Source organism: Enterobacter sp. 22452 (assembly GCF_052045065.1).
Taxonomy (GTDB): domain Bacteria; phylum Pseudomonadota; class Gammaproteobacteria; order Enterobacterales; family Enterobacteriaceae; genus Enterobacter; species Enterobacter mori.
Map to the genome: position 1 here is coordinate 880,463 of NZ_JBQEOB010000001.1, position 57,671 is coordinate 938,133.

56 protein-coding genes (2 of these 56 running past the window's edge) are annotated in these 57,671 nt (G+C 54.6%); 35 read left to right on the forward strand and 21 right to left on the reverse strand.

Annotated elements, in window-relative coordinates; all coding sequences use genetic code 11:
* The 3 genes from flgJ to flgL all read left to right on the forward strand — a co-directional run.
* Window positions 1-78: the end of a flagellar assembly peptidoglycan hydrolase FlgJ gene (gene flgJ / locus ACTJJA_RS04230; protein ID WP_010429665.1), read on the forward strand. 876 nt of this gene lie to the left of the window's left edge; 78 of the gene's 954 nt are visible here — the last part of the coding sequence; its start codon lies off the left edge, out of view; the stop codon is at window positions 76-78.
* Between the two features lie 75 nt (window positions 79-153).
* On the forward strand, window positions 154-1,794 hold the full coding sequence (flgK, locus tag ACTJJA_RS04235) for a flagellar hook-associated protein FlgK (protein ID WP_010429667.1): 1,641 nt from the start codon (window positions 154-156) through the stop codon (window positions 1,792-1,794).
* Window positions 1,795-1,809: 15 nt separating this feature from the next.
* Entirely contained in the window at window positions 1,810-2,763 is a 954-nt protein-coding gene (gene flgL / locus ACTJJA_RS04240) for a flagellar hook-associated protein FlgL (RefSeq protein ID WP_440666354.1), read from the forward strand.
* Window positions 2,764-2,839: 76 nt separating this feature from the next.
* Here the strand turns inward: flgL and ACTJJA_RS04245 are convergent, their stop codons facing one another.
* Window positions 2,840-4,054 (reverse strand): MFS transporter, encoded by a 1,215-nt coding sequence (locus ACTJJA_RS04245; RefSeq protein WP_440666356.1) that lies wholly within the window; start codon window positions 4,052-4,054, stop codon window positions 2,840-2,842.
* A gap of 67 nt (window positions 4,055-4,121) precedes the next feature.
* Here ACTJJA_RS04245 and ACTJJA_RS04250 point away from each other — a divergent pair, with 67 nt between their 5' ends.
* Entirely contained in the window at window positions 4,122-5,099 is a 978-nt protein-coding gene (locus tag ACTJJA_RS04250) for a LysR family transcriptional regulator (RefSeq protein ID WP_120158553.1), read from the forward strand.
* 40 nt (window positions 5,100-5,139) lie between these two features.
* Here the strand turns inward: ACTJJA_RS04250 and rne are convergent, their stop codons facing one another.
* Window positions 5,140-8,247, reverse strand: a complete 3,108-nt coding sequence (rne, locus tag ACTJJA_RS04255) for a ribonuclease E (protein WP_440666359.1) — start codon at window positions 8,245-8,247, stop codon at window positions 5,140-5,142.
* A 572-nt stretch (window positions 8,248-8,819) separates the two neighbouring features.
* Here rne and rluC point away from each other — a divergent pair.
* Window positions 8,820-9,767, forward strand: a complete 948-nt coding sequence (rluC, locus tag ACTJJA_RS04260; protein WP_440666361.1) for a 23S rRNA pseudouridine(955/2504/2580) synthase RluC — start codon at window positions 8,820-8,822, stop codon at window positions 9,765-9,767.
* A 66-nt stretch (window positions 9,768-9,833) separates the two neighbouring features.
* On the opposite strand, the gene ACTJJA_RS04265 is transcribed toward rluC, so the two are convergent.
* Window positions 9,834-10,418 carry a Maf family protein gene (locus ACTJJA_RS04265; protein ID WP_440666363.1) on the reverse strand — a complete coding sequence of 195 codons (585 nt, stop codon included), beginning with the start codon at window positions 10,416-10,418 and terminating at the stop codon, window positions 9,834-9,836.
* A 140-nt stretch (window positions 10,419-10,558) separates the two neighbouring features.
* Here ACTJJA_RS04265 and yceD point away from each other — a divergent pair, with 140 nt between their 5' ends.
* The 14 genes from yceD to ptsG all read left to right on the forward strand — a co-directional run bounded on the left by yceD (window position 10,559) and on the right by ptsG (window position 22,886).
* On the forward strand, window positions 10,559-11,080 hold the full coding sequence (gene yceD / locus ACTJJA_RS04270) for a 23S rRNA accumulation protein YceD (protein WP_006174678.1): 522 nt from the start codon (window positions 10,559-10,561) through the stop codon (window positions 11,078-11,080).
* A gap of 16 nt (window positions 11,081-11,096) precedes the next feature.
* Window positions 11,097-11,270, forward strand: coding sequence for a 50S ribosomal protein L32 (gene rpmF, locus ACTJJA_RS04275; protein WP_003857964.1), 174 nt, complete (start codon window positions 11,097-11,099; stop codon window positions 11,268-11,270).
* An 80-nt stretch (window positions 11,271-11,350) separates the two neighbouring features.
* Window positions 11,351-12,385 carry a phosphate acyltransferase PlsX gene (gene plsX, locus ACTJJA_RS04280; RefSeq protein ID WP_010429690.1) on the forward strand — a complete coding sequence of 345 codons (1,035 nt, stop codon included), beginning with the start codon at window positions 11,351-11,353 and terminating at the stop codon, window positions 12,383-12,385.
* Between the two features lie 6 nt (window positions 12,386-12,391).
* Window positions 12,392-13,345 (forward strand): beta-ketoacyl-ACP synthase III, encoded by a 954-nt coding sequence (locus ACTJJA_RS04285; protein ID WP_109081049.1) that lies wholly within the window; start codon window positions 12,392-12,394, stop codon window positions 13,343-13,345.
* Between the two features lie 15 nt (window positions 13,346-13,360).
* A complete protein-coding gene (gene fabD, locus ACTJJA_RS04290) occupies window positions 13,361-14,290 on the forward strand; it encodes an ACP S-malonyltransferase (RefSeq protein ID WP_032647992.1) in 930 nt (309 codons plus the stop codon).
* A gap of 12 nt (window positions 14,291-14,302) precedes the next feature.
* Entirely contained in the window at window positions 14,303-15,037 is a 735-nt protein-coding gene (gene fabG / locus ACTJJA_RS04295) for a 3-oxoacyl-ACP reductase FabG (protein WP_010429699.1), read from the forward strand.
* A gap of 154 nt (window positions 15,038-15,191) precedes the next feature.
* On the forward strand, window positions 15,192-15,428 hold the full coding sequence (gene acpP / locus ACTJJA_RS04300; RefSeq protein WP_003857954.1) for an acyl carrier protein: 237 nt from the start codon (window positions 15,192-15,194) through the stop codon (window positions 15,426-15,428).
* Window positions 15,429-15,520: 92 nt separating this feature from the next.
* Window positions 15,521-16,762: a beta-ketoacyl-ACP synthase II gene (gene fabF, locus ACTJJA_RS04305; protein WP_089599880.1), complete on the forward strand. Its 1,242-nt coding sequence runs from the start codon at window positions 15,521-15,523 to the stop codon at window positions 16,760-16,762.
* Between the two features lie 121 nt (window positions 16,763-16,883).
* Window positions 16,884-17,693: an aminodeoxychorismate lyase gene (gene pabC, locus ACTJJA_RS04310; protein WP_440666367.1), complete on the forward strand. Its 810-nt coding sequence runs from the start codon at window positions 16,884-16,886 to the stop codon at window positions 17,691-17,693.
* 2 nt (window positions 17,694-17,695) lie between these two features.
* Window positions 17,696-18,718, forward strand: a complete 1,023-nt coding sequence (gene yceG / locus ACTJJA_RS04315; protein WP_440666369.1) for a cell division protein YceG — start codon at window positions 17,696-17,698, stop codon at window positions 18,716-18,718.
* Window positions 18,708-19,349, forward strand: a complete 642-nt coding sequence (gene tmk, locus ACTJJA_RS04320) for a dTMP kinase (RefSeq protein WP_440666371.1) — start codon at window positions 18,708-18,710, stop codon at window positions 19,347-19,349. Before yceG ends, tmk begins: the two co-directional genes overlap by 11 nt.
* Window positions 19,346-20,350: a DNA polymerase III subunit delta' gene (gene holB / locus ACTJJA_RS04325; RefSeq protein WP_440666373.1), complete on the forward strand. Its 1,005-nt coding sequence runs from the start codon at window positions 19,346-19,348 to the stop codon at window positions 20,348-20,350. Before tmk ends, holB begins: the two co-directional genes overlap by 4 nt.
* A gap of 10 nt (window positions 20,351-20,360) precedes the next feature.
* Window positions 20,361-21,155, forward strand: coding sequence for a metal-dependent hydrolase (locus ACTJJA_RS04330; protein WP_211446001.1), 795 nt, complete (start codon window positions 20,361-20,363; stop codon window positions 21,153-21,155).
* 297 nt (window positions 21,156-21,452) lie between these two features.
* On the forward strand, window positions 21,453-22,886 hold the full coding sequence (gene ptsG, locus ACTJJA_RS04335) for a PTS glucose transporter subunit IIBC (RefSeq protein WP_440666375.1): 1,434 nt from the start codon (window positions 21,453-21,455) through the stop codon (window positions 22,884-22,886).
* Between the two features lie 173 nt (window positions 22,887-23,059).
* On the opposite strand, the gene fhuE is transcribed toward ptsG, so the two are convergent.
* Window positions 23,060-25,246, reverse strand: coding sequence for a ferric-rhodotorulic acid/ferric-coprogen receptor FhuE (fhuE, locus tag ACTJJA_RS04340; protein ID WP_253179104.1), 2,187 nt, complete (start codon window positions 25,244-25,246; stop codon window positions 23,060-23,062).
* A 351-nt stretch (window positions 25,247-25,597) separates the two neighbouring features.
* Here fhuE and hinT point away from each other — a divergent pair, with 351 nt between their 5' ends.
* The 8 genes from hinT (at window position 25,598) to ACTJJA_RS04380 (ending at window position 31,683) form a co-directional block, all read left to right on the forward strand.
* Entirely contained in the window at window positions 25,598-25,957 is a 360-nt protein-coding gene (hinT, locus tag ACTJJA_RS04345) for a purine nucleoside phosphoramidase (protein ID WP_010429724.1), read from the forward strand.
* A 1-nt stretch (window position 25,958) separates the two neighbouring features.
* The gene (locus tag ACTJJA_RS04350; RefSeq protein WP_100167031.1) at window positions 25,959-26,333 is read left to right on the forward strand and encodes a YcfL family protein; all 375 of its coding nucleotides are present in this window, start codon (window positions 25,959-25,961) and stop codon (window positions 26,331-26,333) included.
* Window positions 26,334-26,343: 10 nt separating this feature from the next.
* Entirely contained in the window at window positions 26,344-26,991 is a 648-nt protein-coding gene (lpoB, locus tag ACTJJA_RS04355; RefSeq protein WP_440666378.1) for a penicillin-binding protein activator LpoB, read from the forward strand.
* The gene (gene thiK / locus ACTJJA_RS04360) at window positions 26,972-27,796 is read left to right on the forward strand and encodes a thiamine kinase (protein ID WP_440666380.1); all 825 of its coding nucleotides are present in this window, start codon (window positions 26,972-26,974) and stop codon (window positions 27,794-27,796) included. Before lpoB ends, thiK begins: the two co-directional genes overlap by 20 nt.
* Window positions 27,797-27,807: 11 nt before the next feature.
* Window positions 27,808-28,833 (forward strand): beta-N-acetylhexosaminidase, encoded by a 1,026-nt coding sequence (gene nagZ, locus ACTJJA_RS04365; protein ID WP_089599889.1) that lies wholly within the window; start codon window positions 27,808-27,810, stop codon window positions 28,831-28,833.
* A 34-nt stretch (window positions 28,834-28,867) separates the two neighbouring features.
* Window positions 28,868-29,410, forward strand: a complete 543-nt coding sequence (gene ycfP / locus ACTJJA_RS04370; protein WP_089599890.1) for an alpha/beta hydrolase YcfP — start codon at window positions 28,868-28,870, stop codon at window positions 29,408-29,410.
* A gap of 235 nt (window positions 29,411-29,645) precedes the next feature.
* Window positions 29,646-30,950, forward strand: a complete 1,305-nt coding sequence (locus ACTJJA_RS04375; RefSeq protein WP_420985176.1) for an NAD(P)/FAD-dependent oxidoreductase — start codon at window positions 29,646-29,648, stop codon at window positions 30,948-30,950.
* 193 nt (window positions 30,951-31,143) lie between these two features.
* Entirely contained in the window at window positions 31,144-31,683 is a 540-nt protein-coding gene (locus tag ACTJJA_RS04380; RefSeq protein WP_029485037.1) for a glycine zipper 2TM domain-containing protein, read from the forward strand.
* Window positions 31,684-31,742: 59 nt separating this feature from the next.
* Here the strand turns inward: ACTJJA_RS04380 and comR are convergent, their stop codons facing one another.
* On the reverse strand, window positions 31,743-32,378 hold the full coding sequence (gene comR, locus ACTJJA_RS04385) for a TetR family copper-responsive transcriptional repressor ComR (protein ID WP_440666383.1): 636 nt from the start codon (window positions 32,376-32,378) through the stop codon (window positions 31,743-31,745).
* 244 nt (window positions 32,379-32,622) lie between these two features.
* Between comR and bhsA the strand changes: the two genes are divergently transcribed.
* Window positions 32,623-32,880, forward strand: a complete 258-nt coding sequence (bhsA, locus tag ACTJJA_RS04390; RefSeq protein ID WP_006174713.1) for a multiple stress resistance protein BhsA — start codon at window positions 32,623-32,625, stop codon at window positions 32,878-32,880.
* A 72-nt stretch (window positions 32,881-32,952) separates the two neighbouring features.
* On the opposite strand, the gene ldtC is transcribed toward bhsA, so the two are convergent.
* The 3 genes from ldtC to ACTJJA_RS04405 all read right to left on the reverse strand — a co-directional run bounded on the left by ldtC (window position 32,953) and on the right by ACTJJA_RS04405 (window position 38,729).
* Window positions 32,953-33,918, reverse strand: a complete 966-nt coding sequence (gene ldtC, locus ACTJJA_RS04395) for a L,D-transpeptidase LdtC (protein ID WP_029485038.1) — start codon at window positions 33,916-33,918, stop codon at window positions 32,953-32,955.
* Between the two features lie 142 nt (window positions 33,919-34,060).
* Window positions 34,061-37,507, reverse strand: coding sequence for a transcription-repair coupling factor (gene mfd / locus ACTJJA_RS04400; RefSeq protein ID WP_089599893.1), 3,447 nt, complete (start codon window positions 37,505-37,507; stop codon window positions 34,061-34,063).
* A gap of 148 nt (window positions 37,508-37,655) precedes the next feature.
* Window positions 37,656-38,729 carry an acyltransferase family protein gene (locus ACTJJA_RS04405; RefSeq protein WP_440666386.1) on the reverse strand — a complete coding sequence of 358 codons (1,074 nt, stop codon included), beginning with the start codon at window positions 38,727-38,729 and terminating at the stop codon, window positions 37,656-37,658.
* 257 nt (window positions 38,730-38,986) lie between these two features.
* Between ACTJJA_RS04405 and lolC the strand changes: the two genes are divergently transcribed.
* Genes lolC through cobB form a run of 5 tightly spaced genes read left to right on the forward strand, consistent with a single transcriptional unit; the run spans window position 38,987 to window position 43,926 of the window.
* Window positions 38,987-40,186, forward strand: a complete 1,200-nt coding sequence (gene lolC, locus ACTJJA_RS04410) for a lipoprotein-releasing ABC transporter permease subunit LolC (RefSeq protein WP_108418024.1) — start codon at window positions 38,987-38,989, stop codon at window positions 40,184-40,186.
* Window positions 40,179-40,880 (forward strand): lipoprotein-releasing ABC transporter ATP-binding protein LolD, encoded by a 702-nt coding sequence (gene lolD, locus ACTJJA_RS04415; RefSeq protein ID WP_010429765.1) that lies wholly within the window; start codon window positions 40,179-40,181, stop codon window positions 40,878-40,880. Before lolC ends, lolD begins: the two co-directional genes overlap by 8 nt.
* A complete protein-coding gene (gene lolE, locus ACTJJA_RS04420; RefSeq protein WP_325826961.1) occupies window positions 40,880-42,124 on the forward strand; it encodes a lipoprotein-releasing ABC transporter permease subunit LolE in 1,245 nt (414 codons plus the stop codon). The genes lolD and lolE overlap by 1 nt, the downstream gene beginning before the upstream one ends.
* Before the next feature lie 54 nt (window positions 42,125-42,178).
* Window positions 42,179-43,090 (forward strand): N-acetylglucosamine kinase, encoded by a 912-nt coding sequence (gene nagK, locus ACTJJA_RS04425; protein ID WP_440666388.1) that lies wholly within the window; start codon window positions 42,179-42,181, stop codon window positions 43,088-43,090.
* Window positions 43,091-43,104: 14 nt separating this feature from the next.
* Window positions 43,105-43,926, forward strand: coding sequence for a Sir2 family NAD+-dependent deacetylase (gene cobB, locus ACTJJA_RS04430; RefSeq protein ID WP_440666390.1), 822 nt, complete (start codon window positions 43,105-43,107; stop codon window positions 43,924-43,926).
* A gap of 34 nt (window positions 43,927-43,960) precedes the next feature.
* On the opposite strand, the gene potD is transcribed toward cobB, so the two are convergent.
* From potD to potA, 4 genes are read right to left on the reverse strand one after another with little or no spacing between them, the layout of a single operon-like run.
* Entirely contained in the window at window positions 43,961-44,995 is a 1,035-nt protein-coding gene (gene potD / locus ACTJJA_RS04435) for a spermidine/putrescine ABC transporter substrate-binding protein PotD (protein ID WP_100167025.1), read from the reverse strand.
* The gene (gene potC, locus ACTJJA_RS04440) at window positions 44,992-45,783 is read right to left on the reverse strand and encodes a spermidine/putrescine ABC transporter permease PotC (RefSeq protein WP_042718888.1); all 792 of its coding nucleotides are present in this window, start codon (window positions 45,781-45,783) and stop codon (window positions 44,992-44,994) included. The genes potD and potC overlap by 4 nt, the downstream gene beginning before the upstream one ends.
* Complete coding sequence (gene potB, locus ACTJJA_RS04445; RefSeq protein ID WP_042718889.1) at window positions 45,780-46,637, reverse strand: spermidine/putrescine ABC transporter permease PotB; 858 nt, start codon at window positions 46,635-46,637, stop codon at window positions 45,780-45,782. Before potB ends, potC begins: the two co-directional genes overlap by 4 nt.
* A complete protein-coding gene (potA, locus tag ACTJJA_RS04450) occupies window positions 46,621-47,769 on the reverse strand; it encodes a spermidine/putrescine ABC transporter ATP-binding protein PotA (RefSeq protein WP_325827622.1) in 1,149 nt (382 codons plus the stop codon). The genes potB and potA overlap by 17 nt, the downstream gene beginning before the upstream one ends.
* 237 nt (window positions 47,770-48,006) lie before the next feature.
* Between potA and pepT the strand changes: the two genes are divergently transcribed.
* Both pepT and ACTJJA_RS04460 read left to right on the forward strand, forming a co-directional pair.
* Window positions 48,007-49,230, forward strand: a complete 1,224-nt coding sequence (gene pepT, locus ACTJJA_RS04455) for a peptidase T (protein ID WP_010429790.1) — start codon at window positions 48,007-48,009, stop codon at window positions 49,228-49,230.
* Window positions 49,231-49,331: 101 nt separating this feature from the next.
* Window positions 49,332-49,823 (forward strand): REP-associated tyrosine transposase, encoded by a 492-nt coding sequence (locus ACTJJA_RS04460; protein ID WP_440666393.1) that lies wholly within the window; start codon window positions 49,332-49,334, stop codon window positions 49,821-49,823.
* A gap of 85 nt (window positions 49,824-49,908) precedes the next feature.
* Here the strand turns inward: ACTJJA_RS04460 and ACTJJA_RS04465 are convergent, their stop codons facing one another.
* The 9 genes from ACTJJA_RS04465 to ACTJJA_RS04505 form a co-directional block, all read right to left on the reverse strand.
* Entirely contained in the window at window positions 49,909-51,030 is a 1,122-nt protein-coding gene (locus ACTJJA_RS04465) for a ribosomal protein uL16 3-hydroxylase (protein ID WP_440666395.1), read from the reverse strand.
* A gap of 91 nt (window positions 51,031-51,121) precedes the next feature.
* The gene (gene phoQ, locus ACTJJA_RS04470; RefSeq protein WP_440666397.1) at window positions 51,122-52,585 is read right to left on the reverse strand and encodes a two-component system sensor histidine kinase PhoQ; all 1,464 of its coding nucleotides are present in this window, start codon (window positions 52,583-52,585) and stop codon (window positions 51,122-51,124) included.
* Window positions 52,585-53,256 (reverse strand): two-component system response regulator PhoP, encoded by a 672-nt coding sequence (gene phoP, locus ACTJJA_RS04475; protein ID WP_010429800.1) that lies wholly within the window; start codon window positions 53,254-53,256, stop codon window positions 52,585-52,587. Before phoP ends, phoQ begins: the two co-directional genes overlap by 1 nt.
* A gap of 73 nt (window positions 53,257-53,329) precedes the next feature.
* Window positions 53,330-54,616, reverse strand: coding sequence for an Arm DNA-binding domain-containing protein (locus ACTJJA_RS04480; RefSeq protein ID WP_440666399.1), 1,287 nt, complete (start codon window positions 54,614-54,616; stop codon window positions 53,330-53,332).
* Window positions 54,616-54,831 (reverse strand): excisionase family protein, encoded by a 216-nt coding sequence (xisR, locus tag ACTJJA_RS04485; RefSeq protein ID WP_010429804.1) that lies wholly within the window; start codon window positions 54,829-54,831, stop codon window positions 54,616-54,618. Before xisR ends, ACTJJA_RS04480 begins: the two co-directional genes overlap by 1 nt.
* A 61-nt stretch (window positions 54,832-54,892) precedes the next feature.
* Window positions 54,893-55,132 (reverse strand): DUF4060 family protein, encoded by a 240-nt coding sequence (locus ACTJJA_RS04490; protein ID WP_010429806.1) that lies wholly within the window; start codon window positions 55,130-55,132, stop codon window positions 54,893-54,895.
* Window positions 55,119-57,023, reverse strand: coding sequence for an exodeoxyribonuclease VIII (locus ACTJJA_RS04495; RefSeq protein ID WP_440666401.1), 1,905 nt, complete (start codon window positions 57,021-57,023; stop codon window positions 55,119-55,121). Before ACTJJA_RS04495 ends, ACTJJA_RS04490 begins: the two co-directional genes overlap by 14 nt.
* Before the next feature lie 223 nt (window positions 57,024-57,246).
* On the reverse strand, window positions 57,247-57,519 hold the full coding sequence (locus ACTJJA_RS04500) for a hypothetical protein (RefSeq protein ID WP_032677900.1): 273 nt from the start codon (window positions 57,517-57,519) through the stop codon (window positions 57,247-57,249).
* A 67-nt stretch (window positions 57,520-57,586) separates the two neighbouring features.
* Window positions 57,587-57,671 carry the end of a hypothetical protein gene (locus ACTJJA_RS04505; protein ID WP_131774834.1) on the reverse strand. It continues 101 nt past the right edge of the window, so the window shows 85 of its 186 coding nt (coding positions 102-186); its start codon lies beyond the right edge, outside the window — the gene reads right to left on this strand; its stop codon occupies window positions 57,587-57,589.

Consider the following 57,671-nt stretch of genomic DNA (forward strand, 5'->3'; position numbering starts at 1 on the left):
AGCATGATCCAGCAGCTGAAATCGATGGGTGAGAAGGTGAGTAAAGCCTATAGCACCGATATTGAAAATCTGTTCTGAAAGTTCTCAAGTCCCGGTGGAGGCTGCCGATAACCTTCATCAGGACTCGTGTCTGAAAGTATAAAAGGAACCCCCATGTCCAGTTTGATTAACAGCGCCATGAGTGGCCTCAGTGCGGCACAGGCGGCACTTAATACCGTAAGTAATAATATTTCAAGCTATAACGTGGCAGGTTACACCCGCCAGAACACCATTCTGGGCGCGGCTAACAGCACGCTGACCGGCGGTGGCTGGGTGGGGAACGGGGTTTATGTCTCCGGCGTGCAGCGTGAGTATGACGCCTTCATTACCAACCAGCTGCGCGCCGCACAGACGCAGAGCAGCGGGCTGACAACGCGCTATCAGCAGATGTCAAAGATTGACGACGTGCTCTCCGATACCACCAACTCGCTTTCGACCACGCTGCAGGATTTCTTCAAGAGCCTGCAAACGCTGGTGAGTAATGCCGAAGACCCGGCTGCGCGCCAGACGGTGATTGGCAAAGCGGATGGCCTGGTAAACCAGTTTAAAACCAACGATCAGTATCTTCGCGATCAGGATGCGCAGGTGAACACCGCGATCACCACCAGCGTGGATCAGATCAATAACTATGCTAAGCAGATAGCCAACCTTAACGATCAGATTTCCCGTCTGACCGGCGTTGGCGCGGGCGCATCGCCGAACGAACTGCTCGATCAGCGCGATCAGCTGGTGAGCGAGCTGAACAAGATTGTGGGTGTGGACGTGACCGTGCAGGACAGCGGTACGTACAATATCTCCATCGCGAACGGTTACACCCTGGTGCAGGGCAGTACTGCCAGCCAGCTGGCTGCGGTGAAATCCAGTGCTGACCCGTCGCGCACCACGATTGCCTACGTGGATGCAGCGTCTGGAAACGTTGAGATCCCGGAAAAGCAGATCACCACAGGGTCACTGGGTGGGCTGTTGACCTTCCGTTCTGAAGATCTGGATAAAGCGCGTAACACCCTTAACCAGATGGCGCTGGCGTTTGCCGACGCGATGAACACACAGCATGAAGCCGGGTTCGACGCCAACGGCGACGCGGGCGGCAAGCTGTTCGACTTCGGTTCACCTTCCGTACTGAGTAACAGCAAAAACACCGGCAGCGCGTCGGTAACGGCGAGCGTAACGGACAGCTCTGCGGTGCAGGCGACGAACTATAAAGTTGAGTACAACGGGACCAACTGGACGGTCACGCGTCTGTCTGACAAAACCAGCTTTACGGCCACGCCGGACGGCAGCGGTAACCTGTCGTTTGACGGTCTGAACGTGAACATCACCGGTGCGGCCAACCAGAAAGACAGCTTCATCGTGAAACCGGTGAATGACGTCATTATGAATATGGACGTCGCGATTAGCGATGAATCCAAACTGGCGATGGCCTCCGCCAGCGACAGCGGCGATAGCGACAATACCAACGGCCAAAAACTGTTGGATCTGCAGAGCGCGAAGCTGGTGGGGAATAACAAAACCTTCAACGATGCCTATGCGTCACTGGTCAGTACGGTGGGGAGCACCACGGCATCGCTGAAAACCAGCAGCGCCACGAAAGACAATGTGGTAACGCAGCTGACCAAACAGCAGCAGTCGATTTCCGGGGTTAACCTGGATGAAGAATACGGCAACCTGCAGCGCTATCAGCAATATTACCTGGCGAATGCACAGGTTCTGCAAACGGCGAGCACGCTGTTTGATGCGTTGATCAACATTCGCTAAGGCCGGGGTTAAAAAATGCGTATTAGTACTCAAATGATGTATGAGCAGAGCATGCGCGGAGTGACGAACTCCCAGAGTCTCTGGCTGGGCTATGGCGAGCAGATGTCAACCGGCAAGCGCGTAAACCGTCCTTCCGATGACCCGATTGCGGCGTCACAGGCCGTTGTGCTCTCCCAGGCGCAGACGCAGAACAGCCAGTATGCGCTGGCGCGTTCTTTTGCCACGACCAAGGTGTCGCTGGAAGAGAACGTGCTGAAAGAGGTGACGAATGCGATTATCACCGCGCAGGAAAAAGTGGTTAACGCCGGTAACGGAACCCTGAGCGATGATGACCGACAGTCGCTTGCCACCAACCTGCAGGGGATCCGCGATCAGCTGATGAACCTGGCAAACAGCACCGACGGTAATGGACGCTATATTTTTGCGGGTTACAAAACGGAAGCGGCGGCCTTCGACGAGACGACCGGCACCTATAACGGCGGCTCTACGCCAATCAGCCAGCAGGTTGACGCCGCGCGTACCATGCAAATCAGCCACACGGGCAGTGAAGTTTTCGATACCTTCACCAGTAACGCGAAACCGGAGCCGGACGGCAGCGCGCCGGAAACCAACCTGTTTAAGATCCTGGATACCGCTATCGCTGCGCTGAATACGCCGGTTGAAGGCGACCAGACTAAAGCCGATGAGTTTACGGCGGCGATGGATAAAACCAACCGCGGCCTGAGCAACTCGCTGAACAACGTGCTGACCGTGCGTGCAGATCTGGGGATCAAACTGGACGAGCTGGGCAAACTGGATTCGCTGGGCGATGACCGTGCGTTGGGCCAAACGCAGCAGATGAGCGACCTGGTCGATGTGGACTGGAACTCGGTGATCTCTTCTTACTCCATGCAGCAGGCGGCCCTGCAGGCCTCCTATAAGGCGTTTAGCGATATGCAGGGGATGTCCCTGTTCCAGATGAACAAATAACGTCTTGACCTCTTAGAACATGTCTTGAAACTGGGCATGTTTTGACTGCCCAGTCCGTATGGACTGGGCATTTTTTTTACACGGTTTCAGCCTGAGCGGAGGTTACCCGGGCGTTTTCGATCAGTCTGATGACCAGGGCAATAACGCCGCACAGGGTTGCCAGCGCCACCACGCCAGACCAGCCTGCCATCGTATAAATTTTGCTGCCGAGCGCTGAGCCTAGCGCCATCCCGATAAACACCACCGTAAAGAGCAGGGCATTCAGGCGACCGCGTGCCTGCGGTTCAAGGCTGTAGACCAGATTCTGGTGCGCCACCAGGCTTGACTGCAGGCCAAGGTCAAAACCCACTGCGGAGACGGCAATCAGAATCAGCTGCCCGTGGACGCCGAGGGCGGGCATCAGGAACATCAGCGCAAACGAGACGGTGACGAGCGCGGCACCCAGCTGCGTCACTTTTCCTGCACCCAGTTTATCCGCCAGCCCGCCTGCCAGCGGCGCGGCTAATGCCCCGGCGGCCCCTGCGATACCAAACCCGCCCGCCACGGCGCTGCCCAGGTGGTAGCGTTCCAGCAGCATCACGGCCAGCGTTGACCAGAATGCGCTAAAGGCAATCGACAGAAAACCCTGAGCCAGCGCCGCGCGACGCAGTGCCGGGTAACGACGCCACAGGTGTTCCATGGAACGCATCAGCGCGGGATAGCTCAGCGTGGAGTGAATAGCAAAACGTGGGAGTACGGTCCACATCACCGCGCCGACAAAGGCAATACTTGCAGCAGCCAACTGATACATCACCCGCCAGCCAAAGGCTTCACCGACCACGCCGCTGACGGTTCTCGACAACAATATGCCCAGCAGCAGACCTGTCATGACGGTGCCTACGGTTTTCCCCTGCTTGCCTTCAGGGGCGAGAATCGCAGCAGCGGGAACGATATCCTGCGCCATGGTGGCGGCCATGCCAATCAGCAGGCTTGCCAGCAGCAGCGAAGGGAGTTGCCCGGTGAGACTACAGCCCAGAAGAAACAGCGCCAGGGCGGCACTTTTAATCAGAATCAGCGTCCTGCGGTCATGACGATCGCCAAGCGGCAGCAGGAAGAGGATGCCAAGCGCGTAGCCAGCCTGGGTCAGCGTCGGAACCAGGCCCATTCCTTCAATGCTCAAATGAAGGTCTGCGCCCATCAGCGGCAGCAAAGGCTGCGCGTAGTAAATGGATGCCACGCTGAAACCAGCACCCAGAGCCAGCATTAATATCACCCAGCGGCTCACGGCATGGGAGGCAGTTGTTGTGTTCATAAGACGTTCCTCAGTCATAGTGTGAGGCTATTTTTTATCACTACGCCTTGCGGCGGTAGAGGGGCCGATGGTAAAACGCTTATACGTTAAGCGTATGACAGAGGAAAGTATGAAGCGAGTTGAACGTATAGACAGGGTAGAACTGATGCGAACTTTTGTTCGCATCGTGGAAACCGGCTCGCTCTCGGCAGCGGCAAGGCAACTTTCGACGACTCAGGCCACGGTAAGCCGACGTTTGCAGTCTCTGGAAACCTTGCTGGGGGCTCGCCTGCTGCTGCGAACCACCCATGCCACCAGGCTCACTGACGACGGTGAACGCTGCTATCAGCATGCCCGGCGGGTGATTGACAGCTGGCTGGCGCTGGAAGATGAAGTCGGTCAGGCGGAGGATGAACCGGTTGGGGTATTGCGGGTGCGGGCACCGCACGCCTTTGGTCAGGAACAGCTCCTGAAACCGTTGACGGAGTTTTTGCAGCGTTATCCTCAGCTTTCCGTTGAGTGGATGTTGAACGATAAGTCGGTGGATTTCCTCAGCGACAATATTGATTGTGCGATCCGCGTGGGTGCCGAGGTCGATCCCGCCACGGTTTCCGTACAGCTGGCAGAGGTACCGCGCTCCATCGTCGCCTCTCCTGCGTTGCTGGCACGCTTCCCAAAGGTTAGCAAGCCAGAGGATTTGCAGGCGCTGCCCTGGATTGCCATCAGCACCTTCTACCAGCGACACGTTGAATTGTTTGATGGTGCAGCGCAGCCGACACGTATTGCCATTACGCCACGTCTGAGCACGGACAGCCTGTACGTGGCGCGAAATACGGCCCTGACCGGGCTGGGGGTGGCGCTGGTATCAAGCTGGACGGTGAAAGAGGATATTCAGGAAGGGCGCTTAATCCCTCTTCTGCCCGAGTGGCAACCCACGGCGCTGCCCGTCCATCTGGTTTATCCGTGGTCGCGATACTATCCGGCGCGCTTGCGACGTTTTCTGGAGATGATGAAGCAGGTGATGCCGGGTATAGCCGGAATGAGAAAGCCAGCAAATGCGCAATAAAAAAGCCGACCCTGAGGTCGGCTTTTCGTCTTAACGCGTGTTACTCAACAGACTGGGGGCGGGTTGCCGGTGCAGTCGCCTGATGCGTCGCGCTGTGACCACCTGCGGAACCTTTGCCGTCAAAGTTGAACTCCGGGCGAACCCAGTCGCTTTGACGCGGTGCTTCCGGCACATACTCAGGCGCAGGTGCGCGAGTCATGGGTGCCGTTGCAACGTGTGCAGCCGCTGGCGCAGTAACCACTGGCTCTGGTTTTACCTCAGGCGCTGGAGCTTCTTCAGCTTCACGAACCGGTTCAACGTCAAGTTCAACCTCCTGAACCACCTCTTCTGTCACCGTTTCGATAACAGCGTCAGCGGTGTCTTCAACCGGCGCGGCGGCTTCAACTTCTTCAGCAACCTCTTCGGCCACGACCGCGTCTTCTTCGGCGATGAACTGCGGTGCGGCATCAACCGGGGCAGCAATCACTTCAGGATGGGTGGTTTCCACTTCAACCGCCTGTGGGGCTTCGGCTTCCACAGCCTGCGGCTCAACCACCGTCGCTGCTGCAGCCACAACCTCTTCAGCTGCAACGACAGGTGCAATCACCTCTTCGGTGACAGACTGTTCTTCAACAATCTGCTCCGGGCGAGCAACCGGGTAGCGGATCCAGACTTTACCGGATGCCATTTCAGGTGACGCACACGCGATAGCTAACGGCATTGGAGACTGAGTCGGGTAACGCTCGTCACGATAACGGCGACGACGCTGACCGCTCACGCGCAGGTGACGAGGAGAACGACGTGAACGACGCGGCATGCCTGCGTTATCACGACCTTCGCCGTTATCGTCCTGCTCGGCGTTGTTCTCTACCACTGCTGGCAGATCAACTTTCGCCAGTTGGGTCTGCGGCGCGCTTTCGGCGACGGTTTCCGTAACAACAGTTGTCTCTTCGGTCGTTTCAGAAGCAAAACGGACTTTCTGATTCAGCTGACGCTGCTTACGACGCGGCATAACCTGAGTACGTTCTTCCTGCTCAGCGTCTTGCTGTTCAACAGGCTCTTCGCGGTTCAGGTTTTTAACTTCCTGCTGCGCCTGACGCTTCTCGTCGTTGCGACGACGATTGCGCTCGCGGCGAGGCTGCTGCTCGTCGCGCTGTTTGCTCTTCTCGGACTCATCGCCCGCCGGTTGGCGAATTTCGCGATCTTCAACATTCTGCTGCTGTTTCTCGCGACGGTTGCGACGGTTATCTTCGCGTTGCTCACGGCCTTCGTTGTTATCAGAACGGTTGTCGCGACGGTCGTTACGGTCGCTGCGGTCATTACGATCGCGGCGGTTGTTCTGGCGCTTACGACGATCCTGCTGACGCTCAGGCTTCGCTTCTTTCGGTGCTTCTTTTGGCTGCTCCGGCTGAACTTCTTCGCCAGCAAACATCTTCTTCAGCGCGCCGAAGAAGCGGCTCAGAAGACCTGGTTGCTCTGGCTGGGCTTTCGCCACGTCTGGGGCAGGTTTTTGCGCAGCAGGTTTAGCCGCTGGTTTTTCCAGCACGGCTTCCGGCGGCGCTTCCGGCATAATGAAGGTGGCTAATGCAGGCTGCTCAGGCAGTTTACGCTCGGCAGGCTCTTCATCGGATGGCAATGCCATCTCTTCTTCATGCAGCTTCGGCAGCAGGTAGCTGAGGGTGGTCGTCTCTTCGCCCTTACGCACACGCAGCACGTGATAGTGCGGGGTCTGCATCTGGTCGTTTGGCACGATAATGCAGCGAACGCCGCCCTGACGTGCTTCGATTGCGCTTACCGCTGCACGTTTTTCGTTAAGCAGGTAAGAGGCTACGGGCACCGGCACAATGGCGTGAACTTCTTTGGTGTTCTCTTTCAGCGCTTCTTCTTCAATCAGACGCAGAATAGAGAGGGACAGCGATTCGTTATCACGCACGGTACCGGTACCGGAACAGCGCGGGCAAACGTGATGGCTGGACTCACCCAGTGATGGGCTCAGACGCTGACGGGACATCTCCAGCAGGCCAAAGCGAGAAATATGGCTGATCTGGATACGAGCACGGTCCTGGCGCACCGCTTCGCGCAGACGGTTTTCAACCGCACGCTGGTGACGAACAGGGGTCATGTCGATGAAGTCGATAACGATCAGACCACCCAGGTCGCGCAGGCGGAGCTGGCGGGCGATTTCATCAGCGGCTTCAAGGTTGGTGTTGAAGGCGGTCTCCTCGATATCACCGCCGCGGGTTGCACGCGCGGAGTTGATGTCGATAGCGGTCAGCGCTTCGGTCGTATCGATAACGATAGAACCACCGGATGGCAGACGCACTTCACGCTGGAAGGCGGATTCAATCTGGGATTCAATCTGATAGTGGCTGAACAGCGGGATTTCACCGGTGTACAGTTTGATTTTGCTGGTGAAATCCGGACGACCCAGCGCGGCGATGTGCTGGCGAGCCAGCTCAAGCACTTTCGGGTTATCAATCAGAATTTCGCCGATGTCCTGACGCAGGTAATCACGGAAGGCACGCACGATAACGTTGCTTTCCTGGTGGATCAGGAACGGAGCAGGGCGGCTTTCTGCTGCTTTCTGGATAGCTTCCCAGTGCTTCAGACGGAAGCTTAAGTCCCACTGCAGCGCTTCGGCAGATTTGCCTACGCCTGCGGTACGCACGATAAGCCCCATGCCGTCCGGCAGTTCAAGACTTGCCAGCGCTTCTTTCAGCTCGGTACGGTCATCACCTTCGATACGGCGAGAGATACCACCCGCACGCGGGTTGTTTGGCATCAGAACCAGATAGCTCCCCGCCAGGCTGATGAAGGTCGTCAGTGCGGCACCTTTGTTGCCACGCTCTTCTTTATCAATCTGGACGATAACTTCCTGACCTTCACGCAGAACATCTTTGATGTTTGGGCGGCCATGGGCGTTGTAGTTTGCAGGGAAATATTCGCGGGCGATTTCTTTAAGAGGGAGGAAACCGTGACGCTCAGCACCGTAATCGACAAATGCAGCTTCAAGGCTTGGTTCAATGCGGGTGATTTTACCTTTGTAAATGTTCGCTTTTTTCTGTTCGTGTCCAGGACTTTCGATATCCAGATCGTACAGGCGCTGCCCATCCACAAGGGCGACACGCAACTCTTCTTGCTGAGTTGCGTTGATTAACATTCTTTTCATCGTAACTTACTCGTTATTCTTACATTGACGACAAAGCTGCGGGCAAGGTGACGCTTTCCGGGGTATGAACCGATGGCCTCGTGTCTGTTCACGTCGCCAACCTCACGGTTGTCGCTCGCTTAAGAGGCGCAGAGTGTCGGTTGCCTGTATTTCATACGGAAACACAGCGCAATTATCAGGGGAATTGCCTGGGTAGAACTCTCCAGAAAACAATCCTTATACCGGGAAGTACTGCAACCCGCAGCCCGCTAACTGCCTGAAAGATCAATACGTCTTACGCCATTGCTGCGTGGATGATCGGTCAGACAAAATTGGTCATTCCGTCGACATCCTTACTTAACCTGGATTTAACACGGAAAACAGCCTCATTATTCCACTGCTCGCCGGGTTATAGCAAGATGACTTTTACCAATTATCACCCGGTTACTCACAGTTTCTTCACTTCGAGGTGGTGATTGGTTTAATAACCACCAAATCGATTGCGCGAAACGGGGCGCAGGCCGGATAAAAGTAAATATAAGCATAGAAAAATGAGTGGCGCTAATGGCTGACGATATTTAGAATCGCCAACCATGAAAACAGAGACTCCAGCCGTAAAAATTGTTGCTATCGCGGATGACTATGCGGGGCAACGCATCGATAACTTTTTACGCACCCAGTTGAAAGGCGTGCCAAAAAGTATGATTTACCGCATCCTGCGCAAGGGCGAGGTGCGGGTTAACAAAAAACGCGTGAAGCCTGAGTATAAGCTCGAAGCCGGTGATGAAGTGCGTATCCCGCCGGTGCGCGTGGCTGAACGTGAAGAAGAGGCGGTTTCGCCTAAGCTGCAAAAAGTGGCTGCGCTGAGTGACGTCATCCTTTATGAGGATGACTATATCCTTGTGCTGAACAAACCGTCAGGTACAGCCGTACACGGCGGCAGCGGCCTGAGCTTTGGCGTGATTGAAGGGCTGCGCGCGCTTCGACCGGAAGCCCGTTTCCTGGAGCTGGTGCATCGTCTGGATCGTGATACCTCCGGCGTGCTGCTGGTGGCGAAAAAGCGTTCTGCGCTGCGTTCTTTGCATGAGCAGCTTCGTGAAAAAGGAATGCAGAAAGACTACCTGGCGCTGGTTCGCGGGCAGTGGCAGTCCCATGTAAAAGTGGTGCAGGCACCGCTGTTGAAGAATATTCTGCAGAGCGGCGAGCGCATTGTGCGTGTGAATCAGGAAGGGAAACCGTCCGAGACGCGCTTTAAAGTTGAAGAGCGCTATGAATTTGCCACGCTGGTGCGCTGCAGCCCGGTGACGGGGCGTACCCATCAGATTCGCGTGCATACCCAGTTTGCCGGGCATCCTATTGCGTTTGATGACCGCTATGGCGACCGCGATTTTGATAAACAACTGGCGGGCACGGGGCTGTCGCGTCTGTTCCTGCATGCGGCTGCGCTGAAGTTTACCCATCCTAATACGGGGGAAGTCATCCGTATTGAAGCGCCGCTGGATGAGCAGCTGAAACGCTGTCTTAAGGTTCTGCGCGGCTGATTATGCCTTGCTCCCTCTCCCGGTGGGAGAGGGCCGGGGTGAGGGCATCAGGCCCCAATGGTCCAGTCACATCGTCAGCGGATTACACGCTTCTCGCCTTAACATCTGGCACAGTGCAATCAACGGCAATCCGACCAGCGCATTCGGGTCACGACCATCCAGCTTGTCGAACAGCGCAATCCCCAATCCTTCACTTTTAAAACTTCCTGCACAGTTGAGCGGACGTTCCCGGCGGACATAATCTGTTATTTCCTGCTCGCTGAGATGGCGAAAGTGCACGTCGAACGGCTCGCATTCCGTTTGCAGGTGGCCTGAGGCGGAGTTATAGAGCGCCAGCCCTGTATAAAAGGTTACGATAGTGCCACGCGCACGAAGAAGCTGCTGGCAGGCGTTCTCTTCCGTATGCGGCTTGCCGGTGATCTCTCCGTCCAGTACACAAACCTGATCGGAGCCTATAATCAAATGGGCGGGATAACGTGCGGCCAGCGATTGCGCTTTCTCTTGTGCGAGACGCGTCACCAGATGACGCGGGGATTCGCCCGGGTGTGGCGTTTCGTCAACGTCGGGGGCAGCGCATTCAAACGGGATCCCGAGCTTTTCCAGCAGCATTCGACGGTAGGGTGAAGTGGAGGCGAGAACGAGATTTGGCATATTTTTATCACCAGATATAGCGTATCGATGCCAGCCATTTTAAACTACAGGCCGCAATGTGTGCGAATAATTGGCAAAAGGCAGCTCTGGTTGCCTTTTTCTTTGACTCTATGACGTTACAAAGTTAATATGCGCGCCCTATGCAAAAGGTAAAATTACCCCTGACTCTTGATCCGGTTCGTACGGCTCAAAAACGCCTTGATTACGAAGGAATCTATTCTTCCGATCAGGCTGAGCGTATTGCCGAATCCGTAGTCAGTGTGGACAGTGATGTAGAATGCTCCATGTCGTTCGCTATCGACAACCAGCGTCTCGCCGTTTTAACCGGTGATGCAAAGGTGACGGTAACCCTCGAATGTCAGCGTTGCGGGAAACCGTTTGTACAGCATGTTCACACAACGTATTGTTTCAGTCCCGTTCGTTCTGACGAGCAGGCTGAAGCACTCCCGGAAGCGTATGAGCCGATTGAGGTTAACGAATTCGGTGAAATCGATCTTCTGGCTCTGGTTGAAGATGAAATCATCCTCACCTTGCCAGTGGTTCCGGTGCATGATTCTGAACACTGTGAAGTGTCCGAGGCGGACATGGTCTTTGGGGAACTGCCTGATGAAGCGCAAAAACCAAACCCATTTGCCGTATTAGCCAGCTTAAAGCGTAAGTAATTAAGGAGTAAGGTCCATGGCCGTACAACAGAATAAACCAACCCGTTCCAAACGTGGCATGCGTCGTTCCCATGACGCGCTGACTGCAGTTACCAGCCTGTCTGTAGACAAGACTTCTGGTGAGAAACACCTGCGTCACCACATCACCGCTGACGGTTTCTACCGCGGCCGCAAGGTTATCACTAAGTAATCACGCTAACGCGTGATTAGGCTTAGTGAGGATTTCCCCGTGCAAACGGGGAAGTTACCGAACCAGGCTGCGACGATACCTTGACACGTCTAACCCTGGCGTTAGATGTCATGGGGGGAGATTTTGGCCCTTCCGTGACAGTGCCTGCAGCATTGCAGGCACTGAATTCTAATTCGCAACTCACACTTCTTTTAGTCGGCAATCCCGACACAATCACGCCATTACTTGCAAAAGCTGACTTCGAACAACGTTCACGTCTGCAGATTATTCCTGCACAGTCAGTTATTGCCAGTGATGCCCGGCCATCGCAGGCTATTCGCAATAGCCGTGGCAGCTCTATGCGCATTGCACTGGAGCTGGTGAAAGAAGGGCGAGCACAGGCTTGCGTCAGTGCGGGAAATACCGGTGCACTGATGGGGCTGTCGAAATTATTGCTCAAGCCCATTGAGGGCATTGAGCGCCCGGCGCTGGTGACGGTGTTGCCGCATCAACAAAAGGGCAAAACGGTGGTGCTGGATCTCGGTGCTAACGTTGATTGTGATAGTACAATGCTGGCTCAGTTTGCTGTGATGGGGTCCGTGCTGGCTGAAGACGTAGTGGGAATTCACAATCCCCGCGTTGCGTTACTGAATATTGGTGAAGAAGAGACCAAAGGCCTGGACAGCATTCGTGACGCTGCCGAATTGCTCAAGCAGGTTCCCTCCATCAACTATATTGGTTATCTCGAAGCCAATGAGTTGCTGACGGGTAAGACAGATGTATTAGTGTGTGATGGCTTCACCGGAAACGTAACGTTGAAGACTATGGAAGGGGTGGTGCGAATGTTTCTTTCTCTGCTGAAATCGCAGGGGGAAGGTAAAAAAAGCGCCTGGTGGCTGATTTTATTAAAGCGTTGGTTACAAAAAAGCCTGACGCGGCGATTCAGTCACCTCAACCCCGACCAGTATAATGGCGCCTGTCTGTTAGGATTGCGCGGCATCGTGATTAAGAGTCACGGTGCGGCCAATCAGCGAGCCTTTTCCGTCGCGATAGAACAGGCAGTGCAGGCGGTGCAGCGACAAGTTCCTCAACGGATTGCCGCTCGCCTGGAATCTGTATTAGCTAAAAGTGACTGAGCGTACATGTATACGAAGATTTTAGGTACCGGCAGCTACCTGCCAACACAAGTGCGTACCAACGCCGATCTTGAAAAAATGGTAGATACGTCTGACGAGTGGATTGTCACGCGCACAGGTATCCGTGAACGTCGTATCGCCGCGCCAGACGAAACCGTGTCCACCATGGGTTACGAAGCCGCACAGCGCGCTATCGAGATGGCTGGCATCGATAAAGAACAGATTGGCTTGATCGTGGTCGCCACCACGTCGGCCACGCATGCCTTCCCAAGCGCAGCGTGCCAGGTGCAGAACATGCTCGGCATTAAAGGCTGCCCGGCATTTGACGTTGCTGCCGCGTGCGCAGGCTTCACCTACGCGCTGAGCGTTGCCGATCAGTATGTTAAATCTGGCGCCGTGAAGTACGCGCTGGTGATCGGCGCTGACGTGCTGGCGCGTACCTGCGATCCAACCGATCGCGGGACGATCATTATTTTTGGTGATGGTGCGGGTGCCGTACTGCTGGGCCAGTCTGAAGAGCCGGGCATCATCTCCACGCATCTGCATGCTGACGGTAGCTACGGCGAACTGTTGACGCTGCCTAATGCCGACCGTGTGAATCCGGACAACTCTATCTACCTGACAATGGCTGGTAACGAGGTGTTTAAGGTGGCGGTGACGGAGCTTGCGCACATTGTTGATGAAACGCTGGAAGCGAACAATCTTGAACGCTCTGCGCTCGACTGGCTGGTGCCGCATCAGGCGAACCTGCGTATTATCAGCGCAACCGCGAAAAAGCTGGGCATGTCGATGGATAATGTTGTGGTGACGCTTGATCGCCATGGCAACACCTCTGCGGCGTCGGTACCGTGCGCATTTGATGAAGCGGTACGCGATGGACGAATCAAACGGGGCCAGTTGGTCTTGCTTGAAGCCTTTGGTGGCGGGTTCACCTGGGGTTCCGCGCTGGTTCGTTTCTAGGATAAGGATTAAAAAATGACGCAATTTGCTTTTGTGTTCCCGGGGCAGGGCTCTCAAACCGTTGGGATGTTGTCTGAAATGGCAGCACACTATCCGGTAATTGAAGAGACTTTCCGTGAAGCTTCTGATGCACTGGGTTATGATCTGTGGGCGTTGACTCAGCAGGGTCCAGCCGAAGAACTGAACAAAACCTGGCAGACTCAGCCAGCACTGCTGACCGCCTCCGTTGCGCTGTGGCGTGTATGGCAGCAGCAGGGCGGCAAAGCACCTGCACTGCTCGCGGGCCACAGTCTCGGTGAATACTCTGCACTGGTGTGTGCGGGTGTGATTGCCTTTGCTGACGCGGTACGTCTGGTAGAACTGCGCGGTAAATTCATGCAGGAAGCGGTGCCGGAAGGCACGGGTGGCATGTCTGCTATCATCGGTCTGGATGATGCTTCGATTGCAAAAGCGTGTGAAGAATCTGCTGAAGGTCAGGTGGTTTCACCGGTAAACTTCAACTCGCCGGGCCAGGTTGTTATCGCCGGTCATAAAGAAGCCGTTGAACGTGCTGGTGCTGCCTGTAAAGCTGCTGGCGCGAAACGTGCGCTGCCACTGCCGGTCAGCGTTCCGTCACACTGCGCGCTGATGAAGCCAGCCGCCGACAAACTGGCGGTTGAGCTGGAAAAAATTACGTTTAACGCACCGACGATTTCCGTTGTAAACAACGTCGATGTGAAATGCGAAACCGCGCCGGAGGCAATCCGTAACGCACTGGTTCGCCAGCTTTACAGCCCGGTACAGTGGACCAAAACCGTTGAGTTTATGGCGTCACAGGGCGTTGAGCATCTGTATGAAGTCGGTCCAGGTAAAGTCCTCACCGGCCTGACAAAACGTATTGTTGATACCCTGACTGCCTCGGCCATTAACGAGCCGGAAGCACTGTCAGCGGCACTCGCGCAATAAAAGAGGAATACCATGAGTTTTGAAGGAAAAATCGCACTGGTTACCGGCGCAAGCCGCGGTATCGGGCGTGCAATTGCTGAAACACTGGTTGCGCGCGGCGCGAAAGTGATTGGTACAGCAACCAGCGAGAATGGCGCTCAGGCCATCAGCGAATATCTGGGTGCGAACGGTAAAGGTCTGGTACTGAATGTGACCGAACCTGCATCTATCGAATCTGTTCTGGAAAATATTCGCGCAGAGTTTGGTGAAGTGGATATTCTGGTAAACAATGCCGGGATCACTCGTGATAACCTGTTAATGCGAATGAAAGACGACGAGTGGAACGATATCATCGAAACCAACCTGTCATCTGTATTCCGTCTGTCAAAAGCGGTAATGCGCGCTATGATGAAAAAGCGTCATGGTCGTATTATCACTGTTGGTTCTGTGGTTGGTACCATGGGAAATGCTGGTCAGGCTAACTACGCTGCGGCGAAAGCAGGTCTGATTGGCTTCAGCAAGTCGCTGGCACGTGAAGTCGCGTCCCGCGGTATTACTGTAAACGTTGTTGCTCCGGGCTTTATTGAAACGGACATGACGCGTGCGCTGACTGATGATCAGCGTGCGGGTACGCTGGCGGCAGTTCCGGCGGGTCGTCTTGGCGACCCTAAAGAAATCGCCAGTGCGGTTGCATTTTTAGCCTCTGACGAAGCGGGTTACATCACTGGTGAAACCCTTCACGTCAATGGCGGGATGTATATGGTTTAATCACGATGAAAAATATTTGCGTTATTGTAGGGGTTGGCCTCAAAATAACGTAAAATCGTGGTAAGACCTGCCGGGATTTAGTTGCAAATTTTTCAACATTTTATACACTACGAAAACCATCGCGAAAGCGAGTTTTGATAGGAAATTTAAGAGTATGAGCACTATCGAAGAACGCGTTAAGAAAATTATCGGCGAACAGCTGGGCGTTAAGCAGGAAGAAGTTGTGAACTCCGCTTCCTTCGTTGAAGACCTGGGCGCAGATTCTCTTGACACCGTTGAGCTGGTAATGGCTCTGGAAGAAGAGTTTGATACTGAGATTCCGGACGAAGAAGCTGAGAAAATCACCACCGTTCAGGCTGCCATTGATTACATCAACGGTCACCAGGCGTAAGTGAACATCTCCAGGCGGTCATTCGACCGCCTGAGTTTTATCTTTTTTAGTCCCACGAATCTCTTTTATTTTTCCCTCCCTGGAGGACAAACGTGTCTAAGCGTCGTGTAGTTGTGACCGGACTTGGCATGTTGTCTCCTGTCGGCAATACCGTAGAGTCCACCTGGAAAGCTCTCCTTGCCGGTCAGAGCGGCATCAGCCTAATCGACCATTTCGATACTAGCGCCTATGCAACGAAATTTGCTGGCTTAGTAAAGGATTTTAACTGTGAAGAATTTATCTCGCGCAAAGAACAGCGCAAGATGGATGCCTTCATTCAATATGGAATTGTCGCTGGCATTCAGGCCATGCAGGATTCTGGCCTTGAGATTACGGAAGAGAACGCAACCCGTATTGGCGCCGCTATTGGCTCCGGTATTGGCGGTCTTGGCCTGATCGAGGAAAACCATACATCTCTGATGAATGGCGGACCGCGTAAGATCAGCCCGTTCTTCGTTCCGTCCACGATTGTTAACATGGTGGCAGGTCACCTGACCATTATGTTCGGTCTGCGTGGGCCAAGCATTTCCATCGCTACCGCATGTACGTCCGGCGTACATAACATCGGCCAGGCCGCGCGTATCATTGCGTACGGCGATGCAGATGCTATGGTTGCGGGCGGTGCTGAAAAAGCCAGTACCCCACTGGGTGTAGGCGGTTTTGGTGCGGCGCGTGCGCTGTCTACCCGTAATGATAACCCGCAGGCGGCGAGCCGTCCGTGGGATAAAGACCGTGACGGCTTCGTGCTGGGCGACGGTGCGGGGATGATCGTACTGGAAGAGTACGAACACGCGAAAAAACGCGGTGCGAAAATTTATGCTGAAATCGTTGGTTTCGGCATGAGCAGCGATGCTTATCACATGACGTCTCCTCCGGAGAACGGTGCGGGTGCTGCGCTGGCGATGGAAAATGCGATTCGTGATGCGGGTATTACCCCAGCACAGATTGGCTACGTTAACGCGCACGGTACTTCTACGCCTGCAGGCGATAAAGCTGAAGCTCAGGCGGTTAAGTCTATCTTCGGCGAATCTGCCAGCCGCGTAATGGTGAGCTCTACGAAATCCATGACCGGTCACCTGTTGGGGGCGGCGGGTGCAGTAGAGTCAATCTACTCCATCCTTGCGCTGCGCGATCAGGCTGTTCCGCCAACCATCAACCTGGATAACCCGGATGAAGGTTGCGATCTGGACTTCGTTCCTCACGAAGCGCGTCAGGTTAGCGGTATGGAGTACACCCTGTGTAACTCCTTCGGCTTCGGTGGTACTAACGGCTCTCTGATCTTCAAAAAGGTCTGAGCCTGACTGCACGATGGCTAATAAAAAAGGTCCGCTTGTCGGGCCTTTTTTATTAAGCGTAATCCCCTTGTCCGGTTAAAGACATCCTGCCAGACTGAACCCCCACGCATCAGGAGACATCATGTTTTTGATCAATGGCCTTGAGCAGGAGAATCTGCCTGCCAGCGACAGAGCAACGCAGTTTGGTGATGGCTGCTTTACGACGGCGCGAATTATTGACGGGCAAGTATGCCTGCTTGACGCGCATATCCGCCGTCTGCAAACGGCCTGCGAAACCTTAATGATCCCCTTTCAGCACTGGGACACGCTGCGACGTGAGATGAGCCAGCTGGTGTCAGAGAAGAGCAGTGGCGTGCTCAAAGTCATCATCAGTCGCGGCAGCGGAGGGCGGGGGTATAGCGGGGCCAGCTGTGAGAGCCCCACGCGCATACTCTCCGTATCCGCTTATCCCGCACATTATGAAAGCTGGCGCAAAGACGGCGTCACGCTGACGCTGAGCCCGATACGACTGGGCCGCAACCCCATGCTGGCCGGAATTAAACACCTCAATCGCCTTGAACAGGTGCTGATTCGTACTCATCTTGAACAGACGGACGCTGATGAGGCGCTGGTTCTTGACAGCGAAGGGTTCATTACGGAATGCTGTGCGGCTAATTTACTCTGGCGGAAGGGCCGTGATGTCTTCACACCTTCACTGGAGCAGGCTGGGGTGAAGGGCATTATGCGTCAGTTTTGTTTGCAACAGTTGGCACACTCGGGTTTTCGCGTTGTCGAAGTTAGCGAAAGGGAAGAGGCGCTACTGACCGCTGATGAAGTTATTGTTTGTAACGCGTTGATGCCTGTTTTACCCGTCCGCGCCTATGGCCAACAGGTCTGGTCATCGCGCGAACTGTTTCAGTTTTTAGCCCCGTTATGTGAGCAAACCAGATAGTCATGAAGAAAATGTTGCGCTTTGTTCTCCTCCTCATCGTTGTGCTGGGTATTGCTGGCGGCGCGGGAGTGTGGAAAGTCCGTCAGCTGGCGGACAGTAAAATCCTGATTAAAGACGAGACGATTTTTACCCTTAAAGCCGGTACCGGGCGCATTGCGCTGGGTGAGCAGCTTTACGGGGATAAGGTCATTAACCGCCCACGCGTCTTCCAGTGGTTACTGCGCCTTGAGCCTGAACTGTCTCACTTCAAAGCCGGTACGTACCGCTTTACCCCTGGTATGACCGTCAGGCAGATGCTGCAGGTGCTGGAGAGCGGCAAAGAGGCCCAGTTTCCGCTGCGGTTTGTTGAGGGGATGCGCTTAAGCGATTACCTCAAACAGCTGCGTGACGCACCCTATATCAAACACACGTTAAAAGACGACAGCTATCAGACGGTCGCTGAGGTGCTGAAATTCGAGCATCCTGAGTGGGTGGAAGGCTGGTTCTGGCCGGATACCTGGATGTACACGGCGGGCACAACCGACGTTGCTATTCTGAAACGCGCACATAAAAAAATGGTCGCGGCGGTGGAGTCAGCGTGGGAAGGGCGTGTAGATGGCCTGCCCTATAAAGATCAAAACCAGTTCGTCACCATGGCCTCGATCATTGAAAAAGAGACTGCCGTTGCGGCAGAACGCGATCAGGTTGCTTCCGTATTTATCAACCGTCTACGCATCGGCATGCGTCTGCAAACCGATCCCACCGTCATCTACGGTATGGGCGAGAGTTATAGCGGCAAGATATCCAGAAAAGATCTGGAGACGCCAACAGCGTATAATACCTACGTGATTAGCGGTTTACCGCCTGGCCCGATTGCCACACCGAGCGAGGCTTCGCTCAAAGCAGCCGCGCACCCGGCCAAAACACCGTACCTCTATTTTGTGGCTGACGGAAAAGGGGGGCATACCTTTAATACCAACCTTGCCAGCCATAATCGCTCTGTTCAGGACTATCTGAAGGCACTTAAGGAAAAAAATGCGCAGTAAATATATTGTCATTGAGGGACTCGAAGGGGCGGGTAAAACCACCGCCCGCAACGTGGTGGTTGATACGCTGAAAGCGCTTGGCGTTGCGGACATGGTATTTACCCGTGAACCAGGCGGTACGCAACTGGCTGAAAAGCTGCGTAGCCTCGTGCTGGATATCAAATCCGTTGGCGACGAGGTCATCACTGACAAAGCCGAAGTGTTGATGTTCTACGCGGCGCGCGTGCAGCTGGTAGAAACGGTCATCAAACCTGCACTGGCAGAAGGGAAATGGGTGATTGGCGATCGTCATGACCTGTCGACCCAGGCGTATCAGGGCGGTGGTCGGGGGATTGACCAGACGATGTTAGCAACGCTGCGCGACGCAGTGCTCGGTGATTTCCGTCCCGACCTGACGCTCTATCTGGACGTGACGCCCGAAGTCGGCCTGAAGCGTGCCCGCGCGCGCGGTGAGCTGGACCGCATTGAGCAAGAGTCTTTTGACTTCTTCAACCGTACCCGCGCGCGCTACCTTGAGCTGGCGGAGCAGGATGCTTCCATTCGTACTATTGATGCAACACAGTCTCTGGACGAGGTGACGCGCGCTATTCAGAATACGGTCGCGCAATGGCACCAGGAGCAACAGGCATGAAATGGTATCCATGGTTGCGCCCGCACTTTGAGCAGTTGATCAACAGCTATCAGGCGGGGCGGGGCCATCATGCGTTACTGATTCAGGCATTGCCAGGAATGGGCGATGATGCGCTGATTTACGCTATCACCCGTTTCCTGATGTGTCAGCAGCCGGAAGGGCATAAAAGCTGCGGTAAATGCCGTGGCTGCCAGCTGATGCAGGCGGGCACACATCCGGACTATTACACGCTGGAGCCTGAAAAGGGCAAAAGCACGCTCGGGATTGACGCCGTGCGTGAAGTCAGTGAAAAACTGTATGAACACGCGCGGCTTAACGGGGCCAAAGTGGTCTGGCTGAAAGATGCCGCGCAGCTTACCGAGGCGGCGGCGAACGCGCTGCTCAAAACCCTGGAAGAGCCACCGGAGAAAACCTGGTTCTTCCTGTCATGTCGTGAACCGGGACGATTACTGGCGACACTGCGCAGTCGCTGCCGTCTTCATCACCTCGCAGTACCTCAGGAATCATGGGCGCTCACCTGGATAGAACGCGAAGTGACGGTGTCACAAGACGCGGCGCTGACTGCCCTGCGGCTGTGCAGCGGCGCGCCAGCGGCGGCTCTGGCGTTGCTTCAGGCAGATGTCTGGTCGCAGCGTGAAACGCTGTGTCGTGCCGTCGAATCCGCGCTGGATAGCGGCGACTGGTTGAGTTTGCTGCCTGCCCTGAACAGCGATCAGGCGACCGAGCGCCTGCACTGGCTGTCCGCTTTACTGCTGGATGCGCTCAAACTTCAACAGGGGGCAACGCTTCTGACCAACCTCGACGTCTGGTCGCTGGTGAACACCCTGGCGAATCGCCTGTCGGGCGTCTCGTTGCGCGCTATCCTTCATGATGTTTGCCTGAGTCGCGAACAACTTTTGACAGTAACCGGTCTTAATCGCGAGCTTTTACTGACAGACCAGTTACTGCGTATCGAACACTACCTGCAACCGGGCGTAATACCGCCTGTTTCCCATCTCTGAGAGAGACATTATGTTTTTAGTCGACTCACACTGCCATCTTGATGGTCTGGATTATCAATCTCTGCATAAAAACGTCGATGACGTGCTGGAAAAAGCCGCCGCCCGCGATGTCAAATTCTGTCTGGCCGTGGCAACCACGCTGCCGGGCTACCGCTCCATGCGCGAACTGGTTGGCGTTCGCGATAACGTCGTCTTCTCCTGCGGCGTTCATCCACTGAACCAGGATGAAGCGTATGACGTGGAAGATTTACGTCGTCTGGCGGCAGAAGAGGGTGTGGTGGCGATGGGTGAGACCGGGCTTGACTATTTTTACACGCCGGAAACTAAACCACGCCAGCAGGCGTCTTTCCGTCACCATATCCGCATTGGCCGCGAGCTGAACAAACCCGTCATTGTACATACCCGCGATGCGCGCGCCGATACGCTGGCGATCCTGCGGGAAGAAAAGGTGACGGATTGCGGTGGCGTACTACACTGTTTCACAGAAGACAGAGAAACGGCGGGCAAGCTGCTTGATTTGGGGTTTTATATCTCGTTTTCGGGGATCGTGACGTTCCGTAATGCTGAGCAGCTGCGTGATGCTGCGCGTTATGTTCCGCTCGATCGCATTCTGGTGGAAACAGACTCGCCGTATCTGGCACCGGTACCGCATCGCGGTAAAGAGAACCAGCCAGCGATGACGAGAGACGTGGCTGAGTATATGGCCGTTCTGAAGGGCGTCAGCATTGAAGAGCTGGCTCGTGCGACGACGGAAAATTTCTCCACGCTGTTCCACATCGACCCCGCCCGCCTGCAATCTGTCTGATACACCTGTTTTTTTTAGGCTCGTAATTAATATATAAAGCGAGTAAAGTTCACCGCCTCATTTAGGGCGGTGACGGTGTTTTTAGACACATCCAGACATGCTTTTTGTAAATATCTGAAAGTTTTTTGGCCGTCTTGAACTGAAACGTGATAGCCGTCAAACAAACTCAGAGGGAATTATTTTACTCTGCGTAATAAATAAAGGGCGCTTAGATGTCCTGTCCACGGCACGGTACTCCCCCCGGGCCAATGCGTGAAAGCGTAAAAAAAGCACAAATACTCAGGAGCACTCTCAATTATGTTTAAGAATGCATTTGCTAACCTGCAAAAGGTCGGTAAATCGCTGATGCTGCCAGTATCCGTACTGCCTATTGCAGGTATCCTGCTGGGCGTCGGTTCTGCTAACTTCAGCTGGCTGCCAGCCGTAGTTTCCCACGTGATGGCCGAAGCAGGCGGTTCTGTTTTTGCTAACATGCCGCTGATCTTCGCGATCGGTGTTGCTCTGGGCTTCACCAATAACGACGGTGTATCTGCACTGGCTGCAGTGGTTGCCTACGGCATCATGGTGAAAACCATGGCGGTGGTTGCGCCGCTGGTTCTGCATTTACCGGCTGAAGAGATCGCCGCGAAACACCTGGCGGACACCGGTGTTCTGGGCGGTATCATCTCCGGTGCGATTGCAGCGTATATGTTTAACCGCTTCTATCGCATCAAGCTGCCTGAGTATCTGGGCTTCTTCGCGGGCAAGCGTTTCGTTCCGATCATCTCTGGTCTGGCAGCGATTTTCACTGGTGTGATCCTGTCCTTCATCTGGCCACCAATCGGTTCCGCTATTCAGACCTTCTCTCAGTGGGCTGCTTACCAGAACCCGGTTGTGGCGTTCGGTATCTACGGCTTCATCGAGCGCTGCCTGGTACCATTTGGTCTGCACCACATCTGGAACGTTCCATTCCAGATGCAGATTGGTGAATTCACCAACGCAGCAGGTCAGGTATTCCACGGCGATATCCCACGCTACATGGCAGGCGACCCAACTGCAGGCAAACTGTCTGGTGGCTTCCTGTTCAAAATGTACGGTCTGCCGGCTGCTGCGATTGCAATCTGGCACTCTGCTAAACCAGAGAACCGTGCAAAAGTGGGCGGTATCATGATCTCCGCAGCGCTGACCTCGTTCCTGACCGGTATCACCGAGCCGATCGAGTTCTCCTTCATGTTCGTTGCGCCTATCCTGTACATCATCCACGCTGTACTGGCTGGCCTGGCGTTCCCAATCTGTATCCTGCTGGGTATGCGTGACGGTACGTCCTTCTCTCACGGTCTGATCGACTTCATCGTTCTGTCCGGTAACAGCAGCAAACTGTGGCTGTTCCCAATCGTGGGTGCGTGCTATGCCGTTGCTTACTACACCATCTTCCGCGTGCTGATCAAAGCACTGGACCTGAAAACTCCAGGTCGTGAAGATGCAACTGAAGACAGCAAAGCAGCCGTGACCAGCGAAATGGCTCCGGCACTGGTAGCCGCGTTCGGTGGTAAAGAGAACATCACTAACCTGGACGCGTGTATTACTCGTCTGCGTGTGAGCGTTGCCGATGTCGCAAAAGTTGACCAGCCGGGCCTGAAAAAATTGGGCGCAGCAGGTGTTGTTGTTGCAGGTTCTGGTGTTCAGGCAATCTTCGGTACCAAATCCGATAACCTGAAAACCGAAATGGATGAGTACATCCGCAACAACTAAGTTGTGATGTGGGGAGACTGAGGCAGCCGAATGGCTGCCTTTTTTATTTGTGCGGCCTGTTCAGCCCGGTGGCGGCTACGCCTTACCGGGCCTACGTGAAATGAATCGTCACCCGGCGAGAAGCGCGCACAAAAAAAGGAGCCATTCGGCTCCCTTTTAATACGTCTGAGCGATCAGAACTGATAGCTTGCGGTCACGCTCACGTTGCGCGGCTCACCGTAGACCAGTGAACCCTGAACGTTAGTGTCATAAGTCTTATCAAACAGGTTGTTCAGATTCCCCTGCAGAGAAAAGTTCTTCGTGACCTGATAGCGAGTGAAGAGATCAACCAGCGCATAGCTGCCTTGTTCGGCACGCCATGTACCGTAAGGTGTGGCAACGTCGCTGTAAACGCGGTTTTGCCAGTTAACACCGCCACCCACGGTCAGCGCAGGCATCGCTGGCAGACGGTAACTGGTGAACAGTTTAACCGTCGTGCGCGGCAGGTAAGGGTTAACGTCTTTACCGTCGCTGTCTTCAGCCAGGTAGCGCGTCGCGCCAAAGGTCATTTGCCAGTTGTCCGTCAGCGCGCCGTTAATTTCAAATTCAACGCCTTTACTTACTGTGCCGTCTACGCCTTCATAAGCGGTATCGGTTGACCCCTGAATCACGCGCCCCGTACTCTGCGCCACGTTATCCTGCTCGATGCGGAAGACAGAGAGCGTTGTGGTCAGTCGGCTGTTCATCCAGTCCGACTTCAGGCCCACTTCATAATTGTTGCCGGTGATTGGGTCGAGATACCTGCCGGTGCTGTCACGGTAGTTCTGTGGCTGGAAGATGGAGGTATAGCTGGCATAGGCGGACCAGTTATCATCAATGTCATAGACAAGACCCGCATACGGCGTGGTATGGTTTTTTTCCATACCATAAGTCATCGTGTCGACGCTCCAGTTCGTATAGCGGGCACCGAGAATCAAATGCAGAGGATCGGCCAACGAAATGCGCGTCGCGGCGTAGAGCGATTTCATATTCGTTTTGTCGTCCTGGGCCAGCGCCTGCGATCCCCAGTTTGTTTCCGGGAAATGGCCATCATAATCGTAGAAATTACCGAATTCGTCCGGATACACGTTCGCCCACGCGTTGGTGTAACGGTTCGTTTGACGACTGAAGCTGCCGCCGAACATCACGGTATGCTGGCGGCCAAACAGGTCATAGCCACCATCGGCAAACAGATCGACAGCATCGACCTTACGCTTCCCGCTGTTCCAGCCCGTCCCGCCGATGTAGCCGTAGTCCGGTCCATAATTCGAATAAGGCCCAACCAGCATGCCGGTTGATTTATCAACATAAGCGTCAAGGTACAGGGCTTTACTGTCGAATTTGGCCTCGGTATGGGTGGCATTCAGCGTGGCCTGCCAGGTGTCGGCAAAGCGTTGCTTGAAGGTGGCGAAAACTTTGTTGAACTCTTTGTCGTTATAGGCCCAGTCTGGCGCGGTGCTGTGGGCGCGATCGTAATGCCTTACGCTACCGTCCGTGTTCCAGCGCGGTAAGCCGCCCCAGGTCTGGTTGTTCACGTCAATGCGCTGATATTCGTAACCAGCCGAAAATGAGGTGGTATCGCCCAGGTCCGCATCAAGAATGCCGGAGAAGAACGTTTTCTTTTGATTGTAGTTGTCAAGCCAGGAGTCATTATCCTGATAGCCTGCCACGATGCGACCACGCACATTGCCATCGTCGGTTAACGGGCTTTGCAGATCCATGACGTAACGCTGTTTGTTCCAGCTGCCGTATTCCGCAGACAGATTGCCTTTGAACTCGCGGCTGGTGGCATGTTTACGCACCATGTTGATCGCTGCCGACGGGTTACCCGTGCCCGTCATCAAGCCGGTCGCCCCACGCACCACTTCCACGCGCTCAAACAGGGCGGTATCCGAGAGGGCATCCCCGAGGTTCCAGCGAGATTCGAAATAGGTGGGGATACCATCAATCATGTAGTTGTCGATCTCGAAACCACGTGAGTAATAGCTGCTGCGATCGGAGTCTGCGGTGTTTTTGCTGATCCCCATCGTGTTATCCATCACATCTCCCAGCGTTTGCAGCTGCTGATCTTCCATACGCTGTTCACTGACAATGGAGACTGACTGGGGGATATCGCGCTGGACCATCTGCATTTTGGTGCCGATGGTGGTGGTTTTGACGCTGTAATCCTGCTCTTCGCTGGACGCGTCTGGCTGGGAAGTACCGTCAACGACGAGTGTTTCCTCGTTTGGTGCGGCGAAACTTACGGTTGGCATCAGTGCCATAGCAATGCAGGCTGCCAGCAACGAAGGCGTTGCAACAGGCTGACGTTGCCCATCCCTGGTATGATTAATGAAAGACATCATCAAACCCTTAGTGAATGGTGAAGGTTGTATGCGTCAGTCCCTTAAGCGGGCTGGCGTCGTATTCTTTGTTAAAAACGCGCATGAAAATGCAAATGCGAAATATACGCATTGTTATTAGCACTGTAAACAGATGTTTCGGACGAAACTGAAATAATGTTTCAGAGGAATAATGTCGTCTGGCGGTCACTCTCCAGCCAGCTGGTGAGGGATCGGGAAAGAAATCGAGGGAGAAGGTTGAAAGGACAGGAGAAACTCGCTCATACTCTTGCGTTGTATCACACTGTCGTAAAGACTGTATGTGTGAATAGCGGACGCATCACGCCAGATTAATCAAAAAAGGAAAAGGTCATGGCCGAAGAAACGATTTTCAGTAAAATTATCCGCCGCGAAATCCCGTCGGATATCGTCTTTCAGGATGAGCTGGTGACGGCTTTTCGGGACATTTCACCTCAGGCGCCGACGCATATCCTTATCATTCCAAATATTCTGATTCCTACCGTCAATGATGTGAAAACCGAGCATGAAGTGGCGTTAGGCCGTATGCTAACGGTAGCCGCGAAAATTGCTGAGCAGGAAGGCATCGCTGAAGACGGCTATCGTTTGATCATGAACTGCAATCGCCACGGCGGTCAGGAAGTTTATCATATCCATATGCATCTTCTGGGTGGGCGACCACTGGGACCGATGCTGGCACATAAAGGTCTTTGACATGTTAACAGGGCGTATTGCAGCGCTGATGATAACGCTGGTGATAGCAGGGTGCAGTGCGCGTCCTGCGATCCCCGTCAGCGACGAACAGACGCTGGTGATGGAGTCCTCAGTCCTTGCTGCAGGCATTACGGCAGAGCAGCCTTCGCTGACCATTAGCGAAATCCAACCTTCTGCTTCCTCTACGCTCTATAACGAAAGACATGAGCCAGTGACGGTACATTACCGCTTCTACTGGTATGACGTAAGAGGTCTTGAAATGCATCCGCTTGAGGCGCCGCGTAGCGTGACCATTCCGGCAAGATCGTCGGTGACGCTCTATGGCAGCGCTAACTATTTGGGTGCGCATAAGGTGAGACTTTATCTTTATCTGTAAGGGGTGATCCTTGATTAAAAATATGAGCCGTTATGTGCTCTTAAGTGCGTTTGCACTTTTCCTCGCTGGGTGTGTGACGCGTACAGAACAGCCTGCGCCAGTGGATGAGGCGAAACCAGGTACGGAACAGCCGACACAGCCAACGCAGCCTGTGCCAACGGTGCCTTCTGTCCCGACCATTCCGGCGCAGCCTGGCCCAATTGAGCACCCGGACCAAACGTCACAGCCTGCGCCGCGCGTGCGTCACTATGACTGGAATGGCGCAATGCAGCCTATGGTGGGCAAAATGTTGCAGGCTCAGGGCGTGACGTCGGGAAGCGTACTGTTGGTGGATAGCGTAAATAACCGCACCAATGGTTCACTCAACGCGGGCGAAGCGACGGAAACGCTGCGTAATGCACTAGCAAACAACGGCAAATTTACCCTGGTCTCGACACAGCAGCTGGCAGTAGCTAAACAGCAGTTGGGCTTGTCGCCGCAGGATAGCCTGGGCTCGCGCAGCAAAGCGATAGGCATTGCGCGCAACGTTGGCGCTCAGTATGTCCTCTATTCTAACGCCACTGGTAATGTGAACACGCCTTCGCTGCAGATGCAGCTGATGCTGGTTCAGACAGGTGAAATAATCTGGTCAGGTAAAGGTGCCGTTACGCAACAATAACTGCACGCGTGACGAGATTCTGACGCGTTATTTTCCTCAGTATCGCCTTATCGCGCCGCAGGCCCATTCCGGGCTTGGCGGCGCGAGCTGCATCATTGAGCAGGGCGAACATCGGCTGGTGCTGCGACAGCATCACGATCTCTCTGCCCCTGCCTACCACTTTCGCCGACAGTTTCGTACGCTGAGGCGCTTGCCTGCGGATCTCGTGCCGAAGCCCTGTTTTTTTAGACAGGGCTGGATGGCGGTAGAGTATCTTGCGGGGGAGATCAAAAGCACGCTTCCGCATACTCCCACGCTCGCCGCGATGCTGTATCATCTTCACCGCCAGCCTTGCCTGGGATGGCGGGTCACGCTATTACCGCTGCTGGAAAAATACTGGCAGCAGGCCTCGCCCGACAGACGTACGCCATTCTGGCTTACGCAGCTTAAACGGATGCGAAAGCGAGGGGAACCGCAACCCTTACGGCTTTCTCCGTTGCATATGGACGTCCACGCCGGGAATATTGTACACACGCCCGCGGGAGCCAGGCTCATCGACTGGGAGTATGCCGGAGATGGCGACGTGGCGCTGGAACTGGCGGCGGTCTGGATGCCGGAAGATGCCTCTCGTGAGCAGCTTATACTGGCCTATGCCCGTGAAGCGCAGATGGATGCGTTGATGCTGATGCGGCAGGTCAGGCGGTGGCGACCCTGGGTATTCATGCTGATGGCGGGCTGGTTTGAAATGCGCTATCAGCAATCAAACGACAAACACTTTATTACGCTGGCAGATGACGTCTGGCGTCAGTTACAAACTAAAGGATAAGAGAGGTTCGTGTGGGTCCAGTCATGTTGGATGTCGAAGGGTTTGAGCTGGATGCGGAGGAGCGCGACATTCTGGCGCATCCGCTGGTAGGGGGGCTGATTCTGTTTACCCGCAACTACCACGATCCGGCGCAATTGCGCGAACTGGTTCGTCAGATCCGCGCGGCGTCCCGTAACCATCTGGTGGTCGCGGTGGATCAGGAAGGCGGGCGCGTGCAGCGCTTCCGCGAGGGGTTCACCCGCTTGCCTGCCGCACAATCTTTTGCTGCGCTACTGGGTACAGAAGAGGGCGGTAAACTGGCGCAGGATGCTGGCTGGCTGATGGCGAGCGAAATGATTGCGATGGATATCGACATCAGCTTTGCTCCCGTTCTGGATGTGGGCCATATCAGCGCGGCGATTGGCGAGCGTTCATACCATGAAGATCCGCGCATTGCGCTGGCAATAGCCACCCGTTTTATCGACGGCATGCACGCAGCAGGCATGAAAACCACCGGCAAACACTTCCCGGGACATGGCGCAGTGACGGCCGATTCTCACAAAGAGACGCCGCGCGATCCGCGTCCGGAAGCGGAAATCCGTGCCAAAGATATGTCGGTGTTCCGTTCGCTTATCACCGATAACAAGCTTGATGCCATCATGCCTGCACACGTGATTTACAGCGATGTCGATCCGCGCCCGGCCAGCGGTTCACCGCACTGGCTGAAAACGGTGCTGCGTCAGGAGCTCGGTTTTAACGGCGTAATTTTCTCCGACGATCTGTCGATGGAAGGGGCGGCAATTATGGGCAGCTACGCGGAGCGCGGGCAGGCATCCCTGGACGCAGGTTGCGATATGATCCTCGTCTGCAATAATCGTAAAGGGGCCGTCAGCGTGTTGGATAACCTGTCGCCGATCAAAGCAGAGCGTGTTACACAATTGTATCATAAAGGCTCATTTAGCCGTCAGGAGCTGATGGATTCGGCGCGCTGGAAGACGGTCAACGCCCAGCTTGAAGCACTGAATGAGCGCTGGCAGGCACATAAAGCCAGCCTGTAAACCCTCCCGGAAGGCGTAGCGTGGTGAGAAGACAATGATCATCTATTTACACGGTTTTGACTCAAACAGTCCTGGTAATCATGAGAAGGTGCTGCAGCTGCAGTTTATCGACCCGGATGTACGGCTGATCAGTTACAGCACGCGTCATCCGAAGCATGATATGCAGCATCTGCTCAAGGAAGTGGACAAGATGTTACAGCTCAATGTCGATGAACGTCCGCTGATCTGCGGCGTGGGGCTGGGGGGCTACTGGGCCGAACGCATTGGCTTCCTGTGCGATATCCGCCAGGTCGTTTTCAATCCCAACCTGTTCCCGAACGAGAACATGGAAGGCAAAATTGACCGCCCGGAAGAGTATGTCGACATTGCCACCAAGTGCGTGAGTAACTTCCGTGAGAAAAACCGCGATCGCTGTTTAGTGATCCTCTCGCGCCAGGATGAGGCACTGAACAGCAGCCGGGCGGCAGAACTGCTGCATCATTACTATGAAATTGTCTGGGACGAGGAACAGACCCACAAATTCAAGAATATCTCCCCGCATCTGCAGCGCATCAAAGCCTTCAAAACGCTGGGCTAAGCCACAGCCTGCCACCCGAAACCCGGTACGCCTTTGCGACCGGGTTTCTTTTTGTCCAGAATTGTCTACTTTTAAGCCATCAAAACTTGATGCATATCAATTTTGGTATGACCAATGCGCCTGACGTGTTATTCTCAATTCACCTGAATGGTTTCAGTGCTGTAACCTGTTGTTAATTAAGGGTTATTTTTATAACTTTTACTTAACAATTGGTTAATAATTTGAGGGGGTCACGTTGACTACGCCATTGAAAAAGATAGTGATTGTAGGCGGTGGTGCTGGCGGGCTGGAGCTGGCCACACAGCTGGGTAAAAAGCTGGGTCGCGGCAAAAAAGCCAAAATTACGCTGGTGGATCGCAACCATAGCCACCTGTGGAAACCGCTGCTGCATGAAGTGGCGACCGGTTCGCTGGATGAGGGCGTCGATGCGCTGAGCTATCTGGCGCATGCGCGCAATCACCATTTCCAGTTCCAGCTGGGATCCGTGGTGGATATCAACCGTGAAAGCAAAACCATTACACTGGCCGAACTGCGTGATGAAAAAGGCGAACTGCTGGTTCCTGAACGCAAACTGGCGTATGACACGCTGGTCATGGCGCTGGGCAGTACCTCTAACGACTTCAATACGCCGGGCGTGAAAGAGCACTGTATCTTCCTCGATAACCCGCACCAGGCGCGTCGTTTCCATCAGGAAATGCTAAACCTGTTCCTGAAGTACACCAGCAATATGGGTGCCAATGGCAAGGTGAACATTGCCATTGTCGGCGGCGGCGCGACGGGCGTTGAGCTGTCTGCGGAGCTGCACAACGCGGTGAAACAGCTGCACAGCTACGGTTATAAAGGGCTGACTAACGAAGCGCTGAACGTGACGCTGGTTGAAGCCGGTGAACGCATTCTGCCTGCACTGCCGCCACGTATTTCCGGTGCGGCGCACAATGAGCTCACCAAACTGGGCGTGCGGGTGCTGACGCAGACCATGGTGACCAGCGCTGACGAAGGCGGCCTGCATACTAAGGACGGCGAGTATATCCAGGCGGATCTGATGGTCTGGGCGGCGGGTATTAAAGCGCCTGATTTCATGAAAGAGATCGGCGGGCTGGAAACCAACCGCATTAACCAGCTGGTGACAGAGCCGACGCTGCAAACCACCCGCGATCCGGAGATCTTCGCTATTGGTGACTGTGCATCCTGCGCGCGCCCTGAAGGTGGGTTCGTGCCGCCGCGCGCTCAGGCCGCTCACCAGATGGCGAGTCTGGTGCTGCACAACATCCTGGCGCAGTACAAAGGGAAGCCGATGAAGTCGTATGTCTATAAAGACCACGGTTCGCTGGTGTCACTGTCTAACTTTTCTACCGTGGGTAGCCTGATGGGTAACCTGATGCGCGGCTCCATGATGGTAGAAGGGCGGATTGCACGCTTCGTGTATATCTCCCTTTACCGTATGCATCAGATTGCACTGCACGGCTACTTCAAAACCGGTCTGATGATGCTGGTCGGCCGAATCAACCGCGTGATCCGTCCACGACTGAAGCTGCACTGATATTTCTCTCCCTCCGGGCCATCCGGAGGGATTTTTTAGCATTTCATGCTGTACATCACACTTTGCGTGCTTAAGAGTTCTCTCAAACACGATATATCTCCCCCAGACGCCCATTTTTTAATCCTTTGTCTTATTGGCGAGGACTGACCCCTGTTGCAAAATAGTTTCCAATAGCAACAAAGGAGGAAGTCCCGTGAATAAATCAATGTTGGCGGGTATAGGGATTGGCGTCGCTGCTGCGCTAGGTGTGGCTGCCGTAGCCGGTCTCAACGTACTTGATCGTGGCCCGCAGTATGCGCAGGTCGTTTCCGCTACCCCGATTAAAGAAACCGTGAAAACCCCTCGTCAGGAGTGCCGTAACGTCTCCGTGACTCACCGTCGTCCGGTGCAGGATGAAAACCGCATTGCCGGTTCAGTTCTCGGTGCCGTAGCCGGTGGCGTGATTGGTCATCAGTTTGGTGGCGGGCGAGGCAAAGATGTGGCGACGGTCGTGGGTGCGCTGGGTGGCGGCTATGCCGGTAATCAGGTGCAGGGCGCAATGCAGGACAACGACACCTACACCACCACGCAGCAGCGCTGCAAAACTGTTTATGACAAGTCCGAAAAAATGCTGGGCTATGACGTAACCTACAAAATTGGCGACCAGCAGGGCAAAATCCGCATGGATAAAGACCCTGGCACCCAGATCCCTCTGGACAACAATGGTCAGCTGGTACTGAACAACAAAGTGTAAAAAAGATGTTCTCTGAACTTAGCTCCTCATGCGCTCAGGCTGAGGAGCTTTTTTTTGCCTTAAAGTTTAAGCAGTTCAGGCCACAGACGCAGCGTGGTTTGCGTAATACTCTGCAGTTTTTCAAGCGTAGCCCCTTCACGGGCGCTGATGGACATACCCTGTAAAATACAGCTCAGGTATTGCGCCAGCTCCTGCGGGCGGCAATGCGGCGGGATTTCACCGCGCTGCTGCCGCTGGGCCAGAAACGTACTTAACGTCTCCTCCTGCATGGCATGGCGTGATTTCACCGTATTGGCAATCTCTTTCGACGAAGCAGCAAGCGTGGCGGAGGTGTTGATCATAAAGCAGCCCGCGGGTGTGTCTTTGCTGGTAAAGCAGGTCGCGACGGCGCAGAAATAGTCCTGCAACGCCTGTTCAACGCTTTTTTCTTCGCAAAAAAGCTGCGCTTCGTGTTTTGCCGCAAAGCGCGAGATGTATCTGTCCAGCACTGCCCTGAACAGCCCCTCTTTGTTAGTAAATTCCGCATACAGCGTGGGTGCCTTGGCGCCGGTCGCTTCTACCAGATCGGAAAGCGAGGTCGCTTCGTATCCATGCTGCCAGAAGAGTGTCATGGCCTTATCGAGCGCCGCATCCCTGTCGAACACTTTTGGTCGGCCACGGCTTTTCTTTGCGCAACTCGTGACTTCGGTTGTCATTTGCCGTTGGTCCTCAGTTGGTTTGTTGAATGACCATTATAAAAATAAACCCATCCCGCGACCAGCGTAGTTTGCTTAAAAATAAATTAATCATATGGGTATGAAAATTAACGAAAATAAAATTAATTTAACGGTCGTTATAAAAATATGTTGACGTGTGAGCTGGATCACATCTATCATTTACCTATCGATCGTTAAGTAAATAACTTGCGACGCCCAATTCATCTGCCTAAAGGTAAAAATCATGAAAAACGTAAAAACCCTGATCGCTGCTGCTGTACTTAGCTCACTCTCTTTCGCAAGCTTCGCCGCTGTAGAAGTTCAATCTACTCCTGCTGACCAACAAAAAGTGGGTACCATCTCTGCAAACGCGGGGACAAACCTGGGCTCTCTGGAAGATCAACTGGCGCAGAAAGCGGATGAGATGGGTGCGAAATCGTTCCGTATCACCTCAGTGACCGGCCCTAACACCCTGCACGGTACTGCTGTTATCTATAAATAAGCCTGGCTAAACCCTCATTTATGCCACTGCTATAAAAAACGCCCTGCATTTGCAGGGCGTTTTTTTTGATACTTACATTGACTGCGGAGTGACATTTCCATGTCGCGTGACGTCAATTGGCATTCCTGACCGGGCTTCCATCGCGCGCTCCATTACCACGCTATCGGTGTTCGTATTCGATTTAAAGCTCACCATCGCGGCATTCAGTGGAATAGGCAGCGTCTGCGGATCGTCACCGAGGTGTTTTGATAATGGCTGGTGAATTTCGACCAACCGTACGCCACCGGGCTCTTCCGAGGCCTTAATCGGTGTATTGATAATATTCACTTTTGTGCCCGGCGTAATCACGCTATAGAGCGTCTTGATGTCGTCATCGCGCAGACGAATACAGCCGGAGCTGACGCGCATACCGATGCCGAAATCCGCATTCGTTCCATGCAGCAGATAAACCCCACCATATGCCGCGAGGCGGATCGCGTGATGACCCATTGGGTTGTCCGGGCCCGCTGGCACGACGGTGGGCAGATCGATACCCTGAGCTTTATAGCGTGCGCGAATATTTGCCGTGGGTGTCCAGGTTGGGTTAGCACGTTTATCCGACACGGTAGTGACCATGGTTGGCGTCAGTGTGTCCCCGCCCAGCTGGCCGATACCGATTGGATAAACGGTCACTTCTTTTTTACCCGGCGGATAATAGTAAAGTCGAAGCTCGGCAAGGTTAATCACGATCCCCTGTCGCGGTGCATCAGGAAGAATGGTCTGAAGCGGGATGGTCAGCACGCTGCCAGCGCGCGGCACGTAAGGATCGACACCGGGGTTGGCCTGCAGCAAGGCCAGAAAGCCGACGTTATATTTTTTGGCAATGGCCTCCAGCGAACCCCCGTTATCTTCAACAACATGAAAACGGTTTTGCCCGACAACGTTGCTGCCAGGGGGGGGAAGGGGCCAGGTGTTTGCGCGTGCAGGCAGCGCAACGGCTACCGTAGCGGCAAGCGCAAGCAGGGTGATCCAGCGAGTTAAACGCGAAGCGGTCATTATCATAATCCCTATAAATGATAAGGTTATTGTTTTATAAAGGGTTAATGATAATTATGGCGAAGAGGTGTGTCGGGAAGATCGGGTGAAGTGCAAAGAGTTTGTAAATTCTCCCCCGTCAGCCAGGCGCTAACGGGGGAGAAGATTACGCGATAGCGTTCTCTTCAAGCTGGCGCATAAAGTTGCGCACCCAGTCCATGCGGGTTTTGCGTTCTGTCAGTTCCTGAGTAAAACGCAGACGCGTCGGGCCGTCCAGGCGGAAGTGCTGCGGCTGTTTTTGCAGCAAACCAATCAACCACATCGGATCGACATGGTTTTTTTCCGCGAACTCAATCACGCCGCCTTTTTCATTCCCTTCGAGCTTACGAATGCCCAGCTTTTGCGCCTGCTGACGGAGTCGCGCGATATCCAGCAGATTTCGCGCGGCATCCGGCAGCAGCCCGAAGCGGTCGATCAGCTCCACCTTAATCTCTTCCAGCTCGTTTTCTTTTTTCGCGCTGGCGATACGTTTGTAGAATGACAGACGGGTATTCACATCAGGAATGAAATCATCCGGCAGCAGGGAAGGCATACGCAATTCCACCTCGGTCTGCTGGCTGGTCAAATCTTCCAGCGACGGCTCACGTCCGGCCTTCAGCGCATCGACGGCATTTTCCAGCAGTTCCATATAGAGCGAGAAGCCGATGGTCTCCATCGAGCCGCTCTGGTCTTCACCCAGCAGTTCACCGGCACCGCGGATCTCAAGATCGTGTGTCGCCAGCGCAAAGCCTGCGCCAAGGTCTTCCAGTGAGGCGATGGCTTCCAGACGCTTTTGCGCGTCGGTGGTCATCGCTTTCGGATGCGGCGTCAGCAGCCAGGCGTAGGCCTGATGGTGCGAACGCCCGACGCGACCGCGCAGCTGGTGCAGCTGCGCCAGACCAAAGTGATCCGCGCGTTCGATAATAATCGTGTTCGCGGTCGGGATATCAATACCGGTTTCAATGATGGTGGTACACACCAGCACGTTGAAGCGCTGGTGGTGAAAATCATTCATCACCCGCTCCAGCTCGCGCTCGCGCATCTGCCCGTGACCGATAGCGATACGCGCTTCCGGCACCAGCTCCGCCAGCCTGTCCGCCGCTTTTTGAATGTTCTCCACGTCGTTGTAGAGGTAGTACACCTGGCCGCCGCGCAGCACTTCACGCAGGATCGCTTCGCGCACCACCAGATTGTCATACTCGCGGACAAAGGTTTTTACCGCCAGACGGCGCGCCGGTGGCGTGGCGATAATCGACAGATCGCGCATGCCGCTCATCGCCATGTTCAGCGTACGCGGGATAGGCGTTGCGGTCAGGGTCAGTATGTCGACGTCGGCACGCATCGCTTTGATGCGCTCCTTATGGCGCACCCCGAAGCGGTGCTCTTCGTCGACAATCAGCAGCCCCAGATCTTTCCACTTCACATCGCTTTGCAGCAGCTTGTGGGTGCCGATCAGAATATCGATTTTACCTTCACTTGCCTGTTCCAGAATTTGCGTCTGCTCTTTAGCACTGCGAAAACGCGACAGCATCTCGATACGCACTGGCCAGTTGGCAAAGCGGTCGCGGAAGTTGTCGAAGTGCTGCTGGGCAAGCAGGGTAGTAGGCACCAGCACCGCCACCTGCTTGTTGTTCTCCACGGCCAGGAAGGCGGCGCGCATGGCGACTTCAGTTTTACCGAAGCCCACATCACCGCACACTAAGCGGTCCATCGCCAGCGGCTGGCACATGTCGCTCAGCACCGCGTTAATGGCCTGCGCCTGATCCGGCGTGGTTTCAAACGGGAAGCTGTCGCAGAACAGCTGATACTGCTCTTTATCATGCTTAAACGCATAACCTTCTTTGGCCGCGCGCTGGGCATAGATGTCCAGCAGCTCAGCCGCCACGTCGCGAACTTTTTCCGCCGCCTTCTGGCGCGCGCGCGCCCAAGCGTCGCCGCCCAGCTTGTGTAGCGGTGCATTATCTTCGGCACCGCCTGCATAGCGGCTGATCAGGTGCAGGGACGAGACCGGCACATAGAGTTTGGCGTCGTTGGCGTAGGTCAGCATCAGGTATTCGCCTTTGATGCCGCCCGCTTCAAGGGTGGTCATCCCCTGGTAGCGGCCGACGCCGTGCTCGAGGTGAACAATCGGCTGGCCCGGATGCAGTTCGGCCAGGTTACGGATCAGCGTGTCCGGGTTGATGGTGCGACGGCTATCCTGACGACGGCGCGCCACGCGCTCGCCGAGAAGGTCGCTTTCGCAAATTAGCGCCAGGTTGTTGAGCGTGTCGATAAACCCATGCTCAGCGGCACCGATCATCAGATAGCGGCCCGTTCCGGTGGCATCGTCCAGCCGCAAAATGCGCTTTGGTGCGATCTTGATGCGGCCAAGCAGTTCGCCTAACGCTTCGCGACGACCTTCGCTCTCAACGGAGAACACCACCGGCCCGGTAAAGGATTCCAGGAACTTGCGCAGATTGTCCAGCGGGGATTTTTGCTGCGCCTGAACGGAGAGGTCCGGCAGCGTTTGGAACGCCAGGTTGGTATTGGCCGCTTTATCCGCGAGCGAGTCGGTTCTGAGCTGCATGCGCGGCCAGCGCTTCAGTTCGGCGTTGAGCTCGTCGGTGCGCAGCCAAAGCGTTTCCGGCGGCAACAGCGGACGCATCGGATCCACGCCACGGTTTTCGAAGCGAGCGCGGGTTTCACTTTCAAAGCGGCTGGCGCTGGCCTCGATATCCCCGGTGTTTACAATCAGCGTGTTCGCCGGGAAATAGCTGAACAGCGCGGGTAGCGGCTCGTTGAAGAACAGGGGCTGCCAGTATTCGATCCCGGCAGGCAGCGTGCCTTTGCTGACCTGCTGATAAATGTGCTCGGCATCGCGCTTCACGTCGAACCTGTCGCGCCACTGGCTGCGGAACAGCTCGATAGCGGTTTTGTCCGTCGGGAATTCGTGTGCGGGCAGCAGGTTGATGGATTCCACTTCTTCCAGCGTGCGCTGCGTGTCGGCGTCGAACACGCGCAGGCTGTCGATTTCATCATCAAAGAAATCCAGGCGGTACGGCTGGTCGCTGCCCATTGGGTAAAGATCGAGCAGCGCGCCGCGGGTGGCGTATTCCCCGTGCTCCATCACCTGATCGACATGGCGATAACCGGCACCGTCAAGCTGCGCGCGCAGGGCATCACGCGACAGGCGCTGGCCTTTTTTCATCACCAGCGCGTGGCCGTGAAGATAGCTGTGCGGGCAGACGCGCTGCATCAGCGTATTGACCGGCACAATTAACACGCCGCGCTGCATGGTCGGAAGCTGATACAGCGTTGACAGGCGTGAAGAGATGATCTCCTGATGCGGGGAGAAGCTGTCATACGGCAGCGTTTCCCAGTCGGCCAGGCTGGACACCAGGCTATCGGTAAATTGACGGATTTCGTCATGCAGGCGCAGGGCATTTTGCATATCCGGGGCAACCAGCACCACCGGGCCGGGATGGCGCTCAGCGATTTCTGCCACCAGCGTGGCGCACGCCGCGCCCGTGAGTTCGCCCAGCTGGCGTTGGTCGCCTGCTTTAACAGGCAAGGTAAAGCGATAGTGTTCAGGCATGGCTATGTCAGAGTCTCTTATGGATATACCAACAGTATTGGGGCATATCACTGATACGCAATGTCTTTATTATCCTCGATCGTTTTGCATTAGCAAATCGTAAGCGTATGGGCGGCAATTCGCCCCCGAAAAGGGGGCGGAGAGGGCATCAACGGGTGGCGGTTGATGGGGAGAGCGTAGCGGGTGGGGAGAAAAAGAGATCGCCAAAGAGAGAGGTGGAAATCTTGCGTATGCCAAGCCCTACAAGGGTGCAGACCAGCAGGCTGGCGAACGGGTAGACCAGAATCAGCGTTAACTCGGCCCACACCGGCCAGTACCCGGCATTCATTTCACCAATCAGGCACAGGCTAAAAGCCTCTATCAAAATGCGATGCGTGGTGTAAATCGCAATGGTATTCGAACCCACCACATTCAGCAGGTTTCCTGGATGGACGGCATAACGTTGCTCAACGCTGTAGAAAAGCTTCATGATCAGCACAATCGACAGCAGTGAGAGCGGGAGAGGAACGTTTGCAAACCACAGCACCACGGATACCGCCCCGAACGCGACCAGCGCCAGCCAGATGCGACCTATTTCCAGCCCCTTCATCCAGGCCATAAGCTGGGCACCGTACCACGCGCCCAGGCTGTAGTAGATCATATTACGCACGACGCTGTTCATTCCCCACCACGGCAGCGGCAGGAAGTTAATGGCAATGCTCGCCAGCGCCAGCAGGCCCAGAACTGGCAGCTTCCAGCGGCTCAGCAGTTTGCACAGGGTGAAATAGACCACCAGGGCATACAGATACCACAGGCTGGTGCTGGCAGTGAGCATACCCAGAATAAAGCCCGAGACAGAGTCGGCGTAGGCCGCATTCGAGGACGTTGCCAGTTCACGTTCCGGTGCGAGCCAGGCATTAAGGTGGGTCAGCGCCTGCCACTGAAGTATTCCCCATAGCGCCAGCACCCAGACGATGCTCCAGATGCGCTTGTCGAGGCTGGTGCGCCAGTCTACTTCATCAATGTATCGGCGGATCAGAAAGCCGGAGATAAAGAAGAACACCGGCATGCGGAACGGTGCGAGATACAGGTTAAAATAGACCCAGCATTTGGCGAGAAGCCCTGACAGCGGATGCTGCAGCCCGCTGAGATGAGGATAAAAGGTGATGACCGAGTGGTAAATCACCACCAGGCAGATGCACAGCCCCTTTATCTGATTAATCCATAATGCTTTTTGTTTCATCGGTAACCAATACCTGTTTTGCCATAAACGAACGGGCAATTGTTCTAAAACGACAGCGAGATGTAACGGGTAACTGTCTGTATCGGGACGTTTTTCGGAAAAGGTGGAGGGTGTGCAAAGAAGAAACCGAAAGTACCACCCTGATTTATCTGAGTTTTTCGGAAAAATGATTACCAAAGCTTACGGTTTCAGTCATTTACGCTTAACGGATTCGCTTATATACTCGTGGGTCTGCTATCAGCAAACAGACGGATTTCATGTATCAACCTGTCGCACTCTTCATAGGCTTACGTTACATGCGTGGGCGCGCCGCGGACCGCTTCGGTCGCTTTGTCTCCTGGCTTTCGACTATTGGCATTACGCTTGGCGTGATGGCACTGGTGACGGTGCTTTCCGTCATGAACGGCTTTGAGCGTGAGCTGCAAAACAATATCCTGGGGCTGATGCCGCAGGCCGTTCTCTCCTCAACCAACGGTTCCGTGAACCCGCAACAGCTGCCGGAAAGCGCAGCGAAGTTACAGGGTGTCACGCGCGTTGCGCCATTAACCACCGGCGATGTCGTGTTGCAAAGCGCCCGCAGCGTGGCGGTCGGCGTCATGCTGGGGATTGATCCTGCCCAAAAGGACCCGTTGACGCCGTATCTGGTTAACGTGAAGCAATCCGATCTGCAGCCCGGTAAATACAATGTCATCCTCGGCGAACAGCTTGCCGGACAGCTCGGCGTCAACCGTGGTGACCAGCTGCGCGTGATGGTACCTTCTGCCAGCCAGTTTACGCCGATGGGGCGCCTGCCAAGCCAGCGCCTGTTCAACGTGATAGGTACTTTTGCCGCCAACAGCGAAGTCGACGGCTATCAGATGCTGGTTAACATCCAGGATGCGTCGCGCCTGATGCGCTACCCGGCGGGAAACATTACCGGCTGGCGCCTGTGGCTCGATCAGCCGCTCAAGGTCGATACCCTCAGCCAGCAAACGCTGCCGGAAGGTACCAAATGGCAGGACTGGCGTGACCGTAAAGGCGAACTGTTCCAGGCCGTTCGCATGGAAAAAAACATGATGGGGCTGCTGCTGAGCCTGATCGTCGCCGTAGCGGCATTTAACATCATCACCTCGCTGGGCCTGATGGTGATGGAGAAGCAGGGCGAAGTCGCCATTCTGCAAACCCAGGGGCTCACGCCGCGCCAGATCATGGCGGTCTTTATGGTCCAGGGGGCAAGCGCAGGCATCATCGGCGCGCTGCTCGGCGCCGTGCTGGGCGCGCTGCTTGCCAGCCAGCTGAATAACCTAATGCCGATCATCGGCGCGCTGCTTGATGGCGCGGCGCTGCCGGTGGCTATCGAGCCGCTGCAGGTGGTCGGTATTGCGCTGGCCGCGATGGCCATTGCGCTGCTTTCTACGCTTTATCCTTCCTGGCGCGCTGCCGCCACTCAACCCGCTGAGGCTTTACGTTATGAATAAGATCCTGTTGCAATGCGACAACCTGTCCAAACGCTATCAGGAAGGCACTGTGCAGACCGACGTGCTGCACAATGTGAGCTTCAGCGTGGGTGAAGGCGAGATGATGGCGATTGTCGGCAGCTCCGGCTCAGGCAAAAGTACGCTGCTGCATCTGCTGGGCGGGCTGGATACGCCAACCGAAGGTGACGTGATCTTCTCCGGCCAGCCGATGAGCAAGATGTCCTCCGCGGCGAAGGCCGAGCTGCGTAACCGCGAGCTGGGTTTTATCTACCAGTTCCACCACCTGCTGCCGGACTTCACGGCGCTGGAAAACGTGGCAATGCCGCTGCTGATTGGCAAAAAGAAACCGGCAGAAATTAACGCCCGCGCCAGCGACATGCTGAAAGCGGTAGGGTTGGGCCATCGCGGGAACCACCGTCCCTCAGAGCTTTCCGGCGGCGAGCGCCAGCGCGTGGCGATTGCCCGTGCGCTGGTGAACAATCCGCGTCTGGTGTTGGCGGATGAACCTACCGGTAACCTGGATGCGCGCAATGCTGACAGTATTTTCCAGCTTCTGGGCGAGCTGAACGCCTCGCAGGGCACCGCGTTTCTGGTGGTGACCCACGATCTGCAGCTGGCAAAACGCATGGGTCGCCAGCTTGAGATGCGCGACGGCCATCTGAACGCGGAACTGACCCTGATGGGAGCAGAGTAATGGCGTCACCGTTATCGCTACTCATCGGTTTACGTTTTAGTCGTGGTCGCCGTCGCGGCGGCATGGTGTCGCTCATCTCCGTGATCTCCACCGTGGGTATCGCGCTCGGGGTGGCGGTATTGATCGTGGGCTTAAGCGCCATGAACGGCTTCGAGCGTGAGCTGAATAACCGCATTCTGGCGGTGGTACCGCACGGGGAGATCGAGCCGGTTAACCAGCCGTGGACGAACTGGAGCGATGCGCTCACAAAAGTCGAAAAAGTGCCGGGCATTGCCGCGGCCGCGCCCTACATCAACTTTACCGGGCTGGTGGAGAGCGGGGTAAACCTGCGCGCCATTCAGGTGAAAGGTGTCAACCCCGCCCAGGAGGAGCGTCTCAGCGCGCTGCCGCAATTTGTGCAGAACGGCGCGTGGGCCAACTTTAAGGCTGGCGAGCAGCAGATCATCATGGGCAAAGGCGTTGCCGATGCTCTGAAGGTGAAGCAGGGCGACTGGGTCTCGATCATGATCCCGAACGCCAGCGCCGACCACAAACTGCAGCAGCCTAAGCGCGTGCGCCTGCACGTTGCCGGCATTCTTCAGCTGAGCGGGCAGCTCGATCACAGCTTCGCCATGGTGCCGATGGAAGACGCGCGCCAGTATCTCGACATGGGCGACAGCGTGACGGGCATTGCCATTAAGGTGAACGACGTCTTTAACGCCAACAAACTTGTGCGTGATGCGGGCAGCGTGACCAATAACTATGTCTACATCAAAAGCTGGATCGGCACTTACGGGTATATGTACCGTGATATCCAGATGATCCGCGCCATTATGTATCTGGCGATGGTGCTGGTGATTGGTGTAGCGTGCTTTAATATCGTCTCGACGCTGGTGATGGCGGTCAAGGATAAGAGCGGTGACATCGCCGTGCTGCGTACCCTCGGGGCGAAAGACGGCCTTATTCGCGCCATCTTCGTCTGGTACGGTTTGCTTGCGGGGCTGTTCGGCAGCCTGTGCGGCGTGGTGATTGGCGTGGTGGTTTCCCTGCAGCTGACCCCAATCATCAACGGAATTGAAAAGCTGATTGGCCACCAGTTCCTGTCGGGTGATATCTATTTTATTGACTTCCTGCCGTCTGAACTGCACTGGCTGGATGTTTTTTATGTGCTGGTTACAGCACTTTTACTGAGTCTGCTGGCAAGCTGGTATCCGGCGCGTCGCGCAAGCCGAATTGATCCGGCGAGGGTACTAAGTGGCCAGTAATTTCGTCATGGTTTAGCGGTCTTTAGGCCGCTGGATCAAGCAGAGGAATGCATCATGTATTACGGATTTGATATTGGCGGCACCAAGATTGCGTTCGGCGTGTTTGATAAAGACCTCAAACTGCAGTGGGAAACCCGCGTTCCCACGCCGCGCGAAAGCTACGATGAATTTTTAACCGCCATTGCCGCGCTGGTGGCGCAAGCCGATGAACGCTTTGGCGTGAAAGGCAGCGTCGGCATTGGGATTCCGGGCATGCCCGAAACCGACGATGGCACGCTGTATGCCGCCAACGTGCCTGCCGCCAGCGGTAAACCGCTGCGCGCCGATCTCTCTGTCCTCCTTGAACGCGACGTGCGTTTAGATAACGATGCCAACTGTTTTGCCCTCTCCGAAGCCTGGGATGATGAGTTCCGTCAGTACCCACTGGTGATGGGGCTGATCCTCGGTACCGGCGTCGGCGGTGGGATTGTGATCAACGGTAAGCCGATCACCGGGCGCAGTTACATCACCGGCGAGTTTGGTCACATCCGTCTGCCGGTGGACGCGCTGGAGGTCGTTGGGCGTGATTTTCCGCTCATCCGCTGCGGCTGCGGCCAGCACGGCTGTATTGAGAACACACTCTCCGGCCGCGGGTTTGCATGGCTTTACGAACACTTCTATCATCAGAAACTTGAAGCCCCCCAAATCATTACCCTGTGGGAGCAAGGGGATGCGCAGGCGCGTGAGCACGTCGAGCGCTATCTTGATCTGCTGGCGGTGTGTCTGGGAAATATTCTCACCATCGTCGACCCGGATCTGCTGGTGATTGGGGGAGGGCTATCAAACTTTACTGCGATTACGGAACAGCTGTCCGGGCGTTTGCCCCGACATTTATTGCCGGTCGCCCGCGTGCCGCGTATTGAACGCGCGCGACACGGGGACGCGGGAGGCATGCGCGGAGCCGCATTCCTTCATCTCACCGATTAGTCTACGAGGTTTCTATGCTGTCGCGTCGCCAGGGTCGACTCAGCCGTTTTCGCAAAAACAAACGCCGCTTGCGTGAGCGCTTGCGCCAGCGGATCTTTTTCAGAGACAGAATGATGCCAGAAGCGATGGATAAACCCAGAGTGGTGGTGCTGACCGGCGCGGGGATCTCCGCCGAGTCAGGAATTCGAACCTTCCGCGCGGCGGACGGGCTGTGGGAAGAGCACCGTGTCGAGGACGTGGCGACGCCGGAAGGTTTCGCTCGCGATCCGGACCTGGTGCAGGCGTTTTATAACGCCCGTCGTCGTCAGCTTCAGCAGCCTGAGATTGCGCCGAATGCGGCGCATCTGGCGCTGGCTAAGCTGGAAGAGGCACTGGGGGATCGTTTTCTGCTGGTGACACAGAATATCGATAACCTGCACGAGCGGGCGGGTAGCAAAAACATCATCCACATGCACGGCGAGCTGCTCAAGGTTCGCTGCGCCTGGAGCGGTCAGGTGCTGGACTGGAAAGAGGACGTGCTGCCGGAAGACAAATGCCATTGCTGTCAGTTTCCTGCGCGTTTACGCCCGCACGTGGTGTGGTTCGGCGAAATGCCGCTGGGCATGGATGAGATCTACAGCGCGCTGGCGATGGCGGACGTGTTCATTGCCATCGGCACGTCCGGGCACGTCTATCCGGCGGCGGGATTTGTTCACGAGGCTAAACTCCAGGGCGCGCATACGGTAGAGCTTAATCTGGAGCCGAGCCAGGTGGGCAGTGAGTTTGAAGAGAAACACTATGGCCTGGCAAGTGAAGTGGTGCCAGCTTTTGTGGATAAACTCCTGAAGGGGCTGTAGTTGTGACGGGCGACATCGCGTCGCCCGTCACATCTCAACGACCTGCTTTTAACTTCTGATAATACTCTTCATAAAGACGGCTCGCGTCACCCACGTCGTTCTGCCATTCGCCTTTGCTGACGGTGTCAGCATCAGGGTACAGCGATTTATCATTCGCGACTTCAGGGCTTAACAGCTTGCGTGCAGCCAGATTTGGCGTCGGGTAGCCGATGGTTTCAGCCACCTGCTTCGCCACGTCGGGGCGCAGCAGGAAGTTAATCAGCTTCAACGCGCCGTCCACGTTTTTCGCGTTGGCCGGAATCGACAGGCTGTCCATCCAGAAGATCCCGCCTTCTTTCGGCCAGACGACCTCCAGCGGCGTACCGGCCTGGCGGGCAACATACGCGGAGCCGTTCCACACCATCCCCAGATTCACTTCGCCTTCCATGTACGGGTTTGCCGGGTTATCAGAGTTGAATGCCGCCACGTTAGGCATCAGCTTTTTCAGCTCGTTGTAGGCCGCTTCGATCTCTTTCGGATCGGTGGTGTTACCGGAATAGCCGAGTTTACGCAGCGCTATCTGGAACACCTCACGCGCATCGTCGGTTAACAGCAGGCTACCTTTGTATTCCGGTTTCCACAGATCGGCCCAGCCTGTAACCGTTTTCGGATCGATGGCATCGCTGTTCACGCCAATCGCTGTCGCACCCCAGATGTAAGGAATGGAGTAGTCGTTATTGGGATCGAACGGTTTGTTAAGCATCTCCGGATCAAGGTTTGAAAAATGGGTTAGCTTCGTTTTATCGATCTTCTGGATCATGCCCTCTTTGCGCATTTTGTCGACAAAGTAGGTGGAAGGAACGACCAGATCGTACGCGCCGTCTTTGTAGGTTTTCAGCTTGGCGTACATGGTTTCATTCGACTCATAGGTCGAGTAGATCACCTTGATGCCCGTCTCTTTGGTGAACTGTTCCAGTAGCCCTGGCGGCACGTATTCGGTCCAGTTGTAGAAGTAGAGCGTTTTGCTGTCATCAGCGTGCGCGGCACCCATGCCAAGCACCAGCGCCGCAGCGGCGAGCATTTTTTTCATTTCATTGTCCCCTGAGATTTTGTTTTATCACGAGCAATAACCTGGCTGGCAATCACCAGAACCAGTGACAACACCAGCAGAATGGTCGCCAGCGCGTTCACCTCCGGTGAGACGCCGACTTTCACCATTGAATAGATCTTCAACGGCAGAATTTCATAGCTCGGCCCGGTCACGAAGGAGGAGACCACCACGTCATCCATCGACAGAGTAAAGCTGAGCAACCATCCGGCCGCCACGGCAGGCATTGCCAGCGGCAGGATGATTTTACGCAGGATGGTCATCTCGCTGGCGCCCAGATCTTTCGCCGCCTCCAGCATACGCACGTCGAACCCTTTAAGACGCGCAAAGACGGTCACCACCACAAACGGCAGGCAGAAGGTGATATGCGAGAACAGCAGCGACCAGAAGCCAAGCTGTACGCCCAGCAGCATAAACAGCACCAGCAGCGAAATGGCCATGACGATATCCGGTGACATCATCACTACAAACAGCATGCCGCTGACGAAGGGTTTGCCGCGAAAGCGGTAGCGGTAGAGCGCGACGGCGGTGAGGGAGCCAATCAGCGTCGCGAAGGTGGCAGAGACGATCGCCATCGTCAGCGAGTGCTGAGCGGCCTGCAGCAGGCTGTCGTTGTTCATCAGCAGGCTGTACCAGTTGGTGGTAAAGCCCTGCCAGTTAATCCCGAACCGCGAGCTGTTGAATGAGTTCACGATCAAAATTACGATCGGGATATAGAGCCAGGCATAAATGGCGGTCATGAAACCGCCGCGAAGCAGTCGACCGATCATTCTAGCTCCACCTTTTTATTCAGCAGGCGCGAGGCGCGCCAGTAGACCAGCAGCATCAGGCCCATCACCACCGTCAGCGTAATGCTGGTGGCCGAGCCGAACGGCCAGTCGCGGATGTTCAGGAACTGGCTCTTGATGACGTTACCAATCAGCAGGTTTTTCGCACCGCCCATCAGATCCGACACATAGAACAAGCCCATCGCCGGGAGCATCACCAGCAGACAGCCTGCAATAATACCGGGCATCGTCAGCGGAATAATGATGCGGATAAAAGTCTGCAGCTTACTGGCACCCAGATCTCTTGCCGCTTCCAGCAGCGGTTTATCCAGCTTCTCGATGCTGGAGTAGAGCGGCATCACCATAAACGGCAGCAGGATATAAACCAGGCCGACAATCACCGCGCTCGGGGTGAACATAATACGGATTGGCGTATCAATCACCCCCAGCCACAGCAGAAACTCGTTGAGATAGCCTTTAGTGCTCAGGAAGATTTTCAGCCCGTAGATGCGGATTAACGAGTTGGTCCAGAAGGGAACAATCAGTAAAAACAGCAGCAGCGGACGCACCTTTTGCGGCAGGCCCGCGAGGAACCATGCGAAAGGATAACCCAGCACCAGACAGGCGAGGGTGGCAATCAGCGCCATATTGAGCGAGTGCAGCAGCACGTCAAAATAGAGCGGGTCGAGCAGGCGCGCGTAGTTGTCCAGCGTAAAGACCAGCGAAACGAAGTTAGCGTCGTCGCGGGTCAGGAAGCTGGTAGCAACGATCATCAGGTTGGGTAAAAAGACAAACAGCACAAGCCAACCGACGATCGTGGCGATCACCACATTCTGGAATTTACTTGTGTTCTTCATCAGCCAGCACAACCTCCCAGCTTTCTACCCAGTTGATAACCATTTTCTGGTCGAGAGAGTGGTCGAAGTCAGGGTCATCCTCGTTAAAGAACTCGCTGACCATCACCATCTTGCCGTTTTCCAGCTCAACAACGGACTCCAGCGTCATCCCTTTGTAGTTGCGCTCGCGGATATAGCCGATTAACCCTTCGGCCTCGGTATTGCCATGAATTTCCTCGACGCGCAGATCTTCCGGGCGCAGCAGGACGTTAAGCTTTTGTCCCTTTTCAACGGGGAAATTCACCGCGATAGTGCACTCACGGCCTTCAACGCTGGCGCGCACGCGCTGGTCGTCGAGGCGTTCAATCACCGTGGCGTCGAAGATATTGATCTCACCGATGAAGCTGGCGACAAACAGATTCTTCGGCTCTTCGTAGATTTCGCGCGGCGTGCCGTCCTGCTCGATTTTTCCGTCACGCATCACCACGATGCGGTCGGACATGGTCAGGGCTTCTTCCTGGTCATGGGTCACAAAAACAAAGGTAATGCCCAGCTTACGCTGTAAGGCTTTCAATTCGTTCTGCATCTGCTTGCGCAGCTTGTAATCCAGCGCGGAGAGGGATTCATCCAGCAGGAGCAGACGCGGCTTGTTGACCACGGCGCGGGCGATGGCCACGCGCTGCTGCTGACCGCCGGAAAGCTGATGGGGTTTACGCTGGGCGAACTCTTCCAGTTGCACCATCCGCAGGGCTTCGGTGACGCGCGGTGGGATTTCAGTGGCAGGTGTTTTCTGCATCCGCAGGCCAAACGCGACGTTCTCAAACACGGTCATGTGCGGGAACAGGGCGTAGCTCTGAAAGACGGTATTGACGTGTCTGTCTTCTGCGGGAACCTGGGTAATATCCTGGTTCTCAAGATGGATATGGCCGTTATCAACGCTTTCAAGCCCGGCGATAAGGCGCAGTACGGTGGTTTTGCCGCAGCCAGAGGGGCCAAGCAGCGTCAGAAACTCACCGTCGTTGATGGTGAGAGTGAGGTCGGAAATAACGTCTTTACCATCAAAGTTTTTACGAATTCGTTCCAGTTGCACCAGCGGTGAACGTGAACGGGATTGTGTATTCAATTTTTGCGCTGTCCCATATAGACGCCTCAGGCAGCAGACCGAAGCGGGGTTTGTGTGTAACCACCTTGGTGACTCGTAATGAGGGCGGACATTCTACGGCAATCCCCTGCAATCGCCAATCCTTGTCACTGATTCATAAGCTACATTTATAAACACAGCATGACATAAACGAAAAAAGTTCTCGTTTGCGGGATAAAAGTGACCTGACGCAATATTTGCGTTTTGATGCTTATTGATAATGTTGTCACAAAAAGTGAGGGTGACTGCATGGATAAATTACTTGAGCGTTTTTTACAGTACGTTTCGCTGGATACCCAATCTAAACCGGGTGTTCGCCAGGTGCCGAGCACCGAAGGCCAGTGGAAGTTATTAAATCTGCTTAAAGAGCAGCTTGACGCCATGGGGCTGGTCAACGTCACGTTAAGCGAGAAAGGCACTGTGATGGGAACGCTGCCTGCCAATGTCGACGGGGATATCCCGGCGATTGGCTTTATCTCCCATGTCGACACCTCTCCGGATTTTAGCGGTAAACATGTGAACCCGCAGATTGTTGAAAACTACCGCGGCGGGGATATCGCGCTGGGTATTGGCGATGAAGTGCTCTCGCCGGTGATGTTCCCGGTATTGCATCAGCTGCTGGGCCAGACGCTGATCACCACTGACGGCAAAACGCTGCTGGGTGCGGATGACAAGGCGGGCATTGCGGAGATCATGACGGCGCTGGCGGTGCTGAAAGGCAAAAATATCCCGCACGGAGATATCCGCGTGGCCTTTACGCCGGATGAAGAGGTGGGCAAGGGCGCAAAACATTTCGATGTCGAGGCCTTCAATGCGAAGTGGGCCTATACCGTTGACGGCGGCGGTGTCGGTGAACTCGAGTATGAGAACTTCAACGCTGCGTCGGTGACGATCAAGATTGTGGGGAACAACGTTCACCCAGGCTCCGCGAAAGGTGTGATGGTAAATGCGCTGTCGCTGGCGTCGCGTATTCATGCCGAGGTTCCGGCGGAAGAGAGCCCTGAAATGACGGAAGGGTATGAAGGTTTCTATCACCTGACCAGCATCAAAGGCACCGTGGACAGCGCGCAGATGCACTACATCGTTCGCGATTTCGACCGTAAGGCCTTTGAGGCGCGCAAACGTAAGATGATGGAGATCGCCAAGAAGGTGGGGAAAGGGTTACACCCTGATTGCTATATTGAGCTGATCATAGAAGACAGCTATTACAATATGCGTGAGAAGGTGATGGAGCATCCTCATATCCTCGACATCGCTCAGCAGGCCATGCGCGACTGTGACATTGAACCGCAGCTGAAGCCGATTCGCGGTGGTACTGATGGCTCGCAATTGTCGTTTATGGGATTACCTTGCCCGAACCTGTTTACCGGCGGGTATAACTACCACGGCAAGCATGAGTTTGTGACGCTGGAAGGAATGGAAAAAGCGGTGAAGGTGATTGTGCGGATAGCTGAACTGACGGCAAAACGCTGAGAAAACGCCCGGTGGCGCTTCGCTTACCGGGCCTACGGGAGCACGCTTTTGTAGGCCGGGTAAGGCGCAGCCGCCACCCGGCTTTTAGGCAAGGAGCGCCAATGTCAAACTATCGTCGCCATTACGTCCCAGGCGGTACCTGGTTTTTCACCGTCAACCTGCAAAACCGCCAGAGCGATTTGCTTACACGTCATATCGACAGCCTGCGTGCTGCCACCTCTATGGTTAAACGCGCGAAGCCCTTTACCATAAACGCCTGGGTTATCCTTCCCGAACATATGCACTGTATCTGGACCCTACCGGAAGGCGACAGCGACTTTTCGGCCCGCTGGCGGGATATTAAAAAAACGTTTAGCCGCAACATCGACATGCGCCACATATGGCAGCCGCGTTTCTGGGAGCACACCATTCGCAATGAACAGGATTACCGGCGGCATGTGGATTACGTCTATATCAATCCGCTGAAGCATGGCTTCGTCAGTAAGGTTCGCGACTGGCCGTATTCAACGTTTCATCGGGACGTACGGGAAGGGTTATACCCAGAGGATTGGGCCGGAGAGATCGAGGATTTTGCGGCAGGTGAGCGGAAGTAAAAAGCCGGGTGGCGGCTACGCCTTACCCGGCCTACATTCTGATCGTAGGCCCGGTAAGCGAAGCGCCACCGGGCATTACAGCGACTTAGTCCTCAAAAAACCAATACCCGCTGTTCACCAGCGCGGCAAGCATGGCGAGGAAGGAAGGATCCTCCAGCGCGTCGCCAAAGGTATCGGCCGTCAACACCAGGCGGCTTGCAATGGCCTCCAGCGCCGGACGATGCGGAGAGTCCAGCTTTTCGCCGTTTACGAAGACATCTTCACCAATCCGCAGCACGCGTAACCCACCAAGGCGAACCAGCTTGTCACCCTGTTGCAGGGCATCATAAATCTCATCGGCCTGATACGGTGGCTCCGGCGGCGCAACGTCCAGCTCGTGGCGTGACTGGCTGACAAACTCACCAAACCACTGTTTGAAATGTTCCGGCTCGTTGATCAAATCCAGCATCATGCCGCGCAGCTTATCAAGCTCTTCCGGCAGGATGTCAGCAGGGTGTTCACGCGATGGCACGTCCGGGTCGCTGTAGCGGTAGCTGCCCAGCTCGCGCTGCAGAACATAGTCAGCGAAGCCGCTGATCATTTCGCGACCGCTTGGCGCGCGGAACCCCACGGAGTAGTTGAGCGAGTTTTCCAGGGAGTAACCTTCGTGCGGGAATCCCGGCGGAATGTAGAGAATATCACCCGGCTCCAGCTCTTCGTCGATGATCCCTTCAAACGGGTCAACCTGAAGCAGGTCCGGATGCGGGCAGTGCTGTTTCATCGGCACTTTGTCACCCACGCGCCAGCGACGGCGGCCGGTACCCTGAATGATAAACACGTCGTACTGATCCAGATGCGGGCCAACGCCGCCACCGGGAACGGAGAAGGAGATCATCAGATCGTCCATTCGCCAGTCGGGCAGGGCGCGGAACGGGCGCATTAAGGCAGCGGTAGGCTCATGCCAGTTGTTGACCGCCTGCACCAGTAAAGACCAGTTATTTTCGCCCAGGTGATCGTAGCTTTCAAAAGGACCGTGGCTGACCTGCCATTTTCCATCCTGGTGGCTCACCAGGCGGCTGTCGACTTCATTTTCCATGGCCAGGCCGGCCAGCTCATCAGGGGAGATAGGGTCGACAAAATTGCTGAACCCGCGTTTGAGAACCACCGGGCGTTTTTGCCAGTAGCGCTCGATAAACTCGGGCCAGTTAAGTGCTAAGTGATATTCCATATTTTTTTATTCCGCAGGCTCTTATTGAGTCGGATTATAACGGAAGCTCAGGAGCCTGAGTGCGAGATCCGCGCATTTTTCACATAACGGGTCAAGTATCGTTCGATATGGGATGCTGGCGGCCAAAAATAGCCTCCATTCGCGCACCGCCCAGCAGGCTTTCACCCGTTTCAATTTTGCCATCGTACTGATCGACAATCTCCCGGGCGACGGCTAACCCCACCCCCTGACCCGGACGCAGCGTATCGGCGCGTTGACCACGATCAAACACCACTTCACGTTTATTGCGGGGAATGCCGGGTCCGTCGTCTTCAACGATGACGTGCAGCTCGTTATCCGTCTGACGTGCGGACACTTCCACAAACTCCAGGCAGTATTTACAGGCGTTATCGAGCAGGTTCCCCATCACTTCCATGAAATCGTTTTTCTCGCCCACGAAGCTGATTTCCGGCGAGATATCGAGGCTGATGTTTACCCCTTTACGCTGATACACCTTGTTCAGCGCGGAAGTGAGGTTGTCCAGTAAAGGCGCCACCGGATGCAGCTCGCGGCTCAATAACGCACTTCCTGAACGCATGCTGGCGCGATGGAGATAATAGCCAATTTGCTGCGAGATACGACTGATCTGCTCAAGCATCACAGGCTCTGCGTCATCGACGCTGAGCGTTGAGCTACGCATGGAACGCAGCGTGCTTTGCATGACCGCCAGCGGCGTCTTAAGGCTGTGCGTCAGGTCGGTGAGCGTGGTGCGGTATTTATCATAGCGTTCGCGCTCGCTTTTCAGCAGGCGGTTAAGATTACGCACCAGGCTGGTGAGTTCGCGCGTGGTTTCCGGGTTGAGCTTTTCACGATGATGTTCTTCCAGCTCGCGAACCTCTTTGGCCAGTGATTCTATCGGACGCAAACTCCACCATGCTGCGACCCACAGCAGAGGGATAACCAGCAGAAGATTGGCGGCCAGAACATACACGAACCAACTCCAGACCATGTAAGAACGTTTAAGCTCAACCGGAATGGTGTCGATCACCACGATGGTCAGTTGCGGCATGTTCATGGTAGCGGGATAGAGATTAATGGCGACGGAGTGGGTCATCTCCGTGTCGTCGTCATCCTCGCGTATCTCATTCAGCTTTAGCTGAAGGGCGCGATCGTCATGCAGCAATGCACTGGTTGAATTGAGATCGGCCTCAATCTCATGAAAACCATTCGTCCTGATCCATTCCGGTCGAATGCGTTTTTTCAACCAGGGGACGTCGCGCTGAGCCCACAGCAGTTTGCCTTTTTCATCATAAATTAACGCCAGCGTTGGGCTTTGCTGATTGAGGTGCTCAGGCATATCCACGGTAATGTGGTTATCTTCCCACTTCGCCAGGGTATAAAACAGGTTACTTTCGCCGCGTAACAGACGGAAGGTTGTTTTATCGAAGCTCACGCTATACCCGACCAGCGCCACTATCCCATAGGAAAGAGAAAGCACCAGCACCACAGCAGCGGTTGCCAGCAGAAAGCGAACCCGCAGCGAAAGGGGCAGAAAGTGTCGTGAAATTCCTTTCATTAGCGTAATTCGAACAGGTAACCCTGACCACGAACCGTGGTGATCACGTCCTGCGGGTATTGCGCCTGAATTTTTTTGCGCAAACGTCCCATCAGCACGTCAATGGTGTGGCTCTCCCGTAGCTCGGCATCCGGGTAAAGCTGGAGCATTAAGGAATCCTTGCTCACCACTTTGCCGTTATTACGGATAAGCGTCTCCATGATGGTGTACTCGAATGCCGTCAGCTTGACCACTTCATTGTTGATGGAAAATTCGCGGCGGGAAAGATCAACCTGGAATGGCGGAAGGGAGATAACCTGCGAGGCATGACCGCTGTTGCGACGTAACAGCGCCTGCATGCGCGCAGCGACTTCTTCGATATGAAACGGCTTCGTTACGTAGTCGTCCGCACCCGCGCTGAGCACTTCCACTTTATCCTGCCAGCCTTCACGGGCGGTCAGGACCAGCACCGGCAGAGAGACGTCATGGCTGCGCCAGCGACGGATCAGCGAGAGACCGTCTTCATCCGGCAAGCCTAAATCGACAATGGCGATATCCGGCAGGTGTTCATTGAGATAATAATCGGCTTCTTTTGCATCTTCAGCATCGTCCACCTGATGTCCCATCTCCTGAAGCTGAACTTTCAGGTGATGTCGTAGCAATGCGTTATCCTCAACAACCAGTACGCGCATCATCTCTTCTCCCTAAATAATTGGTATGAATAGTTTAACGCTGATTATGTAGTTTGAAACCAGCGTCATGAAATTAAATGACTTTTTTAATGCTACCAGTGCCTTGGGGGCGTCTTGGGGGCATTGCAGTCGGCATCTGATTATTCAGCATATTGACCTGATCCTGGTTCATATCTCCAATCCACTTCGAGTAAACCTCGTACACCATACGCGCATCCTCATGGCCCATCTGGCTGGCGATAAAGGAAGGATTAGCACCGGCCATTAGCGTCCAGCAGGCGTATGTGTGTCGGGACTGATAGGGATTTCTTTCACGTATCCCGGATAGTTTAGTGCCCCGTTTCCACCCATACGAAATCGAGTTCTTCGAAAAATATCGGTTCTTGCCCGACGTGCACCTCTCAGGAGAAAAAACGAAACGTAGATTTTGCGTTTCGGTTTTGCCAAGCTCCCGATGATGGAAGATGATTTGCTGCCTGGGACTATTGCCGGTGATTTCGTACTGCTCCTTCAACGCATCAAGGGCAGGCTTCAGCAGAGTGATCGTTCTTATCCCGGCATCAGTTTTGGGCGGCACAAACAACCCTTTATTCGTAAGGCTTCTGGATACATGAATTTCACCTTTCTTCAGGTCGATATCATCCCATGCCAGAGCACAAACCTCACCTGGCCTCATTCCTGTATGGACAGACACAATAATGATTAAAACCCACTTGCGAGGGAGGAGAGCAATTAACGCATGATACTCATGAAGTAAAAGCGGATCAGGATCTGCCTTTGATAGCTTGAGCCTCGATACTCCCTCATAAGGAGCGTGTAATATAAACTGGCTTCTGTTCGCAAGCTTCAGCATTTCTGATAAAACAGCCATCTGTTTATTGACTGTTGAAGGCGCGCGACCTTTTTTGCTCCGATTGGGCATCGAAGGATTAACAACCTCCCCAGTAAGTAGCTCTTTGCGGTAATTCAGAACATCAGCATGCTGAATATCAACCAGGCGAGTGTTTTCGCCCACAACACGCTTAAGGGTATTAACCACAGAGACAATGGAATGCAATGTAGCTTCTGAGACTTCCAGCGCCTTAGTATCTATAAAAAATTCACAAAGATCGTTGAATGTGCCGATTCGTTTAGTTGATGAGAATTTTTTAAGAGCCTTTGATTCAGGGAAGCGCGCCGCGTAATCGAACTGGCCGAACTGGATCTCACTTACGATGACGGCGCGAAGGTTTCCCGCCTTCTTGATGTTGCTGCTGTTAACCACCCAGCCACGGAGAACTTCGCGGCAGCGAATGCCGCGATAGGTAAAAGTGATCCTGATTTTTCCGTTATGAAGTTCAACGCCGGTTGGAAAGTTCATCATGCTTCCTGAATAAATCTATTAATCAGCGGGAAGTTGTACCAGACCAAAGCGCGTTTGCTTTCTCCGCCGGGTACCGCAGGTACTCGCTTAAAATGAACCCCTTCAATCCAGCATCCGAGGCGATAAGCTTTTATTTGCCTGTCATCCAGCCCCGTTTTTTCAGTTAGCTTTCCCGCCACCATCCACTCTTCATCAAAAATGATTTGCGCCATGCTTAACTCCATGACGCCGCCACGATACCGCAGCGGCAGATAGTATATTGATTGTCAAAAATCATCGACCAAGGCCAGGGAGGCACCGGAGATGCCTGGCACCGGTCATTGCCGTGGCCACGTAACTACGGGGGCGGTTAACAACCTCAACCGTAATTTTTCTCCCTTGGAACTTGATGGTGTAAAAAGTCTGCTTGTCGCTGCGACCATGCGCGCCATATTTCTCAAAATGGCATTTGAGCGCGGCGGCGCATGCTGGCCCGCCGATGCTGTCTCCCTTGCTACGGTTAATCAGACGCACAGGATCCTTCCTGATGGTTGATCACGCTGTGGGCAAGCCCGGCGGCCATAACCGGTAACTCTTCATACTGATTGCAATAAGCCGGGTTGGAACATAAGCCCTGCAGCGCTGCAATTGTCAGCTGTTGCAGGTAGGTAACAGACGAAAGCGGCGAGTATGTTTCAGGTGCTGGTTCGGACTCGATTTTCGGCTTTGCAGTAACGGTCGGTGGAGCGAGCACGACAGGTTTTGGCAGCTCAGGGCGGCGGTATTCCACAATCGCATCAAGGGCTATTTTCTGACGAACGCTGATATCGTCAGACCACTGTTCAAGAATCGTAGTAGCAACGTCTTGTACTTCATCATCACTGAAATAAGGCGACAGAGAGAATTCAGTCGTGGTGATATCTGCAATCAGTAACGGGAAAATATGCTCGATGTCTTTACCCGTGGTGGCGGTGAGATTTTCGATATCGTCCTGGTCACCGATGTTTGTGCGCCCGGACATCAGCTCGTTTAATGCATGGGCGATTTCAATCTCGCGATCATTTAGCGCGGAAGGCACTTCCTGTTTTTCGACTTCATTTGAGGAGGTGGCGTTTATCAGAGTATCAACTGAGAAGACTCCGCCGCCCATATTCTCCACCCGCGGCTGATCACCAGCCTGCTTTTCAGGTGTGGAGTCCTGAGCGAATGCCTCGTTGAGTTCTTTGTCGAGTTGCGCAGCTTTGCCAGGGCAAACTGCTGGTGGCAAAGTTTCGCCAGATACAGGCGGTTTGGCTTTATCATTTTCGATTTCCTCAGGGTTGGCGCGAGGTTTTGGGCGGCAAGCCTTATCAATCGTTTTCTGATCGGGGTGCGCGTGGTCAGATTCAACCAACTCGCGATTGATGTACTCACGCAAGGCGACGGGATCCATCCAGAGGTCTTCCTGAGCAGATTTAATCAGGGCGATAATGGCTGCGCGTGAATAGTCCAGAATGCCTGGGGTACCGCGCAGCTTTTTCCACCAGGCTGTGAAGCGGGTGTCCTGCTCAGCTTCGGCCATGGCCTTAGCGGGAATGAAAAACTTGTTTGGAATTGAGTAAATATCGATTTCGTCGAAGGTGCTCAGAATCGCAACAGCAACCTCTATCTTGAGCGTAGAGAGGTTGTGTACCAGATCCGGGCTTCGGTCTGTCTTATTTCCCCCGCCCAAAGTGGAGCCAGTGTCTGTGAGGTTTTCTTCGGTGGTAGTACGAACAGTTTGAGGTCGCTTATCTACCGGGGTATCGATCCATTTAGCGATCTGCTTTTTGATATCCGGCCACTGCGCAGAATCTTTTGTGTTCTCACGTACCCATGCGAGAAGCTGCTCCTGCCGTTCCGGCGCCAGCGCCAGCGCACGGGTCTCTTTCGCCAGTGCCTCTGCCAGTTCGCGGGTAAAGCTGCCAGCATCATCGTTAATCAGGTCTACGATCTGGCCGAACTGCGCCGTAGTGATTCCAGGGACCGGCCCGAACAGTGCCAGACAAGCTGCTCGTGATGCCTGGTCAAGACGCGCAACGGTTTTAATTTCTTCCTGTGCCTTGTTGTCCTCCCAGTCTGCTTTTTCATTGATTTCTGGCTGTGGCGCTGCAGCTGGCTCACCTGCATTCACATTCCATATAGCAACGGTATCGAAAAATGCAGGTGAGAAAACATCAAGCTCAGGGCAGGGTAAACCTTCTCGGTGTTCCCAGATTTTAACTTTGAAGAAATCATCAATGTGTTCCGGGTGTTCAGCTGCCAGCTTGCCAAAAATAACGGCTTCAGCTATGGCTTTTGTGGTCGCATTAACAGCAGTGGCAAGCGGTTTTAAATCCGGACATTTTTTTAATGCTTTATCTTTCGGGAAATAAGCGCCGCCGAAAACTTTTAATTCAACAGACATAATTACCTCTATTAATTTTTGGGGAAGTGATGTTTATCGATATGGTTTTTGAATAACGCGCCTTACATTTCTTAACGCGTTACGCCTTTCTCTTTTTTCATTGCATTGCTCACATAAATAAATCGTGCGCTTAAAGGGGTATATGTCTGTTTTCCTTTCATGCATTCCCGATTTCTTATATTCTTGGCAGCAAACAGCGCAATGACAAATGGCGTCATTCATATCAGTTAAGTTGTTGGCGTTTGTAATCGTAATAAGACATGCCACAAGCGTTCTGCGCTTCTGCGAAATTCACAGACAGCAAGCTAATGTGCTTAACAGCGCAAACCGGGCAATGAAATTCACCGAGCACGTAGCCACTGTCAAGCACGACGGTTACAGGACCTGATGAAGGCAAATGAACTACACCTGAAATGGTACCGTTAATATTAAAGGTGGCAATTTCTTTATTTACGATAACAAGATTCAGTTCAACGGTTGTAACGCTCACTTTCATTTTTAACTCCTTGACTCAGGATGTGAGAATCCCTGCCGTTTAAGGCATAGGTTTTAAATTGAGAAAACTAAATTGCTTTTAAACTATTACGCCATTCCTGGTGAGGTTGGCGATGCACAACGAAATTTCTGTATTTCCGTAATACTTTCCAG

Coding starts and splice junctions, on each gene's coding strand:
- flgK (WP_010429667.1), top strand. CDS start 154: ATGTCCAGTTTGATTAACAGCGCCATGAGTGGCCTCAGTGCGGCACAG.
- flgL (WP_440666354.1), top strand. CDS start 1,810: ATGCGTATTAGTACTCAAATGATGTATGAGCAGAGCATGCGCGGAGTG.
- ACTJJA_RS04245 (WP_440666356.1), bottom strand. CDS start 4,054: ATGAACACAACAACTGCCTCCCATGCCGTGAGCCGCTGGGTGATATTA.
- ACTJJA_RS04250 (WP_120158553.1), top strand. CDS start 4,122: ATGGTAAAACGCTTATACGTTAAGCGTATGACAGAGGAAAGTATGAAG.
- rne (WP_440666359.1), bottom strand. CDS start 8,247: ATGAAAAGAATGTTAATCAACGCAACTCAGCAAGAAGAGTTGCGTGTC.
- rluC (WP_440666361.1), top strand. CDS start 8,820: ATGAAAACAGAGACTCCAGCCGTAAAAATTGTTGCTATCGCGGATGAC.
- ACTJJA_RS04265 (WP_440666363.1), bottom strand. CDS start 10,418: ATGCCAAATCTCGTTCTCGCCTCCACTTCACCCTACCGTCGAATGCTG.
- yceD (WP_006174678.1), top strand. CDS start 10,559: ATGCAAAAGGTAAAATTACCCCTGACTCTTGATCCGGTTCGTACGGCT.
- rpmF (WP_003857964.1), top strand. CDS start 11,097: ATGGCCGTACAACAGAATAAACCAACCCGTTCCAAACGTGGCATGCGT.
- ACTJJA_RS04285 (WP_109081049.1), top strand. CDS start 12,392: ATGTATACGAAGATTTTAGGTACCGGCAGCTACCTGCCAACACAAGTG.
- fabD (WP_032647992.1), top strand. CDS start 13,361: ATGACGCAATTTGCTTTTGTGTTCCCGGGGCAGGGCTCTCAAACCGTT.
- fabG (WP_010429699.1), top strand. CDS start 14,303: ATGAGTTTTGAAGGAAAAATCGCACTGGTTACCGGCGCAAGCCGCGGT.
- acpP (WP_003857954.1), top strand. CDS start 15,192: ATGAGCACTATCGAAGAACGCGTTAAGAAAATTATCGGCGAACAGCTG.
- pabC (WP_440666367.1), top strand. CDS start 16,884: ATGTTTTTGATCAATGGCCTTGAGCAGGAGAATCTGCCTGCCAGCGAC.
- yceG (WP_440666369.1), top strand. CDS start 17,696: ATGAAGAAAATGTTGCGCTTTGTTCTCCTCCTCATCGTTGTGCTGGGT.
- tmk (WP_440666371.1), top strand. CDS start 18,708: ATGCGCAGTAAATATATTGTCATTGAGGGACTCGAAGGGGCGGGTAAA.
- holB (WP_440666373.1), top strand. CDS start 19,346: ATGAAATGGTATCCATGGTTGCGCCCGCACTTTGAGCAGTTGATCAAC.
- ACTJJA_RS04330 (WP_211446001.1), top strand. CDS start 20,361: ATGTTTTTAGTCGACTCACACTGCCATCTTGATGGTCTGGATTATCAA.
- ptsG (WP_440666375.1), top strand. CDS start 21,453: ATGTTTAAGAATGCATTTGCTAACCTGCAAAAGGTCGGTAAATCGCTG.
- fhuE (WP_253179104.1), bottom strand. CDS start 25,246: ATGTCTTTCATTAATCATACCAGGGATGGGCAACGTCAGCCTGTTGCA.
- hinT (WP_010429724.1), top strand. CDS start 25,598: ATGGCCGAAGAAACGATTTTCAGTAAAATTATCCGCCGCGAAATCCCG.
- ACTJJA_RS04350 (WP_100167031.1), top strand. CDS start 25,959: ATGTTAACAGGGCGTATTGCAGCGCTGATGATAACGCTGGTGATAGCA.
- ycfP (WP_089599890.1), top strand. CDS start 28,868: ATGATCATCTATTTACACGGTTTTGACTCAAACAGTCCTGGTAATCAT.
- comR (WP_440666383.1), bottom strand. CDS start 32,378: ATGACAACCGAAGTCACGAGTTGCGCAAAGAAAAGCCGTGGCCGACCA.
- bhsA (WP_006174713.1), top strand. CDS start 32,623: ATGAAAAACGTAAAAACCCTGATCGCTGCTGCTGTACTTAGCTCACTC.
- mfd (WP_089599893.1), bottom strand. CDS start 37,507: ATGCCTGAACACTATCGCTTTACCTTGCCTGTTAAAGCAGGCGACCAA.
- ACTJJA_RS04405 (WP_440666386.1), bottom strand. CDS start 38,729: ATGAAACAAAAAGCATTATGGATTAATCAGATAAAGGGGCTGTGCATC.
- lolC (WP_108418024.1), top strand. CDS start 38,987: ATGTATCAACCTGTCGCACTCTTCATAGGCTTACGTTACATGCGTGGG.
- lolD (WP_010429765.1), top strand. CDS start 40,179: ATGAATAAGATCCTGTTGCAATGCGACAACCTGTCCAAACGCTATCAG.
- lolE (WP_325826961.1), top strand. CDS start 40,880: ATGGCGTCACCGTTATCGCTACTCATCGGTTTACGTTTTAGTCGTGGT.
- nagK (WP_440666388.1), top strand. CDS start 42,179: ATGTATTACGGATTTGATATTGGCGGCACCAAGATTGCGTTCGGCGTG.
- cobB (WP_440666390.1), top strand. CDS start 43,105: ATGCTGTCGCGTCGCCAGGGTCGACTCAGCCGTTTTCGCAAAAACAAA.
- potD (WP_100167025.1), bottom strand. CDS start 44,995: ATGAAAAAAATGCTCGCCGCTGCGGCGCTGGTGCTTGGCATGGGTGCC.
- potC (WP_042718888.1), bottom strand. CDS start 45,783: ATGATCGGTCGACTGCTTCGCGGCGGTTTCATGACCGCCATTTATGCC.
- potB (WP_042718889.1), bottom strand. CDS start 46,637: ATGAAGAACACAAGTAAATTCCAGAATGTGGTGATCGCCACGATCGTC.
- pepT (WP_010429790.1), top strand. CDS start 48,007: ATGGATAAATTACTTGAGCGTTTTTTACAGTACGTTTCGCTGGATACC.
- ACTJJA_RS04460 (WP_440666393.1), top strand. CDS start 49,332: ATGTCAAACTATCGTCGCCATTACGTCCCAGGCGGTACCTGGTTTTTC.
- ACTJJA_RS04465 (WP_440666395.1), bottom strand. CDS start 51,030: ATGGAATATCACTTAGCACTTAACTGGCCCGAGTTTATCGAGCGCTAC.
- phoQ (WP_440666397.1), bottom strand. CDS start 52,585: ATGAAAGGAATTTCACGACACTTTCTGCCCCTTTCGCTGCGGGTTCGC.
- phoP (WP_010429800.1), bottom strand. CDS start 53,256: ATGCGCGTACTGGTTGTTGAGGATAACGCATTGCTACGACATCACCTG.
- ACTJJA_RS04480 (WP_440666399.1), bottom strand. CDS start 54,616: ATGAACTTTCCAACCGGCGTTGAACTTCATAACGGAAAAATCAGGATC.
- xisR (WP_010429804.1), bottom strand. CDS start 54,831: ATGGCGCAAATCATTTTTGATGAAGAGTGGATGGTGGCGGGAAAGCTA.
- ACTJJA_RS04495 (WP_440666401.1), bottom strand. CDS start 57,023: ATGTCTGTTGAATTAAAAGTTTTCGGCGGCGCTTATTTCCCGAAAGAT.
- ACTJJA_RS04500 (WP_032677900.1), bottom strand. CDS start 57,519: ATGAAAGTGAGCGTTACAACCGTTGAACTGAATCTTGTTATCGTAAAT.